The sequence below is a fragment of the Citrobacter sp. Cb023 genome (assembly GCF_030336805.1).
GTDB lineage: Bacteria > Pseudomonadota > Gammaproteobacteria > Enterobacterales > Enterobacteriaceae > Citrobacter > Citrobacter braakii.
Genome location: NZ_JAOWCV010000041.1, coordinates 1 through 57,671, shown reverse-complemented (window position 1 = coordinate 57,671; position 57,671 = coordinate 1). Strand labels below are relative to the sequence as shown.

The window sequence follows — 57,671 nt, the reverse complement described above, 5'->3', positions numbered from 1 at the left end:
TCTGCCTTAACGTATCTTCTCTGTTTTTCTGCAGCGTGCAAATAAACGCATCCATTGAGTCTGCTTTCTTTGATTTATTGAGCGACTCATGAGTGAATGCCAGATTTGAAGCGTCATTTGCCAGTTCTGCACCATCCCGTTCAGCAAGAATTCTCCCCGGATCATCATGAATTTCTTTAGCGGAAATAATATGATCCAGATTTTTTTTGTCGTCAGAAGCAAACACCTCGCCTGTATATGCATCAGTAAGAGTCCCTGCCTGATGCGCACGCTTTCCTTCCCGGTTCGTCGCGATATAGTTCTCATGGCTGTGGTAATGATGAGAATCATATTCGCCACGACCTTCATACCGCTGTCGCTCAGCCTCCGTGGCATAAATGCCATTACGCACATTATGGATAGTGTCAACATCACCACCCTTACGATCATTTAGCAACAGAAAATCCAGCCCGAATGATGTAACCAGGCTCTTCACCATGGTCTGATGTAACTCTTCTGTCCAGTCAAATTTTTCCACATTCATGTTATTTCACTTCTTGTAAAGCCGGGCTTTAACGCCCGGTAAATCATTAACTCTGGGATGAAAAATCATCAAATTTCACAACCGAACTGGCCAGTACATCATCCAGCTCATCCTTATTAATAACGTTCATTCCATTATCATCCGTTTCCATTTCAATAACGTTATCTTTTATCACTGCCTCACCATTTTCCTGTTTCCGCGGTTTAAACAGTGGCGTTGTAATAATATCCGTCATAATAGCGGCCAGTGAATATCCATGGTCAATAAGCACAATGACTTCATCTGATACACTGATATCCTGTTGTTCTGTAATAACAGAATGCATGGATTTAAGCGGCTCAAAATAGTGTTTAATAAATACAGCATGCATTCTGTTCAGTGCAGCGAGAATTTCATCAACGTATTGATTAACTTTTGCAAAATGCTCCCGGGCCAGATTCATTTTCTTAACTGCCCGTGCAACATCGCAGGCACACTGATGGGCATTTTCAAGAGCTTTCGTCGCATGTCTGTCGTAAGCCCAGCCCGCAATGGCAATCAACGGTGCAGCCACTGCGGTGCCTAATACCATTGCGCCGCCGGCCATTCCCATGCCCCCTGCAGCCAGTGAGCCCCCACCAATTGCCGCCATCGTCGCGTTATAAGCCGCGGCACCAGAAAGCGCTGCAATGGGTGTACCTGTAGAAGCCGCAGCAAATGCCATCACTCCGCTATACACAGCAAAACCCGCAGCAGCCCCGGAAACTCCGGCAGCAACGACCGTACTGAGATATTCTGTCGCTGAAATGGCCAGGTTCTGAATCTTATTGATGTTATGTTGCGGGACACTCAGTTTCAGGTCTTTATTGCCCTCTTTTTCCAGACGCGCCAGGAGCTCAGCAGCAATCCTGTCGAACTCACTGAAATCTTTACCAATCTCAAGCTCTTTATTTCCGAGCGTTGTTAATTTTGATGATGTCTGAGCTTCAGCCTGCTCAAATTTTTCTTTATGCTCCTCGTAACGCTCTTTTGCTTTTTCGAGGATATCCTCTGCTTCTGACTTTTTTTGATATCCATCGTAAGCTTTTTTTCCGCCGAATGCCGCAGCGCCGGCAGCCACACCCAAAATAATAAAAGGTAACGCCATTCTTTTCCTCCTGTACAGATTGCTTTATCATCAGTCAACTGAAATATTTCAGGAAACATTCTCAGCAGTAAGGTATTTTCCTAACATTGTTAACACGGCTTCTTTCAGCCATACTGGTTCAATAATTTCAACATTCGGTAGCCAGTATAAAATCAACGGGACAATTTGATTTTTATGTGCAGCCTTGCATGACAGCGTAATGCCATTGTCATGTTTGTGTAGCAATTGCTGGTAAGGAAGTAAGTCCCGTCGCAAAAAATAATGGGCGATATTACTGTAAATGAACAACACAACATCAAATGTTTTGTCGCTCACCCACGGGTCACATGACTCACTTACCAGTGACTGGATTTCATCACTCTTTGCAAACTTTTCTTTTTTTATATCCAGCCATTTTATTTTAGCTAATGAAAACGACTTTAACTTGTTCTCTTCAGTAGCCAGCAAATACCATATACCTCTCTGATTAGTTAATTTATAGGGATGAACGATTCTGGTCTTACCGGCATATGCAATCTGGCAAACATTACTGTTGCAGATCGCTTTTTCAAGAACATCAAGATATTTTCTTAAATCATCCCTGATGGTGTGCTCAGGGTTATGAAACTGAACACGAATATGCCTTTCGGTTGCCCTGTTTTCTAATTTCTGCCAGAAACCTTCATCCCGTTCAGGAAAAATCGCATCAGTATCCAGTAACCTGGCCAGAGATTTGTGCAGTGATTCTTTGCTCTGGTTTCCTGCTCTTGCCGAAATAAGCCGGTATTTTCCATCGCCACAGGCTTCAATAAAGGGAGAAAGCATATTCAGATCACGATATGCTGTTCGCTCAGTGATGTTGTATTTTTTCATCAAATTATAGCGACTGACCACGCCATAATTTTGTAATTCAACAAGGATATCAATCAAACGCTCCGCTGAGCGATTTCTCGTTGAGTCAACCATAAATCACTGCACCTGTAGTATTACTCTTGTGTAAGTGAATTATATAAATACTCCTGACATCATTTGTCAGTTCCACAAAACTACGCCCTCCGGCAACAGATTTTTATTTGATTATGTTCAAACTTTAAACCAGATGTCCGGGAGCCTCCTTCGTAATACGGTTTATTGTTTCCGGAAGGGCTGATATGACAAAAAACAACGTGTCCCAACAACAGTCCTTTTTCATTTAACAGACTGACAACCATACTGCGCGCTACCTGCCCCCTGTAAAAAATCAACGAAAGTAATATTTTTGCTCTATTTATATTTCATTCATCTGAAATTATTAGTTGCCAGAGGGAGAATATCATCAGGATATCTGTTATTGATTTGTCATACCTGCACTTTACTGTGCTCCAAAGCGCAGGCAGAAATGGCTGTCAGAAGTTATATGTTGCACCTAACATAAACTCGTTACTTCTGACATCAACAGAGGATTTATATTTAGCACCATCCTCATCTTTATAAGTCAGAGTGGAATCCCCTGCATCCAGATACCGGTAGCTGAGGTCAAGGCTGAAATCCTGCGTCACATCGTATTTAACACCGGCACCCAGGCTCCATGCCAGGTTGTTTTCGTATTTTGACGCTGAAGCTGAATAAACTTCACTGCCTGCCGGGCTGTTATCGGTATATATGTACGAAGTTTTATGATGAACCCGTGCATAACCCAGACCAGCAGATATCCATGGCGTGAATGCACTGCTGTTTCTGAAATCATAATACGCATTCAGCATCAGCGTGTTTACACTGAGCTTGTTCTGTGCATCATCGAACTCGGCACCACCGGCACTTTCCCAATAACTCAGACGATATTTTGATTCAGCGTTACCGCGGCCATAAAACTCCACTTCAGTACGCACCGGCACATTGTAGTGCTGATAAAAATCGTATCCCACCGCAAGGCCTGCGCCAAAAACCGTATCACTTTTGTCACTGCCTTTGTATTTATCCGCCCATGCCCCTTCACCATCAACGAAACGTTGCTCTGAAAGTGACATAACAGAAACACCGGCTTTACCGGTCACATAAAAGCCAGTTTTGTTCTCATCAGCCAGAGTCTGGGCCGAAAACATGCCTGCCATTGCAAGTGTTGAAACAGCAATAACCTTTTTCATTTCAATCATCTCCGTTGGTTCTTACCCCACCCGATAAAGAAGGTTGCTCATTTTAAAACCATGCAAAAGACAAGGTAAAAAGAGAAAATTCGATCGAATCGATCGACAAAATCGATCATGAATGATGAAGATTTCTTATCGAAGACATGAAAATGATAAGGAATGGTTTAAGAGGTAATTGCAACGGCATGGAAGTATTGAGACCAGAACAGCACGAGATAAAGCGGCTGAACGTCAGATGAGCCACATGGACGTAACTCAGTGCAGGCAGCGTATATCCATAAAGCGGAGCATCTGGATGAGCGCAAGCTGATGCTGCAGTGGTGGGCAGATTTTCTGGATGCCAATCGGGAGAGAGCGATTACGCCGTTTGACTATGCGAAGATCAATCGGGGTAATGGCGAGTGAGTTGTTTATCAAATTTGCTAAATTAAAACTATTTAACCTGCCTTATAGGGACGATTGGTTGGCTATTTCACTAGAAGTAATGTAGATAACAGAAGCCTGGTCTATCATTTTGATAGACCAGGTCAAGATTAATAGAATTAGATTTTTTATTGGCGTGTTGAATAAATTTTAAAGGGTCCTAATAAGTTTGTAGGATTTAATTGAAAACAGTAAGGGAAATACTTAACATATAACTTCACGCTCTTCTATTAAATCAAAAACATTATTCGTAGTGTAATGTTCCCATCTTTTATTATATCCCTCTTTCGACAAAATTGAGACATCATCCGTTCCTTCTCCCTCATCTAAACCATGCATGAAACAAACTCCAGCAACATTAGAAAGAACATATCTATTATGCAGACATTCATTACCCTCGCGAGAAGTTAAAGACTTAAATGTTACTGATAATTTAAAATCGTCTGGAAAGACAAGGTTTTCGCGGTTCAACTTATTAGCCAAATAATTCACCGTTGGGGAGTTTTCTTTACTCCCATCAAATATAACATCTATCTTTAAATTTTTTTTATAAGAGTTATTAGCACTAACGCTAAGTAATGAAATAAATACATTCCACCATCTTTGTTTGTCACTAAAGTATGGGTCAACTATAATAATATGCTCTGATGTTTTTAATAAGCGTGAGATTATAGATATCATATCCTCAGCAATTCTAGCAACAATTTTTTGCCGAGCATAATTTAACCCAAAGAAATCATCTATATTAGTTACATCAAGGTTATCACAAGGAGTAGAACTCACTACATGATCAAATTGTTCAATTCGATTTACAGCAGAGATGTTATCTGACCATGACATGTCACCAACATAATCATAAACCCTACTAACCTTATTATTTTTCAAAAAAATAATAAGGTCCTCTAATCGTTTTTTTTGAAGTTCACTATGATTAGCATTTAATAGCCCAAGCAATTGTTTTTTATTTCTCTTCAGCTTTGGTAATTCACTATAGAGAAAGTTACCGCCCGTAGAAAATCCTTTTATGAAGTCACGATAATTTCTCCGATCAATTGCGATCTCAAACAAAGCCTCTGGTGAAATGGCGCATTCGTAGAACATTAAAAAAGCTCTCCCCTTCTTTCTTCGAAGAAACCTTTGGGCCATTTTTGTTTGAAGTCACCATCATCAGTAATATCTATTTTCCTAGTAACAGTCGAACCATTATTATCCTCGAAAACGATCACTGATATAAAATCAGGTTTTACTGGGTAATTTGATTCAGGTAATTCATTGTCCGTTGTTTGTCTAATTCTTTTTAAAATTCGAAGCAAAATGTGCTCACTATGTGTTTCGACTAAAAACATAGGTCTTTTAACATCAAGGGGATATTGGGTAAACAGATCACCTACAGCGAGTTGTAAAGCGGGATGAATATGTAGCTCAGGCTGCTCTATAGCAATTAATCCATCCTGAACTATATTGGCTGCAATAATAAGAGGTGCTATCTGAGTTAATCCGACACCGACTTGATTTGGAAATAACATTTGGCTTGAATCTATTTTACAGAAGTAAACATTATCTTTCAGACCTAAAAGTTGAGGGGAGGTTTTTATATCAAATTCTCCTCCACTAAATATATTATAATTAGTGTTTAGTTTATCTCTATTGGAAAACCAATCACTTACTTTTTTAATCAAATCACTATCATTTTGTTGAGATAAACACAGCTTATCCCATGCTGATGTACCATCAAACCATCCATTTTGTTCTGGATAAGGATTTGGCGTAAATGAAGAATCAGGTATAATTCTTAACGGTCCAATAGATACGCTAGCCTTTAAATAATTATTTAATTTATCTAACGGAGAAGTAAAAACTTGCGTTAGCACTCTGGTGATTATATCTCGATTAAAATACTCAACTGGCTCGGATATATCAAAAACTTTCAAATTTGTATCAACAGTTCTTCCCAGTTGAGGTAACGCACCAATTTTCGTCTTTAAAAAAACAGGAAACATTGGTTTTTCTTTATCTTCTTCAAATATATAATCAACAGTTTTTACTCGCTCTGTTGCACCACTTTTATTACGTTCTAAGCCAGGAATTAAGTCATTTAAAGATATTTCAAATTCACTGGCAATCGTATCTAATCCTTCCTTATCAATAGATTCAAGCCATAAATTATAATCAATAGGAAGAAGCAACGGATGAGTAAAGTTCAATCTATTTACTAAAGATGATTTAGTATACTCATCATTACTTAGCTCTCCAATAAATTCATTATTTATAGAAACAGCATAGTTCTTTATATATGCTGCTCTGTGCAATTGTGACCATGCGATTTTAAACTCTACATAAACCTTTTCAGTTTCATCTGCAATGTCTTTCATTTTTATAAAATGAATATCGAAAATATCACCAAGTTCTTCTAAATATGTTTTATATTCTACACCTATTGTTTGTTCAGGATCGAAACCGATACCAATAGTAATTACATTATTCAGATCCCCATTATGGACTAGAGATCTAAATCCATCTATGCGCCTGTTCCCCATAGCTTCTAAATATATAGGATCACACTGCTCACGGTCTAATATTTGTTGAAGATAAAATAATGCAATTAAAATAGTAGTCTTGCCCGCGCTGTTTGGCCCCAATAGTAATGTTACAGGTGCAAAATCAATTTCCTGCCGCTCTCTAACAGATCTGAAATTTTCAAGTACAAGTTTAGTTAATTTCATAATGAACCTTACATGAAATATTTATTCGATAGGTTTGATGCTAAAAGTTGAAGTTGCATTGCGCTTTTATCATAAATGCTTAGTCCTTTTTTTATTTTTTTATAAATAATCTCATACTCATCTTGTAGATGCTTAGGTGGGATTAATATCTCTATATTCTGCAATTCCTGTGCATTAATATTAGCCATGCCAACAATACTTTTACACATATTCATCAATGTGATTTTGCCATGGATGGAATTAAGATACCCTGAAATATAGTAGTTATTTCCGATAGAATTAGGTCTAACGCGGATTAAATATCCAGCAAATGCCATAGGCCTGTCTTCTTCATACACAGCTGTTTTACCAACAAGTTCCTTACTGTTAGTACGATTGAAAAGAAGATCGCCTTCTTTAACCAAATATTTATCCTTTTCTTTTACACTGAGATCAAGATATTTTAAATCTGTAAAATCCCACCTACCTTGATATGTTATATTACCCATCCGTAATATAGGATATTCACCAGAATCAATAGAGGCTTTTGCTGAAGTTCCATAATTTACTGAATCAACCAAGTCGCGAATCGTTCCTTTCGGGAAACGATGTATGTTGTTTGCAGGAGTTCCAAACATCTCTAGAAACTTAGCCCGCAAAAAATCATCAGCCAGTTTGATGGCTTGTTCGCGCTTTTGGCGTATAGCATCAGCTTTATCAAGAATAGCAGCAATGCGTTTTTGTTCTTTTAATGAAGGAAGCCTAATTTTAATATCTTGTATCTTTTTTACAGACAAATGTTTTACAGTCACAACATCTGTTGTAGCATGAATTTTATCCAATTCCTTTTGCAAGAAATGATATAGAAAATTTTTATCAAGTGTTTCAGGATTTGGCGTAATTTTACATACCCGTTGATTTAACAACGCATCAGTACCTTTCCAATACTCACGGTTGAAATCTCCATCCATCCCAACTAGTAAATCACCTTTTTTAATAAGATATTTTAAGTCATAACTGCCTTCATAATAAGTTTCGGTTTTTCCTGAAAGAATATCTCTAATACGGATTAGTGGAACACCATTGTTCCTATTGAATCCACTTGAAGGGAATGCACACCCGGACAATATGTCTATATGTTTGCCAAGTGTGACCAATTGATTTTTTTTCACAGCATCCCCTCCAGCTCATCCAGATCCGCCAGAATCTCTTTTTCCAGATCTTTTAACCGCTTCAATATCACCTTCGGATCTTCATACTCCTCAGCCTGATACACCACTTCTTTATAACGATTAATAGAGAGATCGTATTTCTGGGCAGCAATATCTTCTTTTGGCACTATAAACGCCGCCTGAGTGCGATCTTTAAAATCAACGCCAGCATCAATCCCTTCCGGGTACTGCTGTTTCAGCAACGAGGCTAACTTCTCACCCATAAAGTTATCAACCGGCAGCCCGCGTAAAGTACGGTAATGCTTCCAGCTTGCCAGCAGATGCGGCAGGTCGTTGTCTTTAATTGGGTTACGCTTGTCATCCAGGCTGTAGCCATCATTTTGCAGATCGTAGAACCAGACCTCGTCCGTCTGACCGCCTTTGGTAAAGATCAGGATCGCCGTCGCCACGCCAGCGTAAGGTTTAAATACGCCGGAAGGCAGGTTGATCACCGCTTCCAGTTGGTTATCTTCCACCAGCGTTTTGCGAAGTGACTGGTGCGCCTTACTGGAGCCAAACAGCACGCCCTGCGGCACGATAGTGGCACTGCGCCCGCCCACTTTCAGCATTTGCAGAATACGCGCCAGGAACAGTAGTTCGGTTTTTTTGGTTTTCACCATTGCCGACAGCGTGGAGTCGATATCTTCTTCGTCCAGTGAACCGGTAAACGGCGGGTTTGCCAGAATCAGGTTGAAAGCGTTTTTACTGGCCTGCGGGAAGTTTGTGCTGAAGCTCTGGCTCATGGTGTCCTGATAGTGGATATCCGGCGCTTCCACGCCGTGCATAATCAGGTTCATGGCGGCGATACGTAACATTGTGGTGTCAAAGTCGTAACCGTGGAACATATTGTTATCCACATGGTTACGCCACGGGGTCAACAGATCGCCGGTAAAGATTTTTTGCTCTTCCAGCTCACCACGTTCGTTGGTGCCAATCTCGGTATGAATGGATTCCAGCGAGCTGTACTTCTCCAGTAGATATTCATAGCTGGTTGCCAGAAAGCCACCGGTGCCGCAGGCCGGATCGCAAATCGTCTCGCCGCGGGCGGGGTTCGGCTCCATCATTTCAACCATCGTGCGGATAATGTGGCGCGGTGTGCGAAACTGGCCGTTGATTCCGGCAGTGGTCAGCTTGCTTAACAGGTATTCGTAAAGGTCGCCTTTGGTGTCGCCGCGATCCAATGGCAGGTTTTTGATCACCTCAACCGCTTTGGTCAGCAATGAAGGCTTAACAATCTCCAGACGGGCATCTTTCATAAAGTTGCCCAGCAGCGTTACCTTCGACGCATCAGCCTGGCCGAGCTGACGAAAATGCTGGAATACACCATCGCGCACCACTTCCATCATCTCATCCGAGCCAAGATTGCTATAGTGACTGAAACGGAACTCCTGCTGTTCTGGTGCAAAACGCGGTTTAAAATCAATACCCGCGATTTGTTTACGCTTCTCGTCGCGTTGTTCCTGAGTATCCAGCATCCGGGAATACATTAGATAGGTGATCTGTTCGATTACGGTCAGCGGGTTGGTGATACCACCCACCCAGAAATCTTCCCACAGGCCGTCGATTTTACTTTTTAAGTCACCAGTGATCATTGTTAGCTTTTATATCCTGTTTTAAATACAAAAGCCCCGCTGCCGGGGCTTGTCATGTGCGTATTATACCGTTGCTGCGTCGGTCACAACACCCAGCTCTTCGACTATCTTTTGTAGGCGGGCGATCTGCTCTATATCAGGGAACACACCGGTAACGCCTTCGTTGTGGATATGCGTAAAAGGCTGTTCAAAGAGCTGCCGCATTTCAATGGTGCCGTAATCGCGAATGTGGTTTTTCAGCAATGACAGGAAGCGCAATTGCTGGCTGGTCAGGCTGTTATCAGCGGCGAACTGAGCAAAGCGCACTTCCACCGCGTCGCTGTCCATCCCGATGATGGTACGCAATAGTTTATCCAGGCTGGCGGTCGCCTGCGGGTAGAACTCTTTCAGTGCCCGGATATCAACGTTAGGGTTCTGGATCAGCACCAGTTTAGCCAGTTCATCCAGCTCGCTTTGCGTCACAGGCTCGCCGTTGCGGATTTTCTTCAGCACCGGATTTTGCTGGAACAGCGGCTCCAGCGCTCCCTGCACCTGCTGGCGATAGAGTTTGAAGTCAATCGAGCGGATGTTGGTTTTGCGGTTTTCCGTCTGAATCAGGTTCGCATCTTCGGTAATATCCACCTGTATCGAACCAAATTTCGGCGTCGCGTCTTTTTCCATCAGGTGCATGATGCCGCGCAGATGAATGCGGATATCTTCCAGCTCTTCCAGGCTGGCCTGCTTCCACCAGCCTAAATCACGAAGCTGATTGATCCGCGGTCCTTGCTGTTGGACCTGCGCCAAATGCGGCGGCAGGCGCTCCACTTTTTCGACGATGACCGGCCAGAGCACATCCAGCTCTTCCGGGTTGGTATAACGGGCAGTTTGCGCCGCCAGAATATCCATATCAAAGCGCATAGCGTCGCTTTGCCCGCGCACGTCCAGCCACTGCATCAGCGGGGCCAGGACAGATAGCAAATCCTGCTGTGTTTTCGGGGAAAGCTGGCGCAGCACTTTTTCATCGCTGTACTGCGCTTTTTGATGCCACTTTTCCTGGACGGCAATCGACTTTTCATCCAGTGCATTGATTTGCTCGCGTAGCTGGTGAGCAACTAAATCCACCGCCTGTTTGTCGAATTTACGTTGCGCAGCGGCCCCCAGCATAACCCACGCTTCGAAGCGTTTTTGTGCAAGCGATTTTGTCGCTGTGACTTCGGCCTCTTCGGTATGCAGTTCGTGATACTCAAAATTGCCCCAGTGATCGAAAATGCGGAATTTCTGTTTATCCAGAGGTTTGCCGTTATCGTCGTAACCGTACAACCCCGGACAGAGGCGCGTACCACGGCCAATCATCTGCCAGAACTTCACTTTTGATTTGACCGGTTTGGCAAAGACCAGATTCACAATTTCCGGGACATCAATACCGGTATCGAGCATGTCAACGGAGATAGCGATGGTCAGCTCTTTGTTGGTGCTTTCATCCAGCCCTTTAAAATCATCAATCAGTTGCTCGGCGCGGGGATCGTAATTGTCGATGACCTGGCAGAAGCGCCCGGCAAACTGCGGGTACATATCGTCGAATAATTCATTCAACAGCAGCGCGTGTTTGTGGTTACGGGCGAAAATGATGGTTTTACCTGGCAACTGGCCGTCCCGATCTTTCAGGCCATTTTCCATCAGGTTACGCAGGATATAGCGGTTGGTGTCTTTGTTGTAGATCGCCTCATCCAGCGCCTTGCCATCAAACTCCAGCGTATTGGGATCTATGCCTTGTTCTTCCAGCTCGCGGATTTGTGCGTCGCTTAATTTCTCCCGTTTGATGCCTTCGCGCAGGAATTCTGTGGTGTGCGTGACAACCTCATAGGGAACCAGATTGTTATCGGCGATGGCATCTTCCAGGCTGTAGTTGGCGGTAGGAATACGTCCTTCACAACCAAACAGGCCGAAAGTGGTTTTACTCACCATGTCAATCGGCGTGGCCGTCAGGCCAATCTGGAGGGCATCAAAATACTTAAACAGATCGCCGTAAACGTTGTAGATAGAGCGATGGGATTCATCGGCGATGATCAAATCGAAATAACCAACATCGAAATGGTCCATGATTTTCATCATACCAGGATAGGTGGCGATGTAGATCCTAGCATTCTGCCTGTCTGCTTTTTTCGATTTCCCGACCACATACAGCGGCTCATTGGTGAATTGATTAAAGGCATTCGCCGCCTGTTTACGTAGTTCCTTGCGGTCGCAAAGAAACAGGACGCGTTTTACCCAGCGGGCATCAATCATTAGTTTGCTTAGCGCTATTGCCACGCGGGTTTTGCCTGTACCCGTAGCCTGAACAATTAGCGATTGCCGGTATTTGTTGGTAAACCGCTCGCTGACACGGGCAATGGTTTCAAGCTGGTACAAACGTCCGGCAACGGCCTTACCTTCGTTATCTTTTACGTGCGGCACACTGTTCAGCGGAAGACGGGTTTCACGCTGTTGAATAAGATATTGCAGGCTTTCCTTGCTGTAGAAGCCAAACACCCGACGCGGGGGATAACCATGAGTTTTATGGTCATCCCACAGCCAGATATCATAGCCGTTGGTGTAGAAGATGATCGGACGCTGGTCGTATTCTTTTTCCAGCCAGTCTGCATACAGCCGGGCCTGAATTCGTCCTTGCTCGGCATTGACGCTGGTTTTTTTTGCTTCCACCACCGCCAGCGGTTTGTGTGCCTCATCCCACAAGACATAGTCCGCATAACCGTCTCCGGTCGCGGTAGGTTGTTCTTTAACGGGATGTTCCTGCGTAACCTGATCGGTATTTTTAAGGCCTTCGCCTACATTCCAGTCAGCAGCAAGCAGGCGAGAGTCAATCAGGCGACGGCGGGTTTCCGCTTCATCAATAGAGAGAATATCGGCAACATGCTGGTTACGCGCTCTGGCTTCATTCAGGCGTTGAGTGAGGTGTTCGGCCTTTTCCTGTTCTTGCTGTAGTGCGCGTTGCAGCGCCAGTTCGCGCTCACGGCTTTCATCCTGAGCCCTGATTGCATCTTCCAGACGTTTTTCATCTGCACGACCTGAAGATTGTGTTAATGGAGGGAGTGTAAATTTGGGGCAGTCATCAACATTACCGTGGGCGTAGCGAACATACAGCCAAATTCCCAACAAATACGCTTCTTTGAGCAGCCAGTAAGTATCTTTAGCTTTGATACGTCCGCCGTGCGCGGCACGGTTGCCATGGATACGCAGCGCATCCATTTTCATGATGATGGCTTCCGGCATCATGCTGGTAAAGACATCAGCATTCATTAAATCGTAAAGATTAGCCTTAATACCTTCCGGCAACCGCTCCTGACGATACAACCAGCGCACCATCAATTCGGTGTAGTTGCGCAGCTTGACCAGACAACTTTCCGGATCGGAGTGAACATAGCGTTCCGCCATACACGCGAGTTCAGCCAGTTCCGGCCACTGGCTGCGCAACATTTCAAAATTGAGAGACTGCTCCATCAATCATCGCCTTATGTCGTGGATACAACAGCATTTCTGGAAAGAATATCACACTAATTTGGCCGACGAAGTGAGCCGGATGGCATATGGTGGTGATGTGTTTAACGACATAACTGCTCTAACGGTCAGATCCTTGGTTTTCGCCCATCAATGGGCATCTTCAGCCATGGCTACTCACAGGATACCTTGCTAACCAATGAAGGTATGGCTGATCATCTATGGGATATGTTTTTTGAGCCAATAAAACGATGGAGCTTTTCTCCAAGTTCATCATTAATGAATTTTGTTTCAATGCATTAATCAACTCTTCGCATTTTCGCTATCTTTTATCCACTTCCCTTTTGAAAAGGTGGGTATCTACGTTACCAATACTGGTTTAATGGCTACATACGGCGGTCCGTTTACGCTTACGGTAAAGATAAGCGATAAGCTCCCAGCGCTAGGACCGGGAGCTCTGCATAGCTACCACCATTTAGGATAGTCGTTAAAAGCACGTAATATTGATTGCCTGGCAGCAGGCATCAAGCTTTTCACTTCCTTTTGAAAGGGAGATACCACCATTGATATCTTCCTTCATACATGACCAATTCAGCACACCAGCGACTGGATATGGCGGGAAATGGTGGCCCGGGGGTTACAGGCAGTGAAACCATCGTCAGGGATGCTGTTGCCAAATGGCGTAAAGGCTGGAACCCACCAGTTACTACTGCCGCCAGACTTCCTTCAGTGTCCCGGGTAAGCCGCTGGTTGATGCCCTGGATAATAATCAGGGGTGAAGAAAATTATGCTTCCCGATTTATTAGTCTGATGTGTGAAAAAGAACCGGCGCTGAAAATAGCGCAGCAACTAGTACTTGAGTTCTACCGTATTCTGAAAACCCCAAATAAATCAAATCTAAGCAGTTGGTTCACTCGAGTCCACGAAAACGGTTCAGCAGAACTTCGGCGCGTGGCTGCGGGGATGGAAGCTGATGCTGCGGCTATATGTGAGGCAACCAGCAGCCGCTGGAGTAACGGTGTTGTCGAAGGTCATGTAAATCGCCTGAAGATGCTGAAACATCTGATGTATGGTCGAGCCGGATTTGAACTACTTAGGCAGAGGGTAATGAGTCCACTGGCATGAAAATCTCCACCTAGGTTGCGGAAGAGCCACTTTTGCACCGTTCGTGATAATACCGTAAATAAGCCTCTGAAAGTTATAGGATATGACACAACTAAAGAAGTCTGTGTGAACCGCGTAATACCAAGTGAATTGCTTGTTATATCTGTTTAATTAAACCTAATCGACCAGCCTTACTGGAGAGGCTGGTTAGTGATTAACTGGGAGTATTGCAATTAGATGTGTTCTACAGGCCCACGAAGGTAGATGGCTGCCAGAGTTCATCTTCGCGTGTAAAAGACTCTTAGTTGATTAATTCTAATTTATCGATCTATTACGCGATCATAATATTCGATGATTTGCAGTGCAACAGCAGCAATTTGTACTGCTTCCTCCCTACTGGTACCGGCTGCTTTACCACCAAAACGATCATGGAGGACAGCCTGATGAAATTCTCCCACCTCTTCTCCGAGAATCGCTCCCCAGATAAAAGGATCTTGATTACGGTCTGCCCCCCATTTGGCATCCTGCCGTTGCATTTCCGCTAGCACGTCAGACAGGGCTTTAGTGTCTTGATGTTTACCTTTCATGTTTCCCTTACGAATCCGTGATTTTAAGTCCATCATTAACATTTAATATGTGCAGAGTCCATTAATTCGCTACATCTCATTTTGTGAATGAGCGTTGAGTTTGCTATAAACGTAGCAACCAAGAAAAATAAAAGTGGATAATTTTGTTCATTACCTTTCAAAGCAAGAAGTTAAGGACTATTTGCGAGAGTATGCATGAGGCAAATGAGATCTTTGGTGACAAAGTGGCATCAAGACTACGCTCGCGACTTTCCGATCTTTCCGTGACAGACAACATATTACTGTTGCCCGTAGGTTCGCCGGAGGTCTGCTTTGAGGATGGGGAAGAGTGTATTACAATTACCATTCTCGGTGATGTAAAAATGGGATTTGTCTGTGGGAATACAGTTCAGCCCAAAAATCAAGATAATACAATTAACTGGTCCCGAGTTAGCCGGATACGGTTAGTGTTCATAGGTGACGTGAAATGATAGTTACGCAGGACTTCCAGCCTGACTGGGTATCTCCACCCGGTGATACAATTATAGATCTAATGGATGAACATGGGCTTTCTGGTGAAGAACTGAGTAAGAGGATTGGATTGTCTCTTATCCGGGGTCAGCAACTTCTTGAAGGAAAAATCCGACTCAATGAGTCTCTGGCTTGTAAGCTTGAGGAGTTATTCAACGTATCGACAGACTTCTGGATCAAGCGCGAAGTCGCTTATCGCCAGCAAATTGGATACCTCGAGAAAGTGAATAATGATTGGCTCGAATCATTGCCTGTACGTGATATGATGGAGTTTGGTTGGATCCCCAAAACTACAACTCGGGAAAGTAAATTCCAGCACTGCCTATCGTTTTTCGGAATAAATTCCGTCAATGATTTTTTTTATAAAATTCAGTCAGATGCTCCTTTGGTCGCTTTTCGTAAATCTCTTAATCTGGCAACCGAGCCTATGGCCGATTTGGTGTGGCTGACTAGGGCTGCACAACTTACCTCAAACCAAAACTGTGCTGTATGGGATAAAGAGGGGCTGATAGCATTGTTGCCAGAACTGCGCAAAGCTACAAATGAACCCGACATGAGGATTTTTATCCCTTACATTCGCGACCTTCTCGCCACTGCTGGAGTTTCTCTCGTTGTGTTGCCAACGCCAAAGGGATGTCGGGCAAGTGGTGCTACCTGCTTTTTTACACCAGATCGCGCAACCCTAGTCATGAGTTTCCGTTATCTGACCGATGACCATTTTTGGTTTACGCTGTTTCATGAGATTGGGCATCTCATCTTGCATGAAGCTGTCCGAGTTCGCGTAGAAGGTAAAGATAGTCTTTCGTCGGAAGAGGAAAAGGAAGCAGATAAATTTGCCGTTGATGTTCTTATCCCAGAAGAATACCGGCAGCAACTTAGTCGCTATGGTGTCCGGCATTGGAAAGAGATCATCCGGTTAGCTAGGAAAATGGGGGTATCCAAAGGGATCGTACTGGGATATTTGCAGCATGAAGGTAATATACCTTTTTCTCACCTTAATCGGTTTAAAGTGAGATTCCGTAAAGAAGATATCGTCTGATATCAGCCGCCGAAATAGACATAACGGTCAGGTGATTTCTGCCAGTTGCACAACGCATCTTCAATAACCTGCATTCTCAAGTAGGGTGCAGGAATAATTGCCGCAAGGTCAGCTAGTTTTTCATTCAATACGTCTATTGTGTCACCAGCAGTCCGGCTATTGCTGAAAAGTAGCCGGCTTCCTTGAAGGGGCCCGGTTGCTCCATTCAGAAAAGCATGACCCGGCTCTACATCCAGAAGTCCCGTTTTCTTGAGCATAGTTAGGTAATCAAATTTTGCGGTTCGTCCAAATGAGATCACGGCATTTAGCCCTGAATACAATAGTTCGAATAAAGATTCTGGTGAAGATGAAAAGCTCTTGGCCTCTGCAAACCTAGCCTCATGACTGTGTGTAGCACCAATGAATCCGATGTAAGAGCGAAAAACCGCAGGTATTGAACGACGAGAGTGATATTTCTTCGTTTCATATTTCCGATGGTTACCATATTGTCTTAGGCTACTGTTAGCTGTCAACTCATCAGAGACGCTGGCGAACCATTGTTCAAAAGCAGCAAAGTCATCAGTTATCGTATCCCATGTCCACGTTTGTGTACCGAGTCCACTGTATATATCTCGACACAAAATCCAGCCGGTTTTGTTACTCTTGCCGAAATGTGTGGCAAGGAAAACCAGCCAGCAGGCTTCATCGTAATTGTTGTCACGAAGATAAAGGCAGGCAGCGCGGAGAGGATCAAAAACATCAGAATTCGGCTCTTTTCGTAACGGAGTCATATAATCGGTCCGTAATGCAAGAGTTTCCACATAGCGTATACGACGTATACTGTCGATAATCTGACAGGCTAAAACATCAAAGCAGGCAGGAGAACTTAGGCCATTTAGGTTGTGTTCATTGCGGCTAAAATTTTGCAAATTACTAACCAGCTGACTGATTTGATTATGTCTTTTCATTGTAGTCTTCCTTCAAAAATAAACCGATATTCCTGATTTTTCATTGCAGCCAACTCTTGGAAGGCTAGTCCTTTGTGGTTGGGTGTATGTGAACGTAACAAAAAGTGGATTTTTAATATACGCAATAAATCCTTCCAGTAGTCATTCAAGGAAGTAGTGTCAATATCAAATTCCTTATTCTCTCGAAGAGCTTTTTCTGCCTCAAGCAGGGGTAAGATATCATCTAAGGAATGCATTTCAGGCATCGATCCCATGACTGGTAGGGTGCTCATGAACCCCTCTTTCTGAAGAGCCTTCACTTTTTCTAAATCATTTTTATAGAGATGTAGGCTGGATACAAAGTGATGATAGTGACCCAATTCGCATCCTATCAAGCGGGCAACTAATTCCTGTAGCATCGTGAACGCAAATACATCATGAGGCAGCCCCATAAAGGCATCGTTAGAACGCATACAAACAAATAGATGCAGCTCTTCACATCTGACAATAAACTGCATAGATATTGTACAAGGAATATCTACGTATTCTCGCTGTTCAGTTTTTGAGGGCACCAAGTCTGAGGCATCGAAAAGCTGTATTACTGCACGTCTGGTAGGTTTTTTCTCCTGCAAAAGGTTGATAACATTTTTTAGCTGATTATATAAACCACGCATATTAAACAACCGTGGCCCGTAACCACCATGTATTTTCCCATCTGACTCAGCGGATTCAGCGTAACGTGGTATGAAGTGTTTTATAAACTCAAGATCGTTCTGAGCTGAGAGATACCACAGAAATTCACCTAAGCAACTAATTAGTTTTCCTCGGGATTCTGTTCTACTTATTCTTCGGCGGGGGTCGGTAAGGACAAGATAGGCACCAAGAATCTCTAGAGTTGATCCTTTTGTAGGATCGTTACTGAGTCCATCCGCTAGGATAGCTTGATGAACATCGTTTATCAGATCGTCAACACACTCAGCCGTTACCAAAAGAGTCATTTTCTACCTTTTCCTGTATGGTAGTAACTAATCATTACCACCTGTATGGCATATAGTCAATATAGTATCAATATCAACATGGTTCACAGGGTAAGTAAGACTTGATCTTACCCAGCAATAGTGGACACGCGGCTAAGTGAGTAAACTCTCAGTCAGAGGTGACTCACATGACAAAAACAGTATCAACCAGTAAAAACCCCGTAAACAGCATTCGCCTGAATTTCTCAGTGAAGCCCTGAAACTTGCTGAACGCATCGGTGTTGCTGCCGCAGCCCGTGAACTCAGCCTGTATGAATCACAGCTCTATGCGTGGCGCAGCAAACTGCAGCAACAAATGAGTTCGTCAGAGCGTGAAAGTGAACTGGCCGCTGAAAATGCCTGCCTGAAGCGGCAACTGGCGGAGCAGGCAGAGGAACTGGCTATCCTCCAAAAGGCCGCGACATACTTTGCGAATCGTCTGAAATGAAGTATGTCTTTATTGAAAAACATCAGGCTGAGTTCAGCATCAAAGCAATGTGCCGCGTGCTCCGGGTGGCCCGCAGCGGCTGGTATACGTGGTGTCAGCGGCGGACAAGGATAAGCACGCGTCAGCAGTTCCGCCAACACTGCGACAGCGTTGTCCTCGCGGCTTTTACCCGGTCAAAACAGCGTTACGGTGCCCCACGCCTGACGGATGAACTGCGTGCTCAGGGTTACCCCTTTAACGTAAAAACCGTGGCGGCAAGCCTGCGCCGTCAGGGACTGAGGGCAAAGGCCTCCCGGAAGTTCAGCCCGGTCAGCTACCGCGCACACGGCCTGCCTGTGTCAGAAAATCTGTTGGAGCAGGATTTTTACGCCAGTGGCCCGAACCAGAAGTGGGCAGGAGACATCACGTACTTACGTACAGATGAAGGCTGGCTGTATCTGGCAGTGGTCATTGACCTGTGGTCACGTGCCGTTATTGGCTGGTCAATGTCGCCACGCATGACGGCGCAACTGGCCTGCGATGCCCTGCAGATGGCGCTGTGGCGGCGTAAGAGGCCCCGGAACGTTATCGTTCACACGGACCGTGGAGGCCAGTACTGTTCAGCAGATTATCAGGCGCAACTGAAGCGGCATAATCTGCGTGGAAGTATGAGCGCAAAAGGTTGCTGCTACGATAATGCCTGCGTGGAAAGCTTCTTTCATTCGCTGAAAGTGGAATGTATCCATGGAGAACACTTTATCAGCCGGGAAATAATGCGGGCAACGGTGTTTAATTATATCGAATGTGATTACAATCGGTGGCGGCGGCACAGTTGGTGTGGCGGCCTCAGTCCGGAACAATTTGAAAACAAGAACCTCGCTTAGGCCTGTGTCCATATTACGTGGGTAGGATCACATAACCTGAAATGGCACTAATGGCCAGAGCTTACTAATACATAATCCCTACAGGATGTAGCCACCAGTTTTGTTCATCCGGTATTCTGATTTGGTAACATGCTCCAGAAAGGAAGAAATATGTACTGCAATGAATTAAAAGAATTTGCGCAAGAGCAGGAACAAAAACTTATCAGTGCGCTTGCTGATACCAGAGAGCACCCGTCCCCCGATGGTGAAACAAGAAGCCGGGATAATTATCAACGGGATTACGCGCGTATTCTGTATTCATCATCATTTCGCAGGCTGCAGGGAAAGATGCAACTTTTTGAAATTGATCCTGAAAAATTCAACAGAAACAGATTAACGCACAGTCTTGAGGTTGCTCAGATCGCCCGAAGTATCGCGTCAGACCTCAAACTGATTAACCCGGTGGTGGTTGAACTGGCAGCGCTGGCGCATGACATCGGAAATCCTCCTTTCGGTCATTCCGGTGAAAAACTGCTTAATGAACTGTCTGAAGAAATCGGCGGCTATGAAGGTAATGCACAGGCGCTACGTATCCTGAGAAAACTGGAGAAGAAATTTTCATACTGCAACGGATTAAATCTGACTCACCGTAGTTTACTTTCGGTTGTTAAGTATCCCATCCCCCGCGCTGCAGCTACTGCCGGCAAGTTCATTTATGATGATGATTACTATTTTTACATTAACCTGCTTGCTGAAAATCAGCTCGATCTGAATCCCGGAGAGAAAACGATTGATGCGCAGATAATGGATCTCGCGGATGAGATTGCCTACGCCGCGCATGACCTGGAAGATGCCCTTAGCAGGAACATGGTCACGATTGAAGATATTGAATATGAGTTTCAGATTTCTGACGAATTCCAGGGAGCGAGGGAACAGTTCAGGGAAATCGTTACTCAGTCGAGAAACACCGCTTTTCAGGCTAACTTACTGAAAACCTCAGAAGAATTTGCCATCATATTCCGCAAGGAGTTAACTTCAAATATTGTCAATCGCCTCGTTGCAGATATTTCTGTAGTAACGAACCTGAATGGTTTTCAGGAACTGGGGTTCGGGAAACTGAATGCGTTATCCGAAGGACTCAAAAAACTTCTCTTTAAAGTCATCATGCGAAAACGTAATATCCTCACCTATGAGTTCAGGGGAAATAAAATAATCAGGGATTTATATGACTTTTACAATGAAGGAGAGAATTATAAATTTCTGCCTCCTGAACTTAAATTCACCTTACCCCAACCAGATTCCTGTATATTTGAAATCAGCAAAAAACGAGCAGTGGTTGACTATATTTCAGGTATGATGGATACATTTGCAGTCAAGGAATGGGAAACTCACTGTCTGAAGTAACACTGCCGATTACCAGAGGCGCATATTTTCCCGTTATGGTTATTGCGCCTTTATTCCGTTTCGGTGACAGGTTATTTTAAATATTCTGGAAATGCGTTGATGGGCAAGAACAATTACCCTGAAAATAAATACAGGAAATGGTTTTCCACAGCAATAACATATCTTATTACAGGTGGTTTGTGCTGGTATATGTTGTGGGCATCCGCTATATCTCATTATACTGTTTTACAAAATACGGTACCTGAATGGACAACATATTTTTGCACCGGTATAATCACCGGATCTCTTTCTTTTATTTATGCATTTTATATCCGCACCTTTAACAGAACATTAAAGTCTTTATTAAATGCATTCACGGGGGGATTTTGTCTTGGATTTATACTGAGTCCTGATGAATCCCCTAATGATTTTGATAAAAATCATTAGGGGATTCATCAGTGCTTGACCTTGTTTAAAAGCTGTAATATCGCAATTTACTAACTCAATATCTAAATCCATTGGCTTGGATGTACCTCCTGCCTCAAGGAAGCTTTTTGAAAGCTGTCCAAAATCAATAGACTGATCAGCTGATTTCTGAGAAATGCTGCATGGAGCATCAACAACAGTTCCGTTAAAAGTTACTTTACCCTGCCCCTGTGGAATAGTTGGAGCAGCATTTACACCAAAAGACACCACTGCCATAGCTACCGCACCGGCAATAACCGACTTAATCATAAATAACAACCTCTTTTTCATTACTGAACACACCAGAGATATCTGGCAATTTAAAATGACCCGATTACCTTTAATAACCAGATCAATACAAATAATATTCTCGTATTTTCAGGGCAGGTTATTTATCGACAGAATACTGATATAACCTGTCTGCTTTCTGATAAGGACTTCTTTTTATCTGTAAGATAACTCCGGAATGCCATCATTCAGTCAAATGCCGACGACTCATCTGTATAATAAGGTGCAAGCCTTGCTGCAAGAGCATTCAGCCGTATAAGTCTCCCAAGTGTTGTACTGAAATACCCATTATTCATCTGGTATTTCTCGCAGACCTCCTTACGGGAGTGCCCACCTACCAGATAGTCCTTCATAGCCAGAATGACCCTGTCACTGTGAATAGAAGAAATACCTATCAGTAAAAAAAAATGCATTTCAGACATAGAGCCGGGCAACAGTACGCTCTCGCGTATATTCAGCAAAAACGCATTTCCTGACCGACTGATGACTTCATGATGCGCCATGTTTCCCCCTTCTGTCGGGCCCCTGGATATATGCTTCCGGCCCGGAAATACTCTTCACGCAATAAGTTAAATTTAGTTTTTTATGTTGTAAATATTGATTTAAACGATCTTTTAACCCACAAAATAAAATTAAACTAGAATAAAACACTAATAATAAGAATGCGCTCAGATAAAAACATCATAGTAAATTGAATTTACAGCATAAAAGATCGTCTAAATGCATTTTTACGGACTTTCTTTTCACAGAAAAATAAAACGCAAAATGTGATACATATCAAATAAAGCAAATAAAAAGCAAATTCACTAAATTGCACAAATAAAGCAAACACAGCAAACACAGCAAACACAGAGAATAAAAATACCTTTCCGTTGATAACAGAAAGCATGATTTTTATTATTCGAAGAAACTTTGTTACAGTGAGATGAGTGAATATATGAAGAATGAAATACTGGAATTTCTGAACAGGCATGATGGAGGGAAAACGGCAGAAATTGCGGAGGCGCTGGCGGTAACGGATTACCAGGCCCGCTATTACCTGTTATTACTGGAAAAAGCAGGTATGGTTCAGCGCTCACCATTAAGACGGGGCATGGCAACATACTGGCTTCTGAAAGGAGAGAAGCAGGCGGGGCAGAGTTGTTCACTTTGCAAACTCTGCCGACCAGTGGTGATCCGTTCGGTGACGGGATTGGCAAGGTAGCCGGGTCCAGCCTGCACGCCGGCGTGGCGGCCAGGGCCGATGAACGCAAGAAGCTCGAACGGCTGTGCCGGTACATCAGCCGCCCGGCGGTATCCGAGAAGCGGCTGTCGTTAACACGAGGCGGCAACGTGCGCTACCAGCTCAAGACGCCGTACCGGGACGGCACCACGCACGTCATTTTCGAACCATTGGATTTCATTGCAAGGCTGGCCGCCCTGGTACCGAAGCCCAGAGTCAACCTAACCCGCTTCCACGGGGTGTTCGCACCCAACAGTCGGCACCGGGCGTTGGTCACGCCGGCAAAACGGGGCAGGGGCAACAAGGTCAGGGTGGCTGATGAACCGGCAACACCAGCACAACGGCGAGCGTCGATGACATGGGCGCAACGGCTCAAGCGTGTTTTCAATATCGACATCGAGACCTGCAGCGGCTGCGGCGGCGCCATGAAAGTCATCGCCTGCATTGAAGACCCTATAGTGATCAAGCAGATCCTTGATCACCTGAAGCACAAAGCCGAAACCAGCGGGACCAGGGCGTTACCCGAAAGCCGGGCGCCACCGGCTGAGCTGCTCCTGGGTCTGTTTGACTGACGAGCCTGAAGGCCAACGATACCAATCAAAATGCTGCGTTCACAGCGCCGCGGCAGGGATCCGCCGTGCTGGTTGTCGGAAAAGGAGCCGCTAGTGGGAAAGAGGAGGGTAAATTTTCAGCGTTGCTGGCTCCCCGTCAGCCGGATTGGGTTGCATCGCAGGGGTGTCGAAAGAGTCAACTGCGGTCCAAAGCTGTTGGACTTGGGTGAAAAGGGCGTTTATTCTTCCTATACGTGCCGCGTTCCAGGCGGCGACTATGAGGGCTATGTCGATGCCCATGTGCGCCGGCTGGAGGCGCTACGCCGGGCCGGTATCGTCGAGCGGATCGACGCCGACCAATGGCGCATCCCCAATGATCTGGTCAGCCGTGCCGCCGCCCATGACGCCGGCCGAGACAGTCAGGCCAGCGTTCGCGTCCTTTCCCCGGTCGATCTGAACAAACAGATCGGATCGGACGGCGCGACCTGGCTGGACCGGCGGCTGATCCACGGCGAGACGGCCGACCTTGCGCCAACCGGCTTCGGGCAACAAGTCCGCGAAGCCATGGACCAGCGCCGCGAGCACCATATCGAACAGGGCGACGCCACCCGCAGCCGGGACAGCCGCGTCTTCTACCGGCGCAACCTTCTCGCCATCCTGCGGGAGCGCGAGGTAGCCGGCGTCGGATCGGATATGGCTTTGAGTAAGGGCCTGCCGTTCCGCGCCGCCACGGACGGCGAGAGCGTCAGCGGCAAGTTTACCGGAACCGTGCATCTATCGAGCGGCAAGTTCGCCGTGGTCGAGAAATCCCATGAGTTCACCCTTGTCCCGTGGCGGCCGATCATCGACCGCCAACTCGGCCGCGAGGTTATGGGCATCGTGCAGGGCGGGTCGGTGTCGTGGCAGTTAGGGCGGCAGAGGGGGCTGGAACGCTGAGTGCGCCCATGCCGCATTGCGAAGCAAAAGATAATCGGATAAAATGTAGCAATTCATATTCGTAAGCGTGGAGTAATCAGATGGGAAATTCCAAGTCAGCAGACAAGTAAGCCGCAACAACCAGTATTGTTGTTGCGGCGCTCTGTAAGGCTAGTCTCATCTGATTGCTGACGAGCAGACGTCGCCCGGTATTCCTTAATCGAGGGTTGATTCGTCATGACCACCACACGCCCCGCGTGGGCCTATACGCTGCCGGCAGCACTGCTGCTGATGGCTCCTTTCGACATCCTCGCTTCACTGGCGATGGATATTTATCTCCCTGTCGTTCCAGCGATGCCCGGCATCCTGAACACGACGCCCGCTATGATCCAACTCACGTTGAGCCTCTATATGGTGATGCTCGGCGTGGGCCAGGTGATTTTTGGTCCGCTCTCAGACAGAATCGGGCGACGGCCAATTCTACTTGCGGGCGCAACGGCTTTCGTCATTGCGTCTCTGGGAGCAGCTTGGTCTTCAACTGCACCGGCCTTTGTCGCTTTCCGTCTACTTCAAGCAGTGGGCGCGTCGGCCATGCTGGTGGCGACGTTCGCGACGGTTCGCGACGTTTATGCCAACCGTCCTGAGGGTGTCGTCATCTACGGCCTTTTCAGTTCGATGCTGGCGTTCGTGCCTGCGCTCGGCCCTATCGCCGGAACATTGATCGGCGAGTTCTTGGGATGGCAGGCGATATTCATTACTTTGGCTATACTGGCGATGCTCGCACTCCTAAATGCGGGTTTCAGGTGGCACGAAACCCGCCCTCTGGATCAAGTCAAGACGCGCCGATCTGTCTTGCCGATCTTCGCGAGTCCGGCTTTTTGGGTTTACACTGTCGGCTTTAGCGCCGGTATGGGCACCTACTTCGTCTTCTTCTCGACGGCTCCCCGTGTGCTCATAGGCCAAGCGGAATATTCCGAGATCGGATTCAGCTTTGCCTTCGCCACTGTCGCGCTTGTAATGATCGTGACAACCCGTTTCGCGAAGTCCTTTGTCGCCAGATGGGGCATCGCAGGATGCGTGGCGCGTGGGATGGCGTTGCTTGTTTGCGGAGCGGTCCTGTTGGGGATCGGCGAACTTTACGGCTCGCCGTCATTCCTCACCTTCATCCTACCGATGTGGGTTGTCGCGGTCGGTATTGTCTTCACGGTGTCCGTTACCGCGAACGGCGCTTTGGCAGAGTTCGACGACATCGCGGGATCAGCGGTCGCGTTCTACTTCTGCGTTCAAAGCCTGATAGTCAGCATTGTCGGGACATTGGCGGTGGCACTTTTAAACGGTGACACAGCGTGGCCCGTGATCTGTTACGCCACGGCGATGGCGGTACTGGTTTCGTTGGGGCTGGTGCTCCTTCGGCTCCGTGGGGCTGCCACCGAGAAGTCGCCAGTCGTCTAACCGACGACTGGTAGCAGGCCCGCTCCGATGCGGCGCACTAACCATCGAAACCTCGTGAATGTCGGTATCCTGTCTGGCAGGATACCGCTCATTTCCCTTGTTCAGTTCATCGCCGTCGCCGAGCATCTGAATTTTCGGCATGCGGCCAAGGCACTTGGTATCAGCCAGTCGAGCGTCAGCGCGCGTGTGAAAGCGCTGGAGGATAACCTTGGTGTCCTGCTATTTGAGCGCCATGCGCGGGGCGTTCGGCTAACAGACGCAGGCAGGCACTTCATGGAGCGTGTCACGGCGGGTGTCGATCAACTCGATCACGCAGTGAAGACCGCGGAGTGACGGGCACTGGCTGGCAATGTCTAGCAACGGCAGGCATTTCGGCTGAGGGTAAAAGAACTTTCCGCTAAGCGATAGACTGTATGTAAACACAGTATTGCAAGGACGCGGAACATGCCTCATGTGGCGGCCAGGACGGCCAGCCGGGATCGGGATACTGGTCGTTACCAGAGCCACCGACCCGAGCAAACCCTTCTCTATCAGATCGTTGACGAGTATTACCCGGCATTCGCTGCGCTTATGGCAGAGCAGGGAAAGGAATTGCCGGGCTATGTGCAACGGGAATTTGAAGAATTTCTCCAAAGCCCGCGACGCAGCGCCGGCAGGCAGAGCAAGTAGAGGGCAGCGCCTGCAATCCATGCCCACCCGTTCCACGTTGTTATAGAAGCCGCATAGATCGCCGTGAAGAGGAGGGGTCCGACGATCGAGGTCAGGCTGGTGAGCGCCGCCAGTGAGCCTTGCAGCTGCCCCTGACGTTCCTCATCCACCTGCCTGGACAACATTGCTTGCAGCGCCGGCATTCCGATGCCACCCGAAGCAAGCAGGACCATGATCGGGAACGCCATCCATCCCCGTGTCGCGAAGGCAAGCAGGATGTAGCCTGTGCCGTCGGCAATCATTCCGAGCATGAGTGCCCGCCTTTCGCCGAGCCGGGCGGCTACAGGGCCGGTGATCATTGCCTGGGCGAGTGAATGCAGAATGCCAAATGCGGCAAGCGAAATGCCGATCGTGGTCGCGTCCCAGTGAAAGCGATCCTCGCCGAAAATGACCCAAAGCGCGGCCGGCACCTGTCCGACAAGTTGCATGATGAAGAAGACCGCCATCAGGGCGGCGACGACGGTCATGCCCCGGGCCCACCGGAACGAAGCGAGCGGGTTGAGAGCCTCCCGGCGTAACGGCCGGCGTTCGCCTTTGTGCGACTCCGGCAAAAGGAAACAGCCCGTCAGGAAATTGAGGCCGTTCAAGGCTGCCGCGGCGAAGAACGGAGCGTGGGGGGAGAAACCGCCCATCAGCCCACCGAGCACAGGTCCCGCGACCATCCCGAACCCGAAACAGGCGCTCATGAAGCCGAAGTGCCGCGCGCGCTCATCGCCATCAGTGATATCGGCAATATAAGCGCCGGCTACCGCCCCAGTCGCCCCGGTGATGCCGGCCACGATCCGCCCGATATAGAGAACCCAAAGGAAAGGCGTCGTCGCCATGATGGCGTAGTCGACAGCAGCGCCGGCCAGCGAGACGAGCAAGACCGGCCGCCGCCCGAAACGATCCGACAGCGCGCCCAGCACAGGTGCGCAGGCAAATTGCATCAACGCATACAGCGCCAGCAGAATGCCATAGTGGGCGGTGACGTCGTTCGAGTGAACCAGATCGCGCAGGAGGCCCGGCAGCACCGGCATAATCAGGCCGATGCCGACAGCGTCGAGCGCGACAGTGCTCAGAATTACGATCAGGGGTCTGTTGGGTTTCACGTCTGGCCTCCGGACCAGCCTCCGCTGGTCCGATTGAACGCGCGGATTCTTTATCACTGATAAGTTGGTGGACATATTATGTTTATCAGTGATAAAGTGTCAAGCATGACAAAGTTGCAGCCGAATACAGTGATCCGTGCCGCCCTGGACCTGTTGAACGAGGTCGGCGTAGACGGTCTGACGACACGCAAACTGGCGGAACGGTTGGGGGTTCAGCAGCCGGCGCTTTACTGGCACTTCAGGAACAAGCGGGCGCTGCTCGACGCACTGGCCGAAGCCATGCTGGCGGAGAATCATACGCATTCGGTGCCGAGAGCCGACGACGACTGGCGCTCATTTCTGATCGGGAATGCCCGCAGCTTCAGGCAGGCGCTGCTCGCCTACCGCGATGGCGCGCGCATCCATGCCGGCACGCGACCGGGCGCACCGCAGATGGAAACGGCCGACGCGCAGCTTCGCTTCCTCTGCGAGGCGGGTTTTTCGGCCGGGGACGCCGTCAATGCGCTGATGACAATCAGCTACTTCACTGTTGGGGCCGTGCTTGAGGAGCAGGCCGGCGACAGCGATGCCGGCGAGCGCGGCGGCACCGTTGAACAGGCTCCGCTCTCGCCGCTGTTGCGGGCCGCGATAGACGCCTTCGACGAAGCCGATCCGGACGCAGCGTTCGAGCAGGGACTCGCGGTGATTGTCGATGGATTGGCGAAAAGGAGGCTCGTTGTCAGGAACGTTGAAGGACCGAGAAAGGGTGACGATTGATCAGGACCGCTGCCGGAGCGCAACCCACTCACTACAGCAGAGCCATGTAGACAACATCCCCTCCCCCTTTCCACCGCGTCAGACGCCCGTAGCAGCCCGCTACGGGCTTTTTCATGCCCTGCCCTAGCGTCCAAGCCTCACGGCCGCGCTCGGCCTCTCTGGCGGCCTTCTGGCGCTCCTGCTGCGGCGTCCGCTCGTGGGCCGTGGCGCGGGTCCGCGCGCCGGCCTCGTGCGCCTGGCGCTCGCGGGCGAGGTCCAGGGCGGCCGTCTTCACGTTCTGCCTTGCGCAGATGAGATAGATCTAGCGTGGACTCAAGGCTCTCGCGAATGGCTCGCGTTGGAAACTTTCATTGACACTTGAGGGGCACCGCAGGGAAATTCTCGTCCTTGCGAGAACCGGCTATGTCGTGCTGCGCATCGAGCCTGCGCCCTTGGCTTGTCTCGCCCCTCTCCGCGTCGCTACGGGGCTTCCAGGGGTCGTTTGCGGGAAGGGGCGGAATCCTACGCTAAGGCTTTGGCCAGCGATATTCTCCGGTGAGATTGATGTGTTCCCAGGGGATAGGAGAAGTCGCTTGATATCTAGTATGACGTCTGTCGCACCTGCTTGATCGCGGCCGCGATAGCTAGATCGCGTTGCTCCTCTTCTCCATCCGCGTTCCAAGCTGCGGAAAGGCACCCATAAGCGTACGCCTGGTCGAGCAGGCGACGCGGATCGACGTCCAGCGCACGAGAGAATGCGTCCGCCATCTGTGCAATGCGTCTAGGATCGAGACAAAGGTCGTCTCTGTCAGCCGGATCGTAGAACATATTGGCGGCGCCAAAGCCCACTTCACCGACCAGACCGACGGGATCTATCACCAGCCAGCCGCGACTGGAGAACATGATGTTTTCATGATGCAGATCGCCATGTAGCCCACGCAGTTCCGAGGCATTGCTCATCATTTGATCGGCTATAATCGCCGCGTGGACGTAGTCAGTTTGACAACCTGCGTTTTGATCATCGCGCGCCCGCTGAAACAAAGCTGCAAAGCGATCCCGGATCGGGAGAAGGGCAGAAGGCAGGGGTTCCTCAGATGCGGCATACAGCTTCGCCATTAGTTCCGCTGCAATTTCGGTCGCCTGGTAGTCGCCGTGCTCGGCAACGATGTGAGAGAGCATTCGCTCCCCGGCATATTCGAGCAACATCAGATTGTTCTCACGACCGAGCAACCGGACTGCTCCCCTCCCATTGCGCCATACCAGATAGTCGGCCCCGCGCAGTTCATCAGCAATGTCTTCTATAGGTTTCAATCCCTTGACGATTGCAGGAGTCCCGTCTGGCAATGAAACTTTCCAAACGAGGCTGGAAAAGGTGTCCGCAATGAGAACAGGTTGCGAAACGTGCCAATGAGCAGGAAAAACAGGCGGCATGAACATCAACCCCAAGTCAGAGGGTCCAATCGCAGATAGAAGGCAAGGCGTTCGCGGTCGGGGGCTTCGATCCCCAATACATTGAATAGGACAGCGAAGGCGCGCTCTGCTTCATCTGGCGCTGCCCAGTTCTCTTCGGCGTTAGCAATCATGAGTGCCAAATCGGCATAGCGATCTGCTGTTCCGAGCCGCCCAAGGTCGATCAGACCCGTGCATTGAAGAGTTTTAGGGTCCACCATGAAGTTCGGCATGCAGGGATCACCATGGCAAACAACCATATCGGTGCGCTCTTGGTCGAGCCGCACCGGTAGCTCTCGTTCGACACGAGCCAAAAGATCGAGCTGCGGCGTACTCTTGTCCTCGTCCGGTAAGAAGTCGGGATTGACGGCATTGCGGGACACCACATCAACGGCGCGTCCGAACATTCGCGACAGCCTGCGCTCAAACGGACATTGATCAACCGATAGGCTGTGAACAGCGCCAAGTTGCTGCCCCATTGACGGCCACGCTTTGAGCAAATCCGCTCCAGACAGATCAGCCGCCGGTACTCCCGGAATTGCCGTTATCACCAAGCATGCACCCTCCTGTTCCTCCTGCCAGTTGATGACCTCGGGGCAAGCCACACCTCGACCTTTGAGCCAAATGAGGCGGTCACGCTCTCCAGCGAGCTCACCGCGGCGGGAAGCAGGTGCGATTTTCGCGAAGGCATGCCCGTCACCACGTCGAAAAACAAAATCACCAGATTCTCCGCCTCTGACAGGCAACCAGTCAGAATGCGATTCACCAAAAAAAATATTAGTTCGATTCAATGGAGGTTCCTTCAGTTTTCTGATGAAGCGCGAATATAGAGAAATATCCCGAATGTGCAGTTAACGAATTCTTGCGGTTTCTTTCAGCGCCGCCAATACCGCCAGCCCGTCGCGCAAGGGGCGCGGCTCGTGTGTGCGGATGAAGTCAGCTCCACCTGCGGCGGCGGCAAGCTCTGCAGCGAGTGTCGCGGCCCCGACATCCCCCGGACCACGGCCTGTGAGCGCGCGCAGAAAGGATTTGCGCGAAACAGACAGAAGCACCGGCAAATCGAAGCGCAGCCGCAATTCATCGAACCGCGCCAGCACCGAGAGCGAGGTTTCGGGAGCAGCCCCCAGAAAAAACCCCATGCCGGGATCAAGGACAAGGCGGTTGCGTTTGATACCGGCTCCCGTCAGCGCCGCGATGCGCGCGTCAAAGAACGCCGCAATGTGATCCATGATGTCGCCAGCGGGTGCCTCGCGCCGATCTGCCTGCCCGTCTTGCACCGAATGCATAACGACGAGTTTGGCAGATGATTTCGCCAATTGCGGATAGAACGCAGCGTCTGGAAAACCGCGAATATCATTGAGATAGGCCACACCACGCGACAAGGCATAGGCTTGCGTCGCGGGTTGATAACTGTCGAGCGAGACGGGAATGCCATCTGCCTTGAGCGCGTCCAGCACCGGCGCGATACGCGCGATTTCTGTGTCGGACGAAACAGGCGCGGCGTCGGGATTGCTGGATGCCGGACCGAGGTCGATCACATCTGCCCCCTCGGCCATCAGCTTACGCGCCTGCGCAATGGCTGCGTCTGGCGCCAGATACCGGCCTCCATCGGAGAAACTGTCCGAGGTTATGTTGACGATGCCGAAAATGATGAGCGATTTATTCATGGGGGCTTCTATAATAATAATAATCGAGCATGAGTCTCATACGGATGCTCGGGTCGAAAGGGAATCCCCAGGCGAGTAACCTGTTTGCGGTGATCCATTAGCTGCAGGAGCGGAATAGCATACATCTGGAAGCAAAGCCAGGAAAGCGGCCTATGGAGCTGTGCGGCAGCGCTCAGTAGGCAATTTTTCAAAATATTGTTAAGCCTTTTCTGAGCATGGTATTTTTCATGGTATTACCAATTAGCAGGAAAATAAGCCATTGAATATAAAAGATAAAAATGTCTTGTTTACAATAGAGTGGGTTTCCGGTGCTCCTTTGACACTCTCTCCATATCCCTCAGGTCCGGCACCAACAGATACCACGTTATTTTCTCCCGACACCTGTGAGCCATGGCCCAGAGCTACAGAGCCTGAAGAATTTTCTATTCCAGCCCATCCCCCAATAGCAACACTCTGCTGTGAATTAAGTACCTCAGCGCTCTTACCTATGGCAACACCATATTTTGACTCAGCCTGACCGGCATCCCTTCCCAGGGTGACACTGTGTGGAGAATTATACACTCCCGAAAAAGAGCCAAACTGAAGACTTCCTGGTGAATCCATGTTAAAAGCGCCACCTCCCAAAAGGAAAGTGTTATTAGCTGTACCAGTTGAATTCGTAATAAAAGAGTTTTCTCCAATCAGTAAGCTGGAAGAATTAGCATCAACAGGCCCTGTCAAAACAGCCTGAGCCTGAGCCGAGAGCAGCAGGGCCACACTCACTGCCAGCGCGCTTTTCTTTAAAAAAGCATCACGTCTTTTAAGCATTCTGTTATTCTCCTGTATTATTACTTCACCAGCCAGAACGGTAGTGCGGAGCAAAAATACAGTGATAAGAATCCTCTTTTATTAATTTAATAATGCCAGGAATATTATTGTGTATAATATGCGACCTCAATTTAAGCAGCAGAAAACGACTGGCATTAAAATCATTAAATTATAAACATATACAACTTTGTAAAGGTGGTTATAATAAACCTGATTACTTTAACGTCTGTATACCTGCACTGCTGATATCACAAAACAATAAAAATCCTGGTTAATATCTCTGATGATTGAATGAGAAATTCACGATGTCTGGTGAGAATTCTGTTCAAAACGAGGAATGCAGACGTACATGTGGCAGGCATGGACTTCTACCAATTTAACTTTTTTCCTTCCTTGTATTTACACATTGCACATTTTGCGCTACAAAAATTTCACGTGGCACGCACCACGTGATCCGTAGAAAAGCCTCTTGTTACGAATTTCGTAAACCGCACGTCTGTCTGGTCGTGCGGATTTTTTATCCGTCAACTTCACATGAAACCCGCCAGAGCACTGTTTCCGGATTCAGACATCAGGCATATTATTATCCACGATGTCGTGAACAAGATCACACTTTTGCAATTCCTTTATTGATCGAAAGCAGTTAATCACGGAAATTAATTACCGGAGTGAAAGCATTTGCTATATAAACATTCCCAGAAGACATCTTCATGTTGAATATTATTCCCTTATTGACTAGCCCCTCTGACAGAATTTCAGAGGGGGTTTTTTATCAGTTTCACCATCCAACCCTGTACGCCAGAATGGTTTCACTGTCACTCAGTTCTGCTATTGCCTTTTTCATCTCCCTTTACCTTACGTTCTGCCAGAGTCTGAGCCATTTGAACAGGAGGTTATCATTGATATCGTGTTCCCGGGCAATACGGGCAACAGAGGCTCCTGGTTGCAAAACCAGTTTAACCATTTGAAGTTTAACTCATTTGAAAATGATCTGCGGGGTTCTGCGGATAATGTTTTTGCTCCATAACAGGCGCCCACCAGTTTGAAAAGGTGGGCACCTACGTTACCAATACTGGCTTAATGGATACATACGGCGGTCGGTTCTTACGGTAAAACGACACAACCAAACGCTTCTTATCCTGCAATGAACTGCTTTATTACCGAGTTTAGTGACCGCACAGACACTCACTTTTAAGAAAAACAGAATGGTAAACAAACTCCATGAATTACAATAGCTCTCTGGCTGCCGCCACAATAGCTTGCGCGGTTAACCCGTACTCTCTCTGTAAAAAGTCCTGAGTTTCAACCTGGCCATACCGCTCTTTAACCCCCACCCGACGCATGGGCACAGGACAAGTTTCTACAAGCACTTCAGCAACTGCTGAACCTAATCCATTATGAATACGGTCATGACTCCAATTAGTTGAATTAGGGGTATAATAGCCACTTTTAAGGTTCTTTCATGGTCACAGTTAACCTTCATTGCTCCTGTTGCCAGTCCGTTCAGGTTTACCGTCACGGGAAGAACCCAAAGGACATGATCGATTTCGCTGCCGTGACTGTCATCGAGTGCTTCAGCTCACTTACCGTTACGAGGCCCGTAAACCGGGAGTTAAAGAGCAAATCACTGAAATGGCTTTCAACGGTGCCGGAGTTCGCGATACTGCCCGTACGCTGAAAATCGGCATTAATACTGTCATCCGGACTTTAAAAAACTCTCGCCACGAAGAATAACGTCATACCCGGTCGCTCATGCTGATATGGCTCTCATCTGCGAACTTGATGAGCAATGGAGTTTTGTCGGCAGTAAAGCGCGACAGCACTGGCTCTGGTACACGTACAACACGAAAACTGGTGGCGTTCTGGCCTACACTTTTGGCCTACGGACTGATTAAACCTGTCGTGAATTGCTGGCGCTGCTTGCCCTTTTACCATCGGTATGTTGACCACTGACGAATGGGGTAGTTACACCAGAGAGTTACCGAAGGAGAAGCATCTGACTGGTAAGATTTTTACTCAGCGCATTGAGCGCAACATCTACCTCTGAGAACCCGAATCAAACGTCTGGCCCGCAGAACTATCTGTTTCTCGCGCTCTGTAGAACTTCATGAAAAAGTCATCGGTGCCTTTATCGAAAAATATATGTTCTACTAATTGGAGTCACCACCTTCGTTTGTTTAAAGAACCTGCTGGTCCTGCCATTAATATTACCTGCTGATTGCTTCACATCCGGATTCCTCGCACTGCGCGCGGGTTATTGTTTCGTTTTCGGCCACGGGGTCGCCAGGGCTCTGTTTGCAGGCCATGATGGCCTGACCTGTACTGTTTCTCAGGCACTGAGATGTCCGTTTACGCCATTTGTTCCCGGATATCCTTAACCTCTGACGTTTGTTCCCTGCCCCTCTGTCTGATAACGAATACGCTCACAACGCACAGTACTGAACAATACCGACAACAACATGTCTTACATGAAATTCGCTGTAACATCCACCGGAAAACATTTTCAGATATCGGATGAGGTACTACTTCCATTGACAGCGCGAGGTAACAAAATTGATGGTAACTCTGACCATTAACCGTAAACCGCAGGGTATTTTCAGTAAATCACCGGCAACGCCGCTGCAGGATAAAACGGACACAGCATACAAAATGAAGGCCGGTGACCAGATACCACAGTTGAACGATAAACAGAAACCTGCTGATAAAACACCGTGGCGACATGACAAAACGCCAGAGCAAAAACCGTAAGCGCATTATTCGTCTTGTGGAACTCTGGCCTGAGTCATTCAACCGGGAAAAAAACAAAACCACTTAAAGTGGGGATACCTGACGACCTGATACAGGATATCGCCATCCGAGAACTGGCGTTTGGCGCTGGTACATTACATGCAGCAGTGGCGTCTTATGTGCAGTCTCCGCGCTATTACCGTGCGTTAATAGCAGGTGGCGCCCGTTACAACCTGAACGGTCAGCCGTGCGGGGAAGTGACACCACAGGAACAGAAAGAGGCAGAGACCCGTTTAATGATGCTGAATGACCGACGAAAAGCCAGAAAACCTCGTTGACTGCACAACTGCGCTGATTCACTGAGCTGTAATCAATGTACAGCGCTGTACCGGACGATGGGTAATGGCGATCACAACCGGTAACCCCAGAGACAATGCGACTGTTTTTAACGCAACATACTGGCCAGATGTATCACCCCGGGCAACCCGAAAACACCTTTCAACCTGGCATTGTCCGCCAGCGCTTATCACCTTCCAGGTCTGTTGCAATAAATCCACCCGTTGCGAACATTCTTCATCAACCGTGGCACTGGCCCGCGGATGGCAAATGCTCGTCTGGCTGAGCAGCAACAGGCATCGTATTGTTGCTCCTCCATGTTGTTCCCGCAACCAGCGTAATACCACCGGCGAGGATGGACAGGCAGTGTGATTACGCTCAGTAATACGTTCGTGCACCTGTCGGTAAAAGGAAGTACAGAATGCCTGAATCTGTTGCCCGTTGATGTTTCCTTCAGCCGAATGGAGCGTGAAGTGGACTGCCAGCAGACGCGGCCAGTGGTCCACCGCCTGCTGAACAAAACGCCGGATGTCTCCCGGCTCTGAAATTAAGGCTTCGGTTATTTGCACGAAATGTTCCTTTTCAAACCCTGTTGAATTTTGTTAAGCCGGTGCAGACACACGGGAAGGTGCGCATCAACACCGGTGTAATGCCAGTTATAAACAATGTGAATGGAATGACGAATCAGTCAGGAAAGAGCTACAACCTGCTGGCTGACCGGAGAGGGTCAGCAGGAAAATGAACGGTAATGTCGCCAGCACCAGGGACAGGGCTGATTTCCGCAATACCAGCGCCGGCATTTTGCACATTGCCAGCGTACCGGCATCACAACACGTTTCATGCTGCTGCTCCTCGTGATTCCTCAATTCGCTGCTGCATCCACTGCTCCACTTCACTTTTGTACCAGCGGCTGCTGCGGCCCAGCTTGATGGGTTTCGGGAAATGGCCTTCACTGATCAGCTTGTAAAACCATTTGTCGGTCATACCGGTGAAACTGGTGATGTAGTTCATGTCGATCAGGGGATCGTCAGCACGCAGCAACACGCTGTCGTGGCCTGTCATTGAGGTCAACATGGTCAGAATGTCCTTTATGAGATTTATGAAGGTTGTGCAAATGCGGATTAATCTGCTGAACGGTGTTTTCAGAGCTGGCCTGCTACGGGATACCAGGGATTACCGGCGAGGTAACGGGCTTCCGGATCGCGCACACCACGACGATCGCGGGCGAAATCACTGAACGCCCATATCAACTCTTTGAGGATGTCTTCGCAGTCCGGTGAACGACTGTCCAGCACCACATCCCGTGTTATCTGCTTCTGGTACGGTGCCGCTTCACCCGGTGACGCGAAGCCCAGTACGTTGCTCCAGGCATCCAGAATCAGCCGGTCCAGTTCAGGGCCATCGAAATACTCCTGTCTGACGCATAACACCACGTGGTATTCCGGTTTTTCAGGATGACGGGTCAGGAGCCAGCAGAGGTCACGTCCGGGTGTTGCATTCATCAGCGCACTGACGGTTTCGATAAAATCCATACCGAACCAGATTTTTCTGTCACTGAAGGCGTTGTCATGTTCCCACGGCAGACGAAGCAGGATCCGCCGTACCCGGGAGCAGGACTGTTCACGCAGCGCACGGTTGAGAACACCGATGATTTTGTTCTGATAAGACGGCCAGAAGGGCGCCAGGCTATAGTCGAAATGAGGGATACCATTCATAAGATATGCTCCATATGGAAACGCACGACGCATCCCCGCCAGCGAAAGACGAGCGTATGGTGAAACTGAAGGCGTCGTGTACTGAGATTGTTGATGTGATAACCGTGGAACCGGGGATGGCAGATGTCGTATGCCAGGACAGTCAGGAGACCAGACAGGTGTAAAATTCCTGAGGTGGGTTTAAGGTGAATGATCTCCGTTGACTTCAGTTCACATCATTAATCAGGGCGGTAGATTTTTACCGACGGAGTGTTTCCAGGAGCGGAGGCTCAGGCCTTAAGCTTCAGAAGTGAGGCTTACGAGGACGCCCTGCAGCAGGACGCTCAGGAACTTCACTGCAGCCGTAGGCACACAGCCCGTCTTTTTGCTCTTCTTTCGCCAGATAATGCAGGGCACCGCGAATATTATCGATGCTTTCAGGATCGTTGTGGCGCACAGGAATGTTGATGTTGTATGTATAATGCGGCTGATATGTACAGCGGTGTGCCGAACCGCTGTTATGCGTAATAGACTGCCAGCATTCCGTAATCCGCTCCGCAAAGGGATATATTTTTTTAACCCTCTGACGATCGAGCCAGAAAACCGCATGCGCATGAAAACCATGATCAGCCGTCCATTCAATCACCCAGAAGAAACCAACGATATTTTCAAATTGTTCCACCTGCTCCAGCAGCATACGCAACTGCAATTCAAGCCAGCGATGATCAGGTTGTAAGAAATCAGGCGTATCTTTCCTGTAGAAGAAATCCATGCGTAAGGCCCGCAGACGGGAATAGCGTGCGACCAACTGATTGATGTGATTGTCAAGTAAAGCGGTAAAAAACCAGTTTGGTGTGTAAGATTTAGGCATGCTGATGACTCCTGAAAGTTAATGACGTTTTAAGTGCTGTAAACGAATTAATGCTTTCGCTCATAATCAGATCTAAAACGGTAATAACTTACAGACGGTATTTATCAGGCATGCTGTAACAGAATGGATACGTCGGTTATTAACGACACGTAGCGTTGTGCAGAAATAAATGGATTATCTGATGGTATTAGCTAAAGAGATGAGATAAACGAGGAGTGAATAAAATACAGAATCAATAAACATCACGAAATACTGCAAAATATGCGATAAAAACCCACGATCAGAAGTTCAAGAAACATATTACGACTAATCACCATCATAAATTACAAACTTGCTCTCAATGGTTCTAAAAAACCGTGTACAAGGCCAACACGATACCTGTAACCCAATAAACTTACACGCACTCATTTTATCTGTTAAAAACAACTCATGTTCAAGATATGAACGTTAACGGGTACACGGTACCAGAATGAAACATACCATGGATGGATAATTTTCATTTTATTTAAAATACAAGATAATCAGGAACGAACAAACACAATCAGAAATTCACTCTATTAATTCTGTTATTTACCCTGCTCGGCTAATCGTTACAGAATAATGGATACCTTATTAAAGAGTAAGCATTCAGTTAATCAGTGATGACAGAAGTATTGATATTTACCAGAATGGTTAAAACATATCAGATAAACAATCATTGTTAAGCAAATACAGCTCATGATGGATAAAATTAAAATAAATTATTATTTTACTGAAAACAGGAACAGATGGATATCAGCAATAGCGTAGTAGAGAATAACTTATCTGAGTATCATATGAGTTACAGTAGTTATGATTGAGGAATGGAGAAGGTGGATACCATGATAATGGTGACAATGAAGATTAGACAAGGAAGGGAGTGAATATAACTGGATGAGAATAAGAGTAATGGAATGTGTAAAGACAGAGAGGGAAAATGAAGGGCAGAGATGGATGATAAATAAAGGGGTAGATACTAATTATAGTAATAAACCTAAATTAAAATTATCCATGTTTGATGAGTAAAAATAAGAAATCATCCGTTCTGAATACGAACATGACAAACCATTATCTTACAGAAAAAATATCAAATCATTTTTCTTCACTCTCCTATTGAAATGCAAACTTGAACAGCATCTCTTTTCAGTAACAGTGATAACCATTCGTTATTCAGGCAGAGACCGACATTATCATATACACCTACACTCATCACGACGAAAATCAAACGAAGTTATATATGAAAACTCACACAATATGGTTAATGATTAGCTTTAATCTATGTTAAAAATAATCTTTCGATTCACTTTCGATCAATAAAAAACGAAAGCCATGCTTCCACCAGTGCGCACACTCCTGTATTCAACCAGCTCTGACAGCAGGTCATTATGAAAACAAAATTAAATCACAGATGTGGTGCATGTGCTGCTACTGTTGCTACCGTAGCGGTTTTTTCAGAGAAATTCTCATTCCCCCCCCATAATTGGTGAACATTTGCATAGGTGCAGGATATGCAAAACGCCTTATCACCAACCTCCGAATGAAGGTTGGTTGATTTTGTTTTATCTGTGTAAGGTTATTTCAAAATAAGCTATACTCTGAAAAAGGTGACGCAAATGACGGAATTAATTCCGGTGGAATATTAACGTGATATGCTTTCGCTTTATGAATATTCTCGGGTAGAACAATATCAAACTGTTCGTAATACATTGCGCCTAAAGGAAGGAGGTAACCATTGTTACAATAAACAGAAACATAAAGTGCCTGATGCGATCGCATTCTGATGATACATAAATACCCCTGACAGATTAACTGATTGAGTACAGGTGTAAGTTTTTCTGCTCTTCTCAGTCGATTGGGACCATATCTTTCAATGTCTGTTTTCCTGATAGCACGCCAATTATTCTGCCTTATTCGGGTCATAATCCATGCATACAGTTCACAGGCATCCTGTTCAAACTGGCATCGTGCAGACATGGGATAAAATATTGTGCTCGCCTCCTCCAGATACCAGTCCATGAGATGCATAGCTTTAAAAAGCGCAATTGATTCAATTTCCTCAGCATCTTTATAGCAATAGCAGGTGAATATTCCAGCTATCCTCAGTATATTAGAACCTGCTTTCAGAACAATATCTCTGATGTGTTCCCACTCCCCGCCTGCAAGCGCTTTTCTTTCAATCTTAATCTGGTTTTCCTGCCACTCCCCCAACGCTTTCTTCGCAAGTTTTAATGTCTTCCTTTCGGTGCTCATGCCGGGGAAATTAATGTTGTGGTTTAACAGGAATCCGTTAATCTTTTTATGAAAGTTCTCCAGGGTTGATATTGTTCTGAACTCACCTCTCGTATAATCACGTATCCAGGAAGAACTTACAACCTGACTGAACAGAAACCGGGAAAGAAATCCGCTTCCCCACGCCAGTACGTCATTTTTATTTATATAATTCGTAAAGACATCCGGCTGAGACATTAACGAAAATGTCAGACGTGGCGCGATATGGTATTTCTCGTCAGCCCGTCCAAAATCAAACGGTTGCCCACTCCATGCTTTATTCAACAGGCCCGGATAATTTTTCAGATAGCTTCTGAAAAAAGTGACCGCCTCATCAGAAATAACCCCTGCCTCAGGATGTTCATTGAGCCCTTCCACAAGCGCTTTAAGCGAAACATCTTCATAGATAAAATTCGGTCGAACCGGACGTGTCGGTTTATTTCTTTCGTGATTACGCAGCGCCTCTTCTTCCTGTTCCCCCGGATACCCCCGGTTAACAACCTTTCTTAAATTGGCAGCAAGCGCTTTCTGCCGGGTATTCCAGATCTGTAGTTCAGTCTTATAATCTTTGTTTCTCTCTTCGTATTGTTGAATGAGTCGATCGGCAAATTCGTAACAGGGGTTCATCACCAGTCTGTTTATCGTTGTTTTTCCCGCGCCTGGCTCTGCGATTGCCAACAGATAAAGTGAGCAGGGTTCCGGCATGTTGGTGTGAGGATGAACAACGTCAACCAATGACTGACAGGAGAGTGAGAGCGTTGCCAGTACAGTATTAAAAATGAGCTCCAACGGAAGTTGGGTACTTTCATATAAGTCGTCAATGAGATACGCAAGCTCACTAGGAAATAATCTGTAGGTTAAATCAGCTGGGAAGTGGTGGGATGTCTGCAAGGATTGCACATAATCGGGATTCATTGTAATGGACCTCCTTCGCATACTGTAATCAACGCAAAACTTACTGTTCAGTTCAGAAATATACCGACATTGTGAGTATGTTCGCTGACGTCGATAATAAAATGGCTTGTATCCATTCACCAGTCCCGACGCATTTATGATGCTGACAAAAGCAAAACGACATGGAGGTGCCTCAGAAGTCTGGCACCACAGCAACAAACGATGGGGGCATGAAACACAGGGAACATTGCGCCCCTGAGCGTTGAGGATCTTCCACCTTGTATCCTGGTTCTTCGTTATCATGAGCAGCGAACAGATTTGGCAAAGCGTATGCAGCCTGGGGCCCCTTAGGGTTTAAGCCCATATGTAAGCAAATGGCGCATACGCTGAGCCACTCATCTGAAACCCGAACAGTTGTCCGTACTCCATAACGCATTAGCAAGAATGGGCAATAATGAGTCTGCCAAATCCACTTTGTGTTGATACCGATGTGTCCAAAACAACGCTGGATATTGCCGCCAGCAACACTATTGAACGGTTTTCTGTTGCCAGTGGTGCTGACGGCGTTGATTTCATCATCGCTGAACTGAGGCAGCACGATATGGCCTTTGTGTTGATGGAAGGCCGCCATAACCTGTGCGTTTCAGCCCGAAGGTTTTGAGATCGCCGTAGTTAACCCCAGGCAAGCTCGTGACTTTGCCCGTGCGATGGGATATCTGGCGAAGACTGACCCGCATGATGCGCGGTTTTTTTGCCCAGATGGCTGCAGTTATTAATTACCATCCGGAACGAGACCGCTTTATCCGGACTTTGCCGGATGCAGAACGTCAGGTTCTTAATGCCATAGTCGTTTGCAGACACCAGTTGATCGCAATGCCAGTTACTGAGCAAAACAGGTTGTACCCGGCTCACCCGCAAAGCAAAAAAAAACATTAATATCATCAAAGCGCTGGAAGATGAACACCCACATCCGGAACCATTTTAAAGAACCAGCTGAGCACCTGAGCAACATTAAAGGCATCGGCGTAATGACTACGGCGGTGCTGGTAGCCTGTATGCGCAAACTGCTGACCATCCTGAATGCGATACTCAGAAAGAACAAAGAAATGTAATGAATCCTGCCATCAGGTTACTCCATAATTTTGTTGGTCAAGACAGTTAATTACGTGACGTATGCTCAGGCACCGGATGCCGTTTTACAGGGCTCACCTGCCATCCAGTAGACGCCCCGGCCCACGACTGCAACCATAATTACGTTGCCCAGAACCGTCATGCTGCTTCGTCTCATACTTCACGAGATAACAGGCTCTCTCCATGGCTTTCTGCATCGCTTCCACATCACCACGCTTGACCCAGAGAACAGCGGCTTCACCCGGCTTTTTGTCTGAAGCCTTCCTGGTTTCAGAACATCCACCCGACAAAGGCGTATCATCGGAAGAAGGGCGAGCATCAGATGATGTCGGTTTACGGAAAGGCGTCCGCCTGGAAAAATGAACCAGTCCATTACCCTGCCAGGGCTCGAGATGCAGAGCACTGCACCATGCCAGCTTGATCAGCGTCGCCAGCGAAGAAGGAACGGTGAAATCCCCTGGCGAGCACCAGGTATCTTTGTTGAGCAGTAATATCACGTGATAATGTTTCCTGCCTTTTTCCTTGCCAAACTCCCGACACCAGAAATAACGCAGAGTGGTTGCACGCACACGCTTGTTGGCACGTCGTTTTTTCCGCTGGTAAGCCTGAATTTTTGCTTTCAGGGATTCGAAAAAACGAGAAATCACTGCTGAATCTAAATCGGTATCCATAATAGTGGCAGGCATATACTCAGGAAAACGTAAATCCACCCGAATTAACGAGACGGCACGGTGCTGCACTAGGGCACTGTCGAGAAGGCTGTCAAAACGGGATAACCAGTAAGCATTGTGTATTGGTTGATTCATGATGAGAGATCTCCGTTGATTTGGATTGACTTCACATCATTAATCACTGCGGTAAAACTTTACGGCATCCCGCCATTGAGCAACGCCAATGGCTCCTGATTAAAACAGAATGAATCCCCCACGAAGAAAAGATAAACCTACACGCAGGGTAAAACACACAACAACGGCATAAATGGTTTTTAAAAACTACAAAGCCCGAAGGGAAACGGATCAACAGAACGTGCAAACAAAACACCAAAAACGCAATCAGAACGCTTTCTGCTGCTGTGAATCAACAACAATACCAAAACCTACAGCTTAACCACAAAACTCAATCACAGAGCCGAATAGCGCGTTTAAAACCTGTTTACAGATAACCCTGCCCCGAGAACAAAAACCACCAACATCAGAATCGATTTTCTTATCCTGAAAACGTTACTTTTCAACACACCATAAAAACGATTAACCATCGATAACGTAAATCTCATCTGAATCAAAACACCAGAACCAATCATCACGCTTTTTCTGAAAAGAGCCTTATGATGAAGATAATCACCTTGCACTGAGAAAAAACACCAGGGCCAGTTAATCATCTCATCAATCTTATCGCTACAAAATCATCCATAAAACCATTTAACAAAATCATCGTAAGCACACAGTAAATCACGCCAGGTTATCTCAGCCGGATTTGCGTTTTACATAAAAACACTTGTCTCAGGTTAACGACTAAAAACACGAAAACTCATAAAAGGTTAAATGTAACATCAGAAAAATAGAATATCATATTGATTGCTTAAACAGGAAAGATTGTTTTGTAGTAGCATTAAGCTGATTTTAGTTAACGTAAAAACAGGACTGACAGGTTTACTAAACTGGATGTGTATCAGACAAAGCAATGTGTATAACAATACTTAATGAAAACACTTGTAGAATTGTTTATGAAAACATGTGTATGTCTGGTAAAACACTTAGTAGAAAATACGTGTATAACACTTACTGAAATGCTTAGTAAAAACACTTAGTAAAATATGTGTAGAATTATCTATTTAAAAAGATATGTATATAACACTTAATAAAAACATGTGTATATAGTATCATACCGACATTCTCAACATCTTCAGACACTCATGCAGACTGAATGTTCGTTTCAGTTTTTCACGGCCAGCATGGGGATTTTTGTTCTGAAAACGGAGCAGATTTACTCTGGAATTATTTTTCTGTCCCCGTATTTCAGGCCCCAGAAAAGACAATCCGAAGCAAACCGTTTGTCAGCTTCCATATCATCTTTTACCCCCGGAAAGTGATCGCGTTTTACAACCAGAATGACAGCCATACTGATTATGTCGTCTCCCGGCCCCCTTCACATATAACATGCATGCCTGTCATTGCTTACTGCTCCACATGACAGGATTTCACATACAGGATGCGCATTCAGTGTTTTTATCGCCACTATAACAGACAGATTACTGTCGCTTTTACTCTTCAGATTGTTAATCTGACCACAAGAACAGTCGAACAGTACAACGACACACCCAAGGAGGATATGAGCAGTAGTTGATAGCATGTTTTAATTTATTATGAATAGATCAAGAATAGATCGTGAATAGTTAGAGAATAGTTCTTCAGCATCTCACAGAGTGATCAAGCCTTGAAGTGATTGCTTTTTGAACACAAGTCCGGATGCAATGTTTTTTTGTTAACTTCCTTGCATATTCGATTTCCATGTGATAGTGAAAATCACCAGAAGAGAATGCGATTGAGGCGTAATCAGATGAAACAATATGAAGATGGTTATAACGTGAATGGATATAGCTGGGAAAATGAAACAATTGAGTATTTGTTGAATGATAAACAACTGACAGATAATCACATACCTGAATGGGTTAAAAAAAATGAAATTGCAGCATTCTGGTTCTGGTTAGTTATAATTAACACAGATCCCAAACTCCTTGGGGTTCGTAATGAATTAGGGTTCAATACAGCCATGATGGGGCTGATTCCTGCGGGGAGTATACCCATAACAACAATTCCTTCAGATCATGAAATGAGACTGGATGTTATAAGCAAATGGATTAATGCATTAATCCTTGACAATCAATCAGATTGCTTCATCTCAACAATGCATCAAAACTGGCTGCAGATCGAAAAGAGAAACGAAGCCAAATGGCTTAAAAAGAATACAGAACAACTCGAATGGGCATGGAAATATATCAATGCACGCATCCCGCACACGTATCTTTCCTGGTTTTATCCTGTAAGTGATAACGAAAGATACATTGCTATCGTAGTTTTACTAAAAATTTTATTCCCCGCAGATACACCATACTTACAGCAGCCAAAAGTACTTCACTATGGGGTTGCCGCAAAAGAAAAATTTTTCGACAAGATGCACAATGCATTCCGAAAACAGTTTACCGACGGAAAAAAAGATAAGCGGGTACAAATCAACGTTAAAATATCATCAGATGCAAAACGTACTCTGGACAGACTGACCAGAGAACTGAAAACAACACAACAGGCTGTCCTGGAACATCTGATTCAGAACCACAGGCTGGTGATTCAGAACCACAGACTGTATTAACTTTCACCACTTCTGCTCCTGCCGATTTTCTTCTTTTGGTAGTGTCTCCTGGCTGCGGATATCAGATACTTTTCCGTCATTTTGTTGCAGAACTCTTCAATGTAGTTAATCATTTTCTGGTGTGCTTTCAGCTTTTCTTCCCCGGGGGACGCTTTCAGATAAATGTCCTCCTTTTCCACAAGCGCATTGACAAACTCCCCTAAACATCCCTGGTTATAAAGCGACGTGAAAAACAACACATCCCCCAGTCTCTCCAGTAACTGTGGTTTATCCCCGAAATGTTTTTTTATACTTTCAAAAGGTTTTCTATTTTCCGGATCAAAAAAAACACTTAATCCCAGTCGCTTATATTCCTGGTAAAAAAGTTCAAACGTCGGGGATGCTGAACGGCAAATAAACGAAGACTGCGCCCATGGATTAAAATCTGTGACACGCCTCCCCTCCCGCACTTCCTGTCGTGTCAGCGGTGGTTCAGCAAACCAGGCGTCCAGCTCAGCCGAATCGTTATCCCTGCTCAAAACCTCATACAAACTGCCCGTGAACGGTTGAGCCGTTTGTTTTGTTGCTTCGCCTTCTGATTGTCTGAATCCATCCACTTTTCTCCGGATATTACGCGGAATCAGCATAAAAGGCGGGACATTAAGTGATAAACGTTTACCCGTCATGCGATACCATTGACCTACCTCAACCTTAATCCGTGTATCTGACTTTAGCTCAAGTGCCATTATGTTAAGCAGGTACAGATAACGCACCGTATAACGATTAAAATGTTTCTCCGGATCAAACGATTCTGACCGTTCTCCTCTGTACACGAGTCTGCTGCGCTTCAGTATTCGCAGAGTATATTTCCAGGCCGGACTTTTACAAATGGCGGTAACTCTGGCCTTATTAACAATGTCGCGTAATGCATCAATCTGTTGTGCAGTCATCTCTTCCCTCCACACTTTGTCACTCCAGATTTTTTCACGCCCATATTACCTGAATGATAAACCGGATTAGTGTGATCCGGTTCAGTGAAATCAACAGGATACCGGTATGTCATTCAGCCATTCTTCCCTCTCCGCACAAGTGAAATCATATCTGACGTTTCTTCCTGAAGAAATTCGCCAGAAAATCCTTGAACATCTCCACGGTGTTATTCATTACGAGCCCGTGATTGGCATTATGGGTAAATCCGGCACCGGCAAAAGCAGTCTGTGTAATGCCATTTTTCAGTCCCGTATCTGCGCCACGCATCCCCTGAACGGCTGCACCCGCCAGGCTCATCGCCTCACCCTGCAGATTGGTGAACGCAGAATGACGCTGGTCGATCTGCCCGGCATTGGTGAAACACCGCAGCATGATCAGGAATACCGGGAGCTTTACCGTCAGTTACTGCCGGAACTGGATCTGATTATCTGGATCCTGCGGGCTGATGAACGTGCGTATGCTGCTGATATTGCCATGCATCAGTTTTTACTGAATGAAGGTGCAGATCCCTCGCGTTTTCTGTTTGTTCTCAGCCATGCCGATCGCGTGTTTCCTGCTGAAGAATGGAACGACGCAGAAAAATGCCCGTCCCGTCAGCAGGAACTCTCACTGGCGACAGTAACAGCCCGGGTGGCCACCCTGTTCCCGTCATCATTTCCGGTACTCTCCGTTGCAGCGCCTGTCGGCTGGAATCTTCCGGCACTGGTGTCACTGATGATCCACGCACTGCCACCACAGGCAACCAGCGCGGTTTATTCACATATCCGGGGGGAAAACCGCTCTGAACAGGCCCGGAAACACGCACAACAGACTTTTGGTGACGCCATCGGGAAAAGTTTTGACGACGCCGTTGCCCGGTTCAGTTTTCCGGCCTGGATGTTACAGCTTCTGCGTAAAGCCCGGGCCCGCATTATCCACCTACTGGTCACACTGTGGGATCACCTGTTCTGAGCGCCCCGGAGTCCCCCGTGGCAACCGTATACCTTTACACGACAACGGATTACGGTAACCACTGCCGTATACCGTCTGTCATTATCAATAACACGCTCTTTAATTTCAGAGGTCAGTCATGAATACCAGAATGCTTTTTCCCCTGCTGTTCACTGTGGCATCCTTCTCCACCTCCGCCGGTAACTGGGCTGTCAAAAACGGCTGGTGTCAGACCATGACGGAAGATGGTCAGGCGCTGGTAATGCTGAAAAATGGCACGATTGGTATTACCGGCCTGATGCAGGGATGCCCGAATGGCGTACAGACGCTCCTGGGCAGCCGTATCAGTATTAACGGTAACCTGATCCCCACATCACAAATGTGTAATCAGCAGACAGGATTCAGGGCTGTTGAGGTGGAAGTCGGACAGGCGCCGGAAATGGTCAAAAAAGCCGTTCACTCCATAGCAGAGCGTGATGTGTCCGTTTTACAGGCATTTGGTGTACGAATGGAATTCACCCGCGGTGATATGCTGAAGGTCTGTCCGAAATTTGTCACATCACTTGCCGGTTTTTCCCCGAAACAGACACCCGCCATTAATAAAGATTCCGTCCTGCAGGCTGCCCGGCTGGCATACGCCCGGGAATATGACGAGGAAACAACAGAAACCGCTGATTTTGGCTCTTACGAAGTAAAAGGCAATAAGGTTGAGTTTGAAGTGTTCAATCCTGAAGACCGTGCGTACGACAAAGTGACCGTCACGGTTGGTGCTGACGGTAATGCCACCGGTGCCAGCGTTGAATTTATCGGAAAATAGCCGGTATGTCGGACTGTCACCCTGTTTAATTGCCCGAAGGCCCTTTCTCACGCGAACAGGCGGTTGCCGTCACAACAGCTTACCGCAATGTGCTTATTGAAGATGACCAGGGAACGCATTTCCGGCTGGTTATCCGTAATGCTGAAGGTCAGTTGCGCTGGCGGTACTGGAATTTTGAATCCGATGCCGGAAAACAGCTTAATGTGTGGCTCGCCAGTGAAGGGCTTCTCAGACAATAAACGTCATTCATTTCATCCATCAGGCCGCGTCTTCTCCGGGAGGCGCGGCTTTTTCATTTATATCGCTAACTCATTCATAAGGAGCAAATCATGCGATTAGCAAGTCGTTTTGGTTATGCGAACCAGATACGCCGTGACCGCCCCTTAACTCGCGAAGAACTGATGCAGGTCGTCCCCAGCGTATTCGGGGAAGATAAGCACACATCCAGAAGCGAGAACTATACCTGGATCCCCACCATCACCGTGCTGGAAAGCCTGCAGCGGGAAGGCTTTCAGCCCTTCTTTGCCTGCCAGACCCGCGTACGTGACCCGGGCCGCCGGGGGTATACCAAACACATGCTGCGTCTGCGCCGTGACGGGGAGATAAACGGACAACATGTCCCTGAAATCATCCTGCTGAACTCCCATGACGGTACCTCCAGCTACCAGATGCTGCCGGGTTACTTCAGGTTCGTCTGCCAGAACGGCTGCGTCTGTGGTCAGTCTCTGGGGGAAGTGCGTGTTCCGCACCGGGGAAATGTGGTGGACAGAGTCATTGAAGGGGCTTACGAAGTGGTGGGCGTTTTTGACCGGATTGAGGAAAAGCGTGATGCCATGCAGTCGCTGGTCCTGCCGCCACCGGCACGCCAGGCGCTGGCACAGGCGGCACTGACTTACCGTTATGGTGACGAACATCAGCCCGTCACCACCGCCGACATTCTGACGCCACGACGCCGGGAGGATTACGGTAAGGACCTGTGGAGTGCTTATCAGACCATCCAGGAAAATATGCTGAAAGGCGGGATTTCTGGTCGCAGCGCTAAAGGAAAACGTATCCACACCCGTGCCATTCACAGCATCGACACGGACATTAAGCTCAATCGCGCATTGTGGGTGATGGCAGAAACGCTGCTGGAGAGCATGCGCTGATGCTGTTTCCCTGAAAGTGCAACCCTGACTCACGTCTGTACCAGTCCCCGGGCATTCTTCCATTCATTTACTTTTTATAAGGAATCATCTCATGACAACCTTTTCGCATAGCTCCACCACGCCTTCTGTTTCCGTAACCACTGCACCAGGGAATAACCAGTCTCAACTGGTTGCCACTCCCGTCCCTGATGAACAGCGCATCAGTTTCTGGCCGCAACATTTTGGCCTCATTCCACAGTGGGTGACCCTGGAGCCCCGTGTCTTCGGCTGGATGGACCGTCTTTGCGAAGACTACTGCGGTGGTATCTGGAATCTGTACACCCTGAACAACGGTGGGGCATTTATGGTACCCGAACCGGATGACGATGATGACGAAACATGGGTACTGTTCAATGCCATGAACGGCAACCGCGCTGAAATGAGCCCGGAAGCCGCCGGCATTGCCGCCTGTCTGATGGCGTACAGTCATCACGCCTGTCGTACAGAGAATTATGCCATGACGGTCCATTATTATCGGTTGCGGGATTACGCCCTGCAGCATCCGGAATGCAACGCCATTATGCGCATCATCGACTGAATGGAGAGAAGCACAATGCAACAGCTTTCCTTTCTGCCCGGAGAGATGACGCCCGGCGAGCGCAGCCTCATTCTGCGGGCCCTGAAAACCCTGGACCGCCATCTTCATGAACCCGGTGTGGCCTTCACCTCCACGCATGCGGCACGGGAATGGCTGATTCTGAACATGGCGGGACTGGAGCGGGAAGAGTTCCGGGTACTGTATCTGAACAACCAGAATCAGCTGATTGCCGGTGAAACCCTCTTCACAGGCACCATCAACCGCACGGAAGTCCATCCCCGGGAGGTAATTAAACGTGCCCTGTACCACAATGCCGCTGCCGTGATACTGGCACACAACCACCCGTCCGGTGAAGTCACCCCCAGTAAGGCAGATCGCCTTATCACGGAACGCCTGGTACAGGCACTGGCCCTGGTGGATATCCGGGTACCGGACCATCTGATAGTTGGTGGCAACCAGGTTTTCTCCTTTGCGGAACACGGTCTGCTTTAACCCGTCACCGCCACAACCATATCACACCTGTTTTCACTTTTATCTTCTGTCTTCAGAGGTATCCCACTATGAAAATCATCACCCGTGGCGAAGCCATGCGTATTCACCGTCAGCATCCGGCATCCCGTCTTTTTCCGTTCTGTACCGGCAAATACCGCTGGCACGGCAGTGCTGAAGCGTATACCGGTCGTGAAGTGCAGGATATTCCCGGTGTGCTGGCCGTGTTTGCTGAACGCCGTAAGGACAGTTTTGGCCCGTATGTCCGGCTGATGAGCGTCACCCTGAACTGAGTCTGGAAGGGCATTCAGAAGAGCAGAATTATCGCCACCACCGGACCATTCTTAACCAATTTTCTGTGAGGATTTTATCGTGTCAGACACTCTCCCCGGGACAACGCATCCCGACGATAACAACGACCGCCCCTGGTGGGGGCTACCCTGCACCGTGACGCCCTGTTTTGGGGCACGTCTGGTGCAGGAGGGTAACCGGTTGCATTACCTTGCAGACCGCGCCGGTATCAGAGGCCGGTTCAGCGACGCGGATGCGTACCATCTGGACCAGGCCTTTCCGCTGCTGATGAAACAACTGGAACTCATGCTCACCAGCGGTGAACTGAATCCCCGCCATCAGCATACCGTCACGCTGTATGCAAAAGGGCTGACCTGCAAAGCCGATACCCTCAGCAGTTGTGGTTACGTTTATATGGCTGTTTATCCGACACTGGCACCCGCAACCACCTCATAACCCCGAATATCTCACCTTTAGCACTACCAGTTACAGAGAACTTAAGATGAAAACATTACCTGACACACACGTACGGGAGGCATCGCGCTGCCCGTCTCCCGTCACCATCTGGCAGACACTGCTCACCCGACTGTTGGACCAGCATTACGGCCTCACACTGAATGACACACCGTTCGCTGATGAACGTGTGATTGAGCAGCATATTGAGGCAGGCATTTCACTGTGCGATGCGGTGAACTTTCTCGTTGAAAAATACGCACTGGTACGTACCGACCAGCCAGGATTCAGCGCCTGTACCCGTTCTCAGTTAATAAACAGGGGAAACCTGTACGGTGCTGGAGATGGCCGCAGGAACCTGGCATGCCGTGCTGTCGCTGGATACCGGTGGCATAATTTTTGAAGTAAAACACGGTGGCTATCAACCCGTGGCTGCCGATGACTATGCGCACTGGGCTCCAGCGGAAGGAGAACCAGGAACCACGGAGCTTATGGCCTGGTATGCGCAAGCGCAGGTGGGCGACAGCACTTTTGCCGTCTAAGGCGATAAACAAAAACGGAATGAGTTTCCCCATTCCGTTTCCGCTATTACAAACCGTCGGTGACGATTTTAGCCGCCGACGCTAATACATCGCGACGGCTTTCTGCCTTAGGTTGAGGCTGGGTGAAGTAAGTGACCAGAATCAGCGGCGCACGATCTTTTGGCCAGATCACCGCGATATCGTTGGTGGTGCCATAGCCACCGCTGCCGGTTTTATCCCCCACAACCCAGGAAGCAGGCAGTCCAGCCTGAATGCTCGCTGCACCGGTGGTATTGCCTTTCATCCATGTCACCAGCTGCGCCCGTTGGCTGTCGCCCAATGCTTTACCCAGCGTCAGATTCCGCAGAGTTTGCGCCATTGCCCGAGGTGAAGTGGTATCACGCGGATCGCCCGGAATGGCGGTGTTTAACGTCGGCTCGGTACGGTCGAGACGGAACGTTTCGTCTCCCAGCTGTCGGGCGAACGCGGTGACGCTAGCCGGGCCGCCAACGTGAGCAATCAGCTTATTCATCGCCACGTTATCGCTGTACTGTAGCGCGGCCGCGCTAAGCTCAGCCAGTGACATCGTCCCATTGACGTGCTTTTCCGCAATCGGATTATAGTTAACAAGGTCAGATTTTTTGATCTCAACTCGCTGATTTAACAGATTCGGTTCGCTTTCACTTTTCTTCAGCACCGCGGCCACGGCCATCACTTTACTGGTGCTGCACATCGCAAAGCGCTCATCAGCACGATAAAGTATTTGCGAATTATCTGCTGTGTTAATCAATGCCACACCCAGTCTGCCTCCCGACTGCCGCTCTAATTCGGCAAGTTTTTGCTGTACGTCCGCCGTTTGCGCATACAGCGGCACACTTCCTAACAACAGCGTGACGGTTGCCGTCGCCATCAGCGTGAACTGGCGCAGTGATTTTTTAACCATGGGATTCCTTATTCTGAAAGAGACGAAATAACAACAACATGAATACCTAAATTCCACGTGTGTTTTTTATTAGCTTCAAAAATCACTATTTCACGAAGAATTTAGACTGCTTCTCACACATTGTAACATTATTTACAACCACCTTTCAATCATTTTTGATAAATCATTGATTTCATCTTTGCTGCAATGATACTTAATAAACTCTGCAAGTTATCCACAGAGCAACACTCAATTTTATTGATGATATTCTTATTATACCAGACATTTTTCATACACTCCCTTGTACGGATAGTTTTCCGACAACTTCATGATTACATATCTTGCGGTTTTGATTATTTTTGCTGCAAGAAATACATACTTCAAACGAAAGGTCTTTATTTGCTGTCTGTATTCTGAAGAGTCCAAGGAATCAAACTTGAACAACAAAAATAGGTTATATGAAAGCATCATCATTTGAAACACGGCTTCATTCGCCCAAAATGACTTTAGCAAGAGATGACCCACCGCCATGTCGTATTTGGCTTCTTTGATATAGTTTTCAGCATTACCACGCTTTTCATAGTATATAACTACTTTTTCAGAAAGCAAGGTAGTATTTGTTACAAAGAAAAAGTAGTCGTATTCGGAACCTTCTAAAAGTGATAATTGTGCTCTTTCTTTTTCTGGTTTCAGTACGCGAGATACGACAAATCTTCTGTCTTTTTCCCATTTAACTAATTTTGTATACAGTTCTGTAGTTTCTCTACCTTCTTCTCCTTTAACGAATACAATTGATGAATTCGTTGCTTGTGAGGTGAGTGTAGAATAACTTTTGGCTTTAATTAAATATTTGCATCCAAGAGATTCTATCGTTTCGATAATTTTTTCATCAAAGTAGCCACTATCCATTCGAAATAAAATTTCTAAATCGTCTGATTTGATGTTAGCAACAATTTCTTTGATCATTTCCGCAGCACCGTTTGCAGTGTAAGTATTGCCACTTCTTACAAATCCGGTAACATATGCTTTTAATTCGTCGCAAAATGCAAATTGGATATTGTAGCATCGGTTTCCCAGTTTCTTAGGATTATATCCTTTTGACGCACCTTCTTGATGACCTTCTACGTTAATTACACTACTATCAATATCAATCGTAATGGATGTCAATTTACTTTTAGTGAGCAGTTTTTTAAAGACTTTAAAATTAATGTCTCTAAACATTTGGGTTGTCTTGAAGTTGAAGTTTCCTAGAAACCGTGACACTGTTTCAGGTTCTTTTACGGAAATATCAAACTCGTTGACGAGGGGATCATTTTGAAGTAGCTTTAGACGTTCTAACTTATCAATGCCAATGAAGTGACCGCAGAGCATGGTCTTTATATGATTCATCTTGATTTTATTTGTTGAGTCATTATCAAATACGAGGTCATTTTCAATAAAATCAAAAATCCCATTGCTTTTTGCATTCTCAAGGAGCAGAAAAAGACCTGCATTTGATGTTAGATTCTTAGCTTTGAAATCAATTTTATTAATCATAATTAGAACCCCTTTTTACTACTTTTCTTACTATTATTTTACCATATATCGAGTCATAAAAGCTGATAATTTAACATATTTTTGAGCACTTTTCTTTCACCCAATGGGTGAAAGCTGAATTTCGAAGGAATGCATATTTATCAAGGCTTTGATTATGCTTTTTGAAGTACTGACGTAGAATCTAGGAAACAGTATTGATATCCTCCGGGCCCGCCGGGCAACCGGCCTGATGGCCCGCGACAATTACAGAACGGTAAATAACATTACCCTGGGTAAACATCCGGGGGCGAAACAATGAAACTGGCCCTGACGCTGGAAGCCGACAGCATTAACGTGCAGGCACTGAACATGGGGCGCATTGTCGTTGACGTCGATGGTGTTACTCTCGCTGAACTGATTAACGTGGTCTGCGATAACGGTTACTCCCTTCGTGTTGTTGATGAATCTGACCGGACATCAGCAGAGCGCACGCCATCATCTGCGGCGGCCCTTACCGGCATACGCTGCAGTACCGCGCATATCACGGCAAAGGACAACGCCTGGCTGTACTCGCTGTCACATCAGACGAATGGCACCGGCGAATCAGAATGGATTCATTTCACAGGTAGCGGATATCTGTTACGTACCGATGCGTGGTCATACCCGGTTCTGCGGCTTAAGCGCCTGGGCCTGTCAAAAACGTTCCGTCGTCTGGTTGTCACACTTACCCGACGTTATGGCGTCAGTCTCATTCATCTGGATGCCAGCGCTGAATGTCTGCCGGACCTGCCCACTTTCGACTGGTAACCAGGAACAACATGAAATCATTAACCACGGAAACCGCACTGGATATTCTGATTGCGTGGCTACAGGACAATATCGACTGCGAATCGGGAATTATCTTTGACAACGATGAGGATAGAACGGATTCGGCAGCACTGTTGCCCTGTATCGAACAGGCCAGGGAGGATATCCGTATCCTGCGCCAGTTGCAGCTTCTGCAACAGAACCGGTGAGTCTTACTCACCAGACTTCATTCCACTGACGCCAGCCTGAACAGGGCTGGCGTTTTCATTTATCTGCAAAAAGGAATATCGATTATGTCTGAAATCACAGCCCCCCGTCCGGAAGTGGTCAACGGGCATACGGACGTTATCGGCTCAACCAGCATCCGCCACATTCTGGCTGTACGAAAGAGTGCGCTGCTGCAAATCGACACACTTATCCGGCAACTGGCAGAAATCTCGGTGCTGACGGAAAGCATCGGAGGTAAAACTGCACTGGACTGGGCCATGAAACAGGATTTTCGCTGCGGTTGCTGGCTGATGGAAAAACCGGAAACCGCAATGAAAGCCATCACCCGCAACCTTGACCGCGAAATCTGGCGTGATCTGATGCAACGTTCAGGGATGCTGTCATTAATGGATGCACAAGCCCGTGATACATGGTACCGGTCACTGGAGTACGATAATTTTCCGGAAATCAGCGAAGCAAATATCCTGAGCACGTTTGAACAACTGCACCAGAACAAAGATGAAGTGTTTGAGCGAGGGGTGCTCAACGTTTTCAGAGGACTGAGCTGGAATTACAAAACCAATTCACCCTGCAAATTTGGCAGTAAAATTATCGTCAACAATCTGGTGAGGTGGGACCGGTGGGGGTTTCATCTTATCACCGGACAACAGGCCGATCGACTTGCCGATCTGGAAAGAATGCTGCACCTGTTCAGCGGCAAACCGATCCCCGACAACCGGGAAAACATCACCATTCATCTGGATGATCACATCCAGTCTGTTCAGGGTAAAGAGGACTATGAAGATGAGATGTTCAGCATCAGATACTTTAAGAAGGGCTCCGCGCACATCACGTTCAGGAAACCAGAGCTGGTTGACAGGCTTAATGATATTATTGCCAGACACTACCCGGAAGCCCTGGCAAGCACAGTGAACAAAAGCCGCAAGGCATAAAAGAGGTATTTTACAATTCGCGAATATTAACTATTATTAATTGATAGTAATCAATCGGCGAGAAAATAACCATGCCTACCAGTGTATCCCTCAGTCCTTACTTTGAAACGTTTATCCGCGAACAAATAGAAAGTGGTCGGTACAACAATACAAGTGAAGTCATTCGTGCCGGACTTCGTGCTCTGGAAGAACGGGAACAGCAGATAAAGCTTGAATCACTCCAGAGCGCCGTGGCCGCAGGCATCAACAGCGGTGAAAGTAAAAGTGCTGAAGAGGTATTCGGGCGACTGACGCACAAATACAAAAAGATGGCAGAAGGTGAACAGCCAATATGAAACTGACTGTTTCACCATTAGCAGAACACGATCTTGAAGCTATAGGTGACTGGATCGCTCAGGATAATCCTGTCCGTGCAATCAGTTTTACCGAAGAGCTTTACCAACAATGTCTGTTGATAGCCGAATCGCCAGTACTCTACAGAGAAAGACCCGAGTTAGGGGCTGGGATCAGAGGTTGTTCGTATGGTCGTTACCTTCTGCTGTTCAGGGTACTGGATACTGAAGTTCGTATCGAACGTATCGTTCATGGTTCCCGGGATATCAACAGGGTACTTGCAGAGCCAGACGACAAACCATCAGATCATTTCTGGCAGCCATAAACAAAATCTGTGCGTTAACGCTCCCTAACACAGGTAGCCAGGTATTTTATAAATCTCTGTATTTTGTTGTCACTTCGATTCCGCGATTCAGCATATCGAACCAGACAAAATGATTACAACAAACCACAAGAAAGAGGGATTATAGCGTCAAAAGAATTCGAATTGCACATGGGGGCCTCATTGGTGGCCTCAAAAAGAACAAGGATAAAACAGTCGATACAAAACAATTGGTTATATAACCAGTTTCATTCCGAGTCCGGGCACCACTATTTAAAGAACCCGCCCTAGAGGCGGGTTTTTGCTTTTATAGTTTCTGATACTTTCCAACCGATCATCTCTCAATATCTTTACTGCTCTACCCCCACAAAATCCATACGTAAGATTAGTCGTGCCTGTTAGCAAGCTGAGATCTGGGTTCTATAAGAAGATGGGGTTTAACGTGATGGGATGTACAGAGGTCCGCGATCCTGAGCGACAGTACCTGTTACTCAACCCCGCGCACGGATAACAGGCAATGTGCTGCCGGGAGAGCCTGGTGCGCTGCGCTTCTCAGGCCTGCACACCGGTTACAACATGATGGGCTGGATAAAACGGTACGCTGCATCCGGCAGTTCTCATTCCCTGCAGACGCAAAAAAGCCCGTCCGGCAGGATGGGCTTCTTCACTTGTTTGATGCCTGGCAGTTTATGGCGGGCGTCCTGCCCGCCACCCTCCGGGCCGTTGCTGCGCAACGTTCAAATCCGCTCCC

Annotated in this window: 51 protein-coding genes and 13 pseudogenes (1 of these 64 running past the window's edge); 34 read left to right on the top strand and 30 right to left on the bottom strand. The window is 47.3% G+C overall.

The annotated features are described in order from the left end of the window. From OGW44_RS24960 to OGW44_RS24945, 4 genes are all read right to left on the bottom strand, one after another. On the bottom strand, window positions 1-523 hold the 5' portion of the coding sequence (locus OGW44_RS24960; protein ID WP_001100182.1) for an ATP--cob(I)alamin adenosyltransferase. It extends 1,049 nt beyond the left edge of the window; the window shows 523 of its 1,572 coding nt (coding positions 1-523); it begins with the start codon at window positions 521-523; its stop codon lies beyond the left edge, outside the window. Window positions 524-569: 46 nt separating this feature from the next. Continuing rightward, window positions 570-1,649 (bottom strand): hypothetical protein, encoded by a 1,080-nt coding sequence (locus tag OGW44_RS24955; protein ID WP_001207396.1) that lies wholly within the window; start codon window positions 1,647-1,649, stop codon window positions 570-572. A gap of 48 nt (window positions 1,650-1,697) precedes the next feature. Continuing rightward, window positions 1,698-2,594: a helix-turn-helix transcriptional regulator gene (locus OGW44_RS24950; RefSeq protein ID WP_000228490.1), complete on the bottom strand. Its 897-nt coding sequence runs from the start codon at window positions 2,592-2,594 to the stop codon at window positions 1,698-1,700. Window positions 2,595-3,013: 419 nt separating this feature from the next. Then, on the bottom strand, window positions 3,014-3,751 hold the full coding sequence (locus tag OGW44_RS24945; RefSeq protein WP_001398114.1) for an outer membrane protein: 738 nt from the start codon (window positions 3,749-3,751) through the stop codon (window positions 3,014-3,016). Window positions 3,752-3,974: 223 nt separating this feature from the next. Between OGW44_RS24945 and OGW44_RS24940 the strand changes: the two are divergent. Then, window positions 3,975-4,159: pseudogene (locus tag OGW44_RS24940) on the top strand (integrase); the annotation flags it as partial. Between the two features lie 222 nt (window positions 4,160-4,381). On the opposite strand, the gene OGW44_RS24935 reads toward OGW44_RS24940, so the two are convergent. From OGW44_RS24935 to OGW44_RS24915, 5 genes are all read right to left on the bottom strand, one after another. Continuing rightward, a complete protein-coding gene (locus OGW44_RS24935; protein ID WP_000499115.1) occupies window positions 4,382-5,278 on the bottom strand; it encodes a hypothetical protein in 897 nt (298 codons plus the stop codon). Next, window positions 5,278-6,900 carry an AAA family ATPase gene (locus tag OGW44_RS24930; protein WP_000778955.1) on the bottom strand — a complete coding sequence of 541 codons (1,623 nt, stop codon included), beginning with the start codon at window positions 6,898-6,900 and terminating at the stop codon, window positions 5,278-5,280. Before OGW44_RS24930 ends, OGW44_RS24935 begins: the two co-directional genes overlap by 1 nt. Before the next feature lie 8 nt (window positions 6,901-6,908). Continuing rightward, entirely contained in the window at window positions 6,909-8,051 is a 1,143-nt protein-coding gene (locus OGW44_RS24925) for a restriction endonuclease subunit S (RefSeq protein ID WP_000742120.1), read from the bottom strand. Next, entirely contained in the window at window positions 8,048-9,682 is a 1,635-nt protein-coding gene (locus tag OGW44_RS24920) for a type I restriction-modification system subunit M (protein WP_000627728.1), read from the bottom strand. Before OGW44_RS24920 ends, OGW44_RS24925 begins: the two co-directional genes overlap by 4 nt. A 63-nt stretch (window positions 9,683-9,745) precedes the next feature. Next, a complete protein-coding gene (locus OGW44_RS24915) occupies window positions 9,746-13,159 on the bottom strand; it encodes a DEAD/DEAH box helicase family protein (RefSeq protein WP_000438165.1) in 3,414 nt (1,137 codons plus the stop codon). A 129-nt stretch (window positions 13,160-13,288) separates the two neighbouring features. Between OGW44_RS24915 and OGW44_RS25865 the strand changes: the two genes are divergently transcribed. Next, window positions 13,289-13,459 (top strand): hypothetical protein, encoded by a 171-nt coding sequence (locus OGW44_RS25865; protein WP_487565447.1) that lies wholly within the window; start codon window positions 13,289-13,291, stop codon window positions 13,457-13,459. 307 nt (window positions 13,460-13,766) lie between these two features. Next, window positions 13,767-14,281 (top strand): annotated as a pseudogene (locus OGW44_RS24910) (transposase); the annotation flags it as partial. A 299-nt stretch (window positions 14,282-14,580) separates the two neighbouring features. Here OGW44_RS24910 and OGW44_RS24905 read toward each other — a convergent pair. After that, the gene (locus tag OGW44_RS24905; protein ID WP_032153698.1) at window positions 14,581-14,847 is read right to left on the bottom strand and encodes a MazG-like family protein; all 267 of its coding nucleotides are present in this window, start codon (window positions 14,845-14,847) and stop codon (window positions 14,581-14,583) included. Window positions 14,848-15,313: 466 nt separating this feature from the next. Between OGW44_RS24905 and OGW44_RS24900 the strand changes: the two genes are divergently transcribed. Next, on the top strand, window positions 15,314-16,396 hold the full coding sequence (locus OGW44_RS24900) for an XRE family transcriptional regulator (protein WP_000637419.1): 1,083 nt from the start codon (window positions 15,314-15,316) through the stop codon (window positions 16,394-16,396). Window positions 16,397-16,398: 2 nt separating this feature from the next. Here OGW44_RS24900 and OGW44_RS24895 read toward each other — a convergent pair whose 3' ends face one another. Together OGW44_RS24895 and OGW44_RS24890 are read right to left on the bottom strand one after the other, a co-directional pair. Beyond that, complete coding sequence (locus OGW44_RS24895; RefSeq protein ID WP_000820616.1) at window positions 16,399-17,343, bottom strand: alpha-glutamyl/putrescinyl thymine pyrophosphorylase clade 3 protein; 945 nt, start codon at window positions 17,341-17,343, stop codon at window positions 16,399-16,401. Next, entirely contained in the window at window positions 17,340-18,320 is a 981-nt protein-coding gene (locus tag OGW44_RS24890; protein WP_000174035.1) for a thymidylate synthase, read from the bottom strand. Before OGW44_RS24890 ends, OGW44_RS24895 begins: the two co-directional genes overlap by 4 nt. Window positions 18,321-18,487: 167 nt before the next feature. On the opposite strand from OGW44_RS24890, the pseudogene OGW44_RS24885 reads away from it, so the two are divergent. Both OGW44_RS24885 and OGW44_RS24880 read left to right on the top strand, forming a co-directional pair. After that, a pseudogene (locus OGW44_RS24885) lies at window positions 18,488-19,649 on the top strand (IS3 family transposase). Between the two features lie 150 nt (window positions 19,650-19,799). Then, the gene (locus OGW44_RS24880; protein ID WP_185654805.1) at window positions 19,800-21,032 is read left to right on the top strand and encodes a deoxyguanosinetriphosphate triphosphohydrolase family protein; all 1,233 of its coding nucleotides are present in this window, start codon (window positions 19,800-19,802) and stop codon (window positions 21,030-21,032) included. A 444-nt stretch (window positions 21,033-21,476) separates the two neighbouring features. On the opposite strand, the pseudogene papA reads toward OGW44_RS24880, so the two are convergent. Beyond that, a pseudogene (gene papA / locus OGW44_RS24875) lies at window positions 21,477-21,746 on the bottom strand (P fimbria major subunit PapA); the annotation flags it as partial. A 206-nt stretch (window positions 21,747-21,952) separates the two neighbouring features. Then, complete coding sequence (locus OGW44_RS24870) at window positions 21,953-22,267, bottom strand: adhesin biosynthesis transcription regulatory family protein (protein ID WP_000930062.1); 315 nt, start codon at window positions 22,265-22,267, stop codon at window positions 21,953-21,955. Between the two features lie 422 nt (window positions 22,268-22,689). On the opposite strand from OGW44_RS24870, the gene OGW44_RS24865 reads away from it, so the two are divergent. The 6 genes and pseudogenes from OGW44_RS24865 to OGW44_RS24840 form a co-directional block, all read left to right on the top strand. Then, entirely contained in the window at window positions 22,690-22,968 is a 279-nt protein-coding gene (locus tag OGW44_RS24865) for a FaeA/PapI family transcriptional regulator (RefSeq protein WP_001349530.1), read from the top strand. Continuing rightward, window positions 22,896-23,558 (top strand): annotated as a pseudogene (locus tag OGW44_RS24860) (IS91-like element ISCR2 family transposase); the annotation flags it as partial. The gene OGW44_RS24865 and the pseudogene OGW44_RS24860, both read left to right, overlap by 73 nt. 30 nt (window positions 23,559-23,588) lie before the next feature. After that, window positions 23,589-24,473 (top strand): DUF3363 domain-containing protein, encoded by an 885-nt coding sequence (locus OGW44_RS24855; RefSeq protein WP_021598067.1) that lies wholly within the window; start codon window positions 23,589-23,591, stop codon window positions 24,471-24,473. A gap of 216 nt (window positions 24,474-24,689) precedes the next feature. Next, the gene (gene floR, locus OGW44_RS24850) at window positions 24,690-25,904 is read left to right on the top strand and encodes a chloramphenicol/florfenicol efflux MFS transporter FloR (RefSeq protein WP_023300759.1); all 1,215 of its coding nucleotides are present in this window, start codon (window positions 24,690-24,692) and stop codon (window positions 25,902-25,904) included. 27 nt (window positions 25,905-25,931) lie between these two features. Continuing rightward, on the top strand, window positions 25,932-26,237 hold the full coding sequence (locus OGW44_RS24845) for a LysR family transcriptional regulator (protein WP_001255015.1): 306 nt from the start codon (window positions 25,932-25,934) through the stop codon (window positions 26,235-26,237). A gap of 111 nt (window positions 26,238-26,348) precedes the next feature. Beyond that, window positions 26,349-26,558 (top strand): annotated as a pseudogene (locus tag OGW44_RS24840) (IS91 family transposase); the annotation flags it as partial. Here OGW44_RS24840 and tet(A) read toward each other — a convergent pair. Next, on the bottom strand, window positions 26,504-27,703 hold the full coding sequence (tet(A), locus tag OGW44_RS24835) for a tetracycline efflux MFS transporter Tet(A) (RefSeq protein WP_032153701.1): 1,200 nt from the start codon (window positions 27,701-27,703) through the stop codon (window positions 26,504-26,506). The pseudogene OGW44_RS24840 and the gene tet(A) overlap by 55 nt on opposite strands. A gap of 105 nt (window positions 27,704-27,808) precedes the next feature. Here tet(A) and tetR(A) point away from each other — a divergent pair, with 105 nt between their 5' ends. Further along, a complete protein-coding gene (tetR(A), locus tag OGW44_RS24830) occupies window positions 27,809-28,459 on the top strand; it encodes a tetracycline resistance transcriptional repressor TetR(A) (RefSeq protein WP_001493764.1) in 651 nt (216 codons plus the stop codon). A 579-nt stretch (window positions 28,460-29,038) separates the two neighbouring features. Here tetR(A) and OGW44_RS24820 read toward each other — a convergent pair. The 6 genes and pseudogenes from OGW44_RS24820 to OGW44_RS24795 form a co-directional block, all read right to left on the bottom strand. Then, window positions 29,039-29,875 carry an aminoglycoside O-phosphotransferase APH(6)-Id gene (locus OGW44_RS24820; protein ID WP_000480968.1) on the bottom strand — a complete coding sequence of 279 codons (837 nt, stop codon included), beginning with the start codon at window positions 29,873-29,875 and terminating at the stop codon, window positions 29,039-29,041. Further along, a complete protein-coding gene (gene aph(3'')-Ib, locus OGW44_RS24815) occupies window positions 29,875-30,678 on the bottom strand; it encodes an aminoglycoside O-phosphotransferase APH(3'')-Ib (protein WP_001082319.1) in 804 nt (267 codons plus the stop codon). Before aph(3'')-Ib ends, OGW44_RS24820 begins: the two co-directional genes overlap by 1 nt. A 60-nt stretch (window positions 30,679-30,738) precedes the next feature. Continuing rightward, window positions 30,739-31,554 carry a sulfonamide-resistant dihydropteroate synthase Sul2 gene (sul2, locus tag OGW44_RS24810; RefSeq protein ID WP_001043260.1) on the bottom strand — a complete coding sequence of 272 codons (816 nt, stop codon included), beginning with the start codon at window positions 31,552-31,554 and terminating at the stop codon, window positions 30,739-30,741. Window positions 31,555-31,794: 240 nt separating this feature from the next. Further along, window positions 31,795-32,361, bottom strand: a complete 567-nt coding sequence (locus OGW44_RS24805) for a hypothetical protein (protein WP_000919994.1) — start codon at window positions 32,359-32,361, stop codon at window positions 31,795-31,797. An 862-nt stretch (window positions 32,362-33,223) separates the two neighbouring features. Next, window positions 33,224-33,399: pseudogene (locus OGW44_RS24800) on the bottom strand (transposase); the annotation flags it as partial. A gap of 188 nt (window positions 33,400-33,587) precedes the next feature. Continuing rightward, a pseudogene (locus tag OGW44_RS24795) lies at window positions 33,588-33,764 on the bottom strand (transketolase family protein); the annotation flags it as partial. Between the two features lie 59 nt (window positions 33,765-33,823). On the opposite strand from OGW44_RS24795, the pseudogene OGW44_RS24790 reads away from it, so the two are divergent. Together OGW44_RS24790 and OGW44_RS25700 are read left to right on the top strand one after the other, a co-directional pair. Next, window positions 33,824-34,515, top strand: a pseudogene (locus OGW44_RS24790) (IS1 family transposase). A 402-nt stretch (window positions 34,516-34,917) separates the two neighbouring features. Next, window positions 34,918-35,426: pseudogene (locus OGW44_RS25700) on the top strand (ProQ/FINO family protein). A gap of 18 nt (window positions 35,427-35,444) precedes the next feature. Here OGW44_RS25700 and OGW44_RS25695 read toward each other — a convergent pair. The 3 genes from OGW44_RS25695 to OGW44_RS24760 all read right to left on the bottom strand — a co-directional run bounded on the left by OGW44_RS25695 (window position 35,445) and on the right by OGW44_RS24760 (window position 37,139). Continuing rightward, window positions 35,445-35,993, bottom strand: coding sequence for a UCP030791 family putative phage-derived protein (locus tag OGW44_RS25695; RefSeq protein WP_032153702.1), 549 nt, complete (start codon window positions 35,991-35,993; stop codon window positions 35,445-35,447). A gap of 268 nt (window positions 35,994-36,261) precedes the next feature. Then, window positions 36,262-36,498, bottom strand: a complete 237-nt coding sequence (locus OGW44_RS24765; RefSeq protein ID WP_000958154.1) for a helix-turn-helix transcriptional regulator — start codon at window positions 36,496-36,498, stop codon at window positions 36,262-36,264. Between the two features lie 68 nt (window positions 36,499-36,566). Further along, window positions 36,567-37,139 (bottom strand): hypothetical protein, encoded by a 573-nt coding sequence (locus OGW44_RS24760; protein ID WP_032153703.1) that lies wholly within the window; start codon window positions 37,137-37,139, stop codon window positions 36,567-36,569. Window positions 37,140-37,153: 14 nt separating this feature from the next. On the opposite strand from OGW44_RS24760, the gene OGW44_RS24755 reads away from it, so the two are divergent. Then, a complete protein-coding gene (locus OGW44_RS24755) occupies window positions 37,154-37,303 on the top strand; it encodes a hypothetical protein (protein ID WP_001421645.1) in 150 nt (49 codons plus the stop codon). A gap of 119 nt (window positions 37,304-37,422) precedes the next feature. Here the strand turns inward: OGW44_RS24755 and OGW44_RS24750 are convergent, their stop codons facing one another. Both OGW44_RS24750 and OGW44_RS24745 read right to left on the bottom strand, forming a co-directional pair. After that, window positions 37,423-37,989 (bottom strand): YagK/YfjJ domain-containing protein, encoded by a 567-nt coding sequence (locus OGW44_RS24750; protein WP_032153705.1) that lies wholly within the window; start codon window positions 37,987-37,989, stop codon window positions 37,423-37,425. Window positions 37,990-39,585: 1,596 nt separating this feature from the next. Next, window positions 39,586-41,190, bottom strand: coding sequence for a YfjI family protein (locus OGW44_RS24745; RefSeq protein WP_001067608.1), 1,605 nt, complete (start codon window positions 41,188-41,190; stop codon window positions 39,586-39,588). 433 nt (window positions 41,191-41,623) lie between these two features. On the opposite strand from OGW44_RS24745, the pseudogene OGW44_RS25860 reads away from it, so the two are divergent. Then, window positions 41,624-42,221 (top strand): annotated as a pseudogene (locus tag OGW44_RS25860) (IS110 family transposase); the annotation flags it as partial. Window positions 42,222-42,374: 153 nt separating this feature from the next. On the opposite strand, the gene OGW44_RS24725 reads toward OGW44_RS25860, so the two are convergent. Continuing rightward, on the bottom strand, window positions 42,375-43,106 hold the full coding sequence (locus tag OGW44_RS24725) for an inovirus Gp2 family protein (protein ID WP_032153707.1): 732 nt from the start codon (window positions 43,104-43,106) through the stop codon (window positions 42,375-42,377). A gap of 1,750 nt (window positions 43,107-44,856) precedes the next feature. Between OGW44_RS24725 and OGW44_RS24720 the strand changes: the two genes are divergently transcribed. Further along, window positions 44,857-45,666, top strand: a complete 810-nt coding sequence (locus OGW44_RS24720) for a hypothetical protein (protein WP_032153709.1) — start codon at window positions 44,857-44,859, stop codon at window positions 45,664-45,666. On the opposite strand, the gene OGW44_RS24715 is transcribed toward OGW44_RS24720, so the two are convergent. After that, window positions 45,663-46,595: a hypothetical protein gene (locus OGW44_RS24715; protein ID WP_023155730.1), complete on the bottom strand. Its 933-nt coding sequence runs from the start codon at window positions 46,593-46,595 to the stop codon at window positions 45,663-45,665. The genes OGW44_RS24720 and OGW44_RS24715 overlap by 4 nt on opposite strands. Window positions 46,596-46,701: 106 nt before the next feature. On the opposite strand from OGW44_RS24715, the gene OGW44_RS24710 reads away from it, so the two are divergent. From OGW44_RS24710 to OGW44_RS24665, 10 genes and pseudogenes are all read left to right on the top strand, one after another. Beyond that, complete coding sequence (locus tag OGW44_RS24710) at window positions 46,702-47,586, top strand: GTPase family protein (protein ID WP_024166630.1); 885 nt, start codon at window positions 46,702-46,704, stop codon at window positions 47,584-47,586. A 118-nt stretch (window positions 47,587-47,704) separates the two neighbouring features. After that, window positions 47,705-48,382, top strand: a complete 678-nt coding sequence (locus tag OGW44_RS24705; RefSeq protein ID WP_023155728.1) for a hypothetical protein — start codon at window positions 47,705-47,707, stop codon at window positions 48,380-48,382. Window positions 48,383-48,411: 29 nt separating this feature from the next. Next, window positions 48,412-48,621 (top strand): DUF905 family protein, encoded by a 210-nt coding sequence (locus OGW44_RS24700; protein WP_023155727.1) that lies wholly within the window; start codon window positions 48,412-48,414, stop codon window positions 48,619-48,621. A 90-nt stretch (window positions 48,622-48,711) separates the two neighbouring features. Beyond that, entirely contained in the window at window positions 48,712-49,530 is an 819-nt protein-coding gene (locus tag OGW44_RS24695) for a DUF932 domain-containing protein (RefSeq protein ID WP_001234693.1), read from the top strand. Between the two features lie 91 nt (window positions 49,531-49,621). Further along, window positions 49,622-50,107 carry an antirestriction protein gene (locus tag OGW44_RS24690; protein WP_032153711.1) on the top strand — a complete coding sequence of 162 codons (486 nt, stop codon included), beginning with the start codon at window positions 49,622-49,624 and terminating at the stop codon, window positions 50,105-50,107. Between the two features lie 15 nt (window positions 50,108-50,122). Further along, the gene (radC, locus tag OGW44_RS24685; RefSeq protein WP_001186715.1) at window positions 50,123-50,599 is read left to right on the top strand and encodes a RadC family protein; all 477 of its coding nucleotides are present in this window, start codon (window positions 50,123-50,125) and stop codon (window positions 50,597-50,599) included. A gap of 68 nt (window positions 50,600-50,667) precedes the next feature. Beyond that, on the top strand, window positions 50,668-50,889 hold the full coding sequence (locus OGW44_RS24680; RefSeq protein WP_000692345.1) for a DUF987 domain-containing protein: 222 nt from the start codon (window positions 50,668-50,670) through the stop codon (window positions 50,887-50,889). A 79-nt stretch (window positions 50,890-50,968) separates the two neighbouring features. Further along, window positions 50,969-51,343 (top strand): type IV toxin-antitoxin system cytoskeleton bundling-enhancing antitoxin CbeA, encoded by a 375-nt coding sequence (cbeA, locus tag OGW44_RS24675; protein WP_032153712.1) that lies wholly within the window; start codon window positions 50,969-50,971, stop codon window positions 51,341-51,343. Between the two features lie 46 nt (window positions 51,344-51,389). Next, window positions 51,390-51,743, top strand: a complete 354-nt coding sequence (locus tag OGW44_RS24670) for a TA system toxin CbtA family protein (protein ID WP_225875206.1) — start codon at window positions 51,390-51,392, stop codon at window positions 51,741-51,743. Beyond that, window positions 51,661-51,882 (top strand): annotated as a pseudogene (locus tag OGW44_RS24665) (cupin domain-containing protein); the annotation flags it as partial. The gene OGW44_RS24670 and the pseudogene OGW44_RS24665, both read left to right, overlap by 83 nt. A 46-nt stretch (window positions 51,883-51,928) precedes the next feature. Here OGW44_RS24665 and OGW44_RS24660 read toward each other — a convergent pair. Further along, window positions 51,929-52,804 (bottom strand): extended-spectrum class A beta-lactamase CTX-M-55, encoded by an 876-nt coding sequence (locus OGW44_RS24660; protein ID WP_015387340.1) that lies wholly within the window; start codon window positions 52,802-52,804, stop codon window positions 51,929-51,931. 252 nt (window positions 52,805-53,056) lie between these two features. Continuing rightward, window positions 53,057-54,319: an IS1380-like element ISEcp1 family transposase gene (locus tag OGW44_RS24655; protein ID WP_000608644.1), complete on the bottom strand. Its 1,263-nt coding sequence runs from the start codon at window positions 54,317-54,319 to the stop codon at window positions 53,057-53,059. 187 nt (window positions 54,320-54,506) lie between these two features. On the opposite strand from OGW44_RS24655, the pseudogene OGW44_RS24650 reads away from it, so the two are divergent. From OGW44_RS24650 to OGW44_RS24625, 6 genes and pseudogenes are all read left to right on the top strand, one after another. Further along, window positions 54,507-54,617: pseudogene (locus OGW44_RS24650) on the top strand (TA system toxin CbtA family protein); the annotation flags it as partial. Next, window positions 54,614-55,105: a DUF5983 family protein gene (locus tag OGW44_RS24645; protein WP_023155722.1), complete on the top strand. Its 492-nt coding sequence runs from the start codon at window positions 54,614-54,616 to the stop codon at window positions 55,103-55,105. The pseudogene OGW44_RS24650 and the gene OGW44_RS24645, both read left to right, overlap by 4 nt. A gap of 11 nt (window positions 55,106-55,116) precedes the next feature. Beyond that, window positions 55,117-55,314, top strand: coding sequence for a DUF957 domain-containing protein (locus OGW44_RS24640; RefSeq protein ID WP_000839265.1), 198 nt, complete (start codon window positions 55,117-55,119; stop codon window positions 55,312-55,314). 84 nt (window positions 55,315-55,398) lie between these two features. Then, window positions 55,399-56,265 carry a DUF4942 domain-containing protein gene (locus OGW44_RS24635; protein ID WP_032153714.1) on the top strand — a complete coding sequence of 289 codons (867 nt, stop codon included), beginning with the start codon at window positions 55,399-55,401 and terminating at the stop codon, window positions 56,263-56,265. Window positions 56,266-56,336: 71 nt separating this feature from the next. Then, window positions 56,337-56,600, top strand: a complete 264-nt coding sequence (locus tag OGW44_RS24630) for a type II toxin-antitoxin system ParD family antitoxin (RefSeq protein WP_025492088.1) — start codon at window positions 56,337-56,339, stop codon at window positions 56,598-56,600. Continuing rightward, window positions 56,597-56,923, top strand: a complete 327-nt coding sequence (locus tag OGW44_RS24625; protein WP_000779483.1) for a type II toxin-antitoxin system RelE/ParE family toxin — start codon at window positions 56,597-56,599, stop codon at window positions 56,921-56,923. The genes OGW44_RS24630 and OGW44_RS24625 overlap by 4 nt, the downstream gene beginning before the upstream one ends. Window positions 56,924-57,671 lie beyond the last annotated feature (748 nt).

Bases quoted from the DNA above. Each gene is read 5' to 3' on its own strand.
- OGW44_RS24710 (WP_024166630.1), top strand. From the start codon at position 46,702: ATGTCATTCAGCCATTCTTCCCTCTCCGCACAAGTGAAATCATATCTG.
- OGW44_RS24630 (WP_025492088.1), top strand. From the start codon at position 56,337: ATGCCTACCAGTGTATCCCTCAGTCCTTACTTTGAAACGTTTATCCGC.
- radC (WP_001186715.1), top strand. From the start codon at position 50,123: ATGCAACAGCTTTCCTTTCTGCCCGGAGAGATGACGCCCGGCGAGCGC.
- OGW44_RS24755 (WP_001421645.1), top strand. From the start codon at position 37,154: ATGGAAACGCACGACGCATCCCCGCCAGCGAAAGACGAGCGTATGGTG.
- OGW44_RS24750 (WP_032153705.1), bottom strand. From the start codon at position 37,989: ATGCCTAAATCTTACACACCAAACTGGTTTTTTACCGCTTTACTTGAC.
- OGW44_RS24805 (WP_000919994.1), bottom strand. From the start codon at position 32,361: ATGCTTAAAAGACGTGATGCTTTTTTAAAGAAAAGCGCGCTGGCAGTG.
- OGW44_RS24945 (WP_001398114.1), bottom strand. From the start codon at position 3,751: ATGAAAAAGGTTATTGCTGTTTCAACACTTGCAATGGCAGGCATGTTT.
- floR (WP_023300759.1), top strand. From the start codon at position 24,690: ATGACCACCACACGCCCCGCGTGGGCCTATACGCTGCCGGCAGCACTG.
- OGW44_RS24660 (WP_015387340.1), bottom strand. From the start codon at position 52,804: ATGGTTAAAAAATCACTGCGCCAGTTCACGCTGATGGCGACGGCAACC.
- OGW44_RS24635 (WP_032153714.1), top strand. From the start codon at position 55,399: ATGTCTGAAATCACAGCCCCCCGTCCGGAAGTGGTCAACGGGCATACG.
- OGW44_RS24655 (WP_000608644.1), bottom strand. From the start codon at position 54,319: ATGATTAATAAAATTGATTTCAAAGCTAAGAATCTAACATCAAATGCA.
- OGW44_RS24670 (WP_225875206.1), top strand. From the start codon at position 51,390: ATGAAAACATTACCTGACACACACGTACGGGAGGCATCGCGCTGCCCG.
- OGW44_RS24695 (WP_001234693.1), top strand. From the start codon at position 48,712: ATGCGATTAGCAAGTCGTTTTGGTTATGCGAACCAGATACGCCGTGAC.
- OGW44_RS24935 (WP_000499115.1), bottom strand. From the start codon at position 5,278: ATGTTCTACGAATGCGCCATTTCACCAGAGGCTTTGTTTGAGATCGCA.
- OGW44_RS24920 (WP_000627728.1), bottom strand. From the start codon at position 9,682: ATGATCACTGGTGACTTAAAAAGTAAAATCGACGGCCTGTGGGAAGAT.
- OGW44_RS24915 (WP_000438165.1), bottom strand. From the start codon at position 13,159: ATGGAGCAGTCTCTCAATTTTGAAATGTTGCGCAGCCAGTGGCCGGAA.
- OGW44_RS24870 (WP_000930062.1), bottom strand. From the start codon at position 22,267: ATGGCGCATCATGAAGTCATCAGTCGGTCAGGAAATGCGTTTTTGCTG.
- OGW44_RS24765 (WP_000958154.1), bottom strand. From the start codon at position 36,498: ATGTTGACCTCAATGACAGGCCACGACAGCGTGTTGCTGCGTGCTGAC.
- OGW44_RS24745 (WP_001067608.1), bottom strand. From the start codon at position 41,190: ATGAATCCCGATTATGTGCAATCCTTGCAGACATCCCACCACTTCCCA.
- OGW44_RS24705 (WP_023155728.1), top strand. From the start codon at position 47,705: ATGAATACCAGAATGCTTTTTCCCCTGCTGTTCACTGTGGCATCCTTC.
- OGW44_RS24725 (WP_032153707.1), bottom strand. From the start codon at position 43,106: ATGAATCAACCAATACACAATGCTTACTGGTTATCCCGTTTTGACAGC.
- OGW44_RS24905 (WP_032153698.1), bottom strand. From the start codon at position 14,847: ATGAAAGGTAAACATCAAGACACTAAAGCCCTGTCTGACGTGCTAGCG.
- OGW44_RS24930 (WP_000778955.1), bottom strand. From the start codon at position 6,900: ATGAAATTAACTAAACTTGTACTTGAAAATTTCAGATCTGTTAGAGAG.
- OGW44_RS24955 (WP_001207396.1), bottom strand. From the start codon at position 1,649: ATGGCGTTACCTTTTATTATTTTGGGTGTGGCTGCCGGCGCTGCGGCA.
- OGW44_RS24680 (WP_000692345.1), top strand. From the start codon at position 50,668: ATGAAAATCATCACCCGTGGCGAAGCCATGCGTATTCACCGTCAGCAT.
- OGW44_RS24820 (WP_000480968.1), bottom strand. From the start codon at position 29,875: ATGTTCATGCCGCCTGTTTTTCCTGCTCATTGGCACGTTTCGCAACCT.
- OGW44_RS24900 (WP_000637419.1), top strand. From the start codon at position 15,314: ATGATAGTTACGCAGGACTTCCAGCCTGACTGGGTATCTCCACCCGGT.
- OGW44_RS24950 (WP_000228490.1), bottom strand. From the start codon at position 2,594: ATGGTTGACTCAACGAGAAATCGCTCAGCGGAGCGTTTGATTGATATC.
- OGW44_RS24760 (WP_032153703.1), bottom strand. From the start codon at position 37,139: ATGAATGGTATCCCTCATTTCGACTATAGCCTGGCGCCCTTCTGGCCG.
- OGW44_RS24865 (WP_001349530.1), top strand. From the start codon at position 22,690: ATGAGTGAATATATGAAGAATGAAATACTGGAATTTCTGAACAGGCAT.
- sul2 (WP_001043260.1), bottom strand. From the start codon at position 31,554: ATGAATAAATCGCTCATCATTTTCGGCATCGTCAACATAACCTCGGAC.
- OGW44_RS24625 (WP_000779483.1), top strand. From the start codon at position 56,597: ATGAAACTGACTGTTTCACCATTAGCAGAACACGATCTTGAAGCTATA.
- OGW44_RS24715 (WP_023155730.1), bottom strand. From the start codon at position 46,595: ATGACTGCACAACAGATTGATGCATTACGCGACATTGTTAATAAGGCC.
- OGW44_RS24645 (WP_023155722.1), top strand. From the start codon at position 54,614: ATGAAACTGGCCCTGACGCTGGAAGCCGACAGCATTAACGTGCAGGCA.
- OGW44_RS24890 (WP_000174035.1), bottom strand. From the start codon at position 18,320: ATGACTCTTTTGGTAACGGCTGAGTGTGTTGACGATCTGATAAACGAT.
- OGW44_RS24690 (WP_032153711.1), top strand. From the start codon at position 49,622: ATGACAACCTTTTCGCATAGCTCCACCACGCCTTCTGTTTCCGTAACC.
- OGW44_RS24640 (WP_000839265.1), top strand. From the start codon at position 55,117: ATGAAATCATTAACCACGGAAACCGCACTGGATATTCTGATTGCGTGG.
- OGW44_RS24895 (WP_000820616.1), bottom strand. From the start codon at position 17,343: ATGAAAAGACATAATCAAATCAGTCAGCTGGTTAGTAATTTGCAAAAT.
- OGW44_RS24720 (WP_032153709.1), top strand. From the start codon at position 44,857: ATGAAACAATATGAAGATGGTTATAACGTGAATGGATATAGCTGGGAA.
- OGW44_RS24845 (WP_001255015.1), top strand. From the start codon at position 25,932: ATGCGGCGCACTAACCATCGAAACCTCGTGAATGTCGGTATCCTGTCT.
- OGW44_RS24880 (WP_185654805.1), top strand. From the start codon at position 19,800: ATGTACTGCAATGAATTAAAAGAATTTGCGCAAGAGCAGGAACAAAAA.
- OGW44_RS24855 (WP_021598067.1), top strand. From the start codon at position 23,589: ATGCTGCGTTCACAGCGCCGCGGCAGGGATCCGCCGTGCTGGTTGTCG.